We start from the raw sequence: 57671 nt of genomic DNA on the forward strand, positions 1-57671 counted from the left end.
CAGCGCCAGCGCCCACTCGGCGGCCAGGGACCGAGGGCGGTTCACACGCAACTTCGTGGTGCAGGGCACGGCCGCCGAGTGGGCGCTGGCGCTGCTGGCGGTGCTGCGCGGGCTGCTGCCCGAGCCGGCCCGGCTGGTGTTCTTCCAGCACGACGAGGTGATGGTGCACTGCCCGCTGGAGCAGGCCGACGAGGTGATGGCGGCGGTGTCCTCGGCGGCGGCCGAGGCGAGCAGGCTGCTGTTCGGGCAGACGCCGGTGCGCTTCCCGATGGAGGCCGTGGCGGTCACCTCCTACGCCGACGCCAAATAGGCGAGACCGCGCCGCTCGGCACGCCGCCCACCGGCACGGCCCTCCTCTCGCGGCGCGCCGCCTTCCTGATCCGGTTTCTCTTCCCCCATCAGAGCCTCCTGAGGGGACCGCCGCCTTCAGGCGATGGAATCGGGAGCGGGAGGCCGCCAAGGCCCGTGTCTGCAGTGGCAGAACCTCCGACAATGTCGCCACCTCCGGGGAGGATTGAACTTGTGCTTGCGGCACCGGGGTCGGCTTCCTGGGGGACGGAGACGGATCACTCGTGCCGCCGGAGGATGGCCGGTGATCGCGCGATCACCGGCCTCGGCCGGCTATCCGGCAGAGGGGGCGGCGGAGGTGCGGCGCCAGACGGTGACGAGCCAGAAGCCGGCCAGGGCGACCATGACGCCGACGACCAGGCCGAGCATGCCGTAGCCGAGCAGGCCCACGATCGCCCCGGCGATGATCGTGCCCGTGGCGCCGCAGACGTTCATCAGCAGGTCCGACAGGCCCTGCACGGCCGGGCGGCGGGAGATCGGGACTGACTCCGTGACCAGGGCGGAGCCCGACACCAGGCCGCACGACCAGCCCAGCCCGAGCAGCACCAGCGCCGCCGTCACCTGCCACACCCGGTGCCCCGCCGTGCCCGCCAGCGTGGCCGCGCACAGCAGCAGGGCCATGCCGAGCACCAGCACCGGCAGCTTGCCCGCCTTGTCGGACAGCCAGCCGACGACCGGCGACAACACGTACATGCCCGCGATGTGCAGGCTGATCACGACGCCGATGACGTCCAGGTTGGCGCCGTCGTGGTGGAGCTTGACCGGGGTCATCGACATGACCGACACCATCGCGGTGTGGCTGATCGCGATCATGATCAGCGCCGTGCGGGCCATGGGGGTCGTACGCAGCGTCTCCCAGGCCGTCCTGATGGTCCGGTTACGGCCGGGGCCGGGCTTGTCCTGCGTGTCGTCCTGCAGGCCGCGCGCCAGCTTGAGCGGGTCGGGCCGGAGCAGCCCGAGGATGATGACCAGGGCCAGGGCGAACGCCAGCGCGGCGAACGCGAACGGCCCCGCCTTCTCCACCATCCCCAGCCGCATGCCGATCTCGTCGGCGGGCTCGGCCAGGTTCGGACCAGCGACGGAGCCGATGGTGGAGGCCCAGACGACCAGCGACAGGTGCCTGGCGGAGCGGCCCTTCGGCGAGAGGTCGGTGGCGGAGTAGCGCGCCGCCAGGCTGGCCGCGCTGCCGCCGCCCACCAGCACCAGCCCCGCCAGCAGCAGCGGCCACGAGCCCAGGCTGATGGCGGCCACGGAGATCGCGCAACCGGCCAGCGCCGCCAGATAGGCGAGCGACAGGCCGGCCCGCCGCCCACCGCTGCCCGATGCCCTGGCCGTCGGCAGGGCCAGCAGCGCCGCGCCGAGCACGGTGGCCGTGCCGGCGAAGCCGCTGATCACCGTGGATCCCGACAGCTCATCCACGACCACCGAGCTGAGCGCCAGCCCGACCGCCACACCCACGCCGCCCACGATCTGCGCCGCGGAGAGAACCGCCAGGGTACGACGCTGAATGCTCGGGATCCTGTCAGAGGGCAGCGTCGCGGGCTGGATGGGGGCACTGGTCACCAGTGAAGTTTGACATAACCCCCAACACCACCCCAAAGGCGACAGCATCCCTACTCTTCGCGAGGAAAGCTGTCTTCTCGCGATGGTTCAGAGGATCGTGACGGCGTCGCCCACAACGATGCGCCCGGGTCCGTCGGGGATCAGGTTGATCCCGAACCAGACCTTGCCGTCCCACTTGCGATGCCTGGCCAGCGTCCTGAGGGGCTCCTTGCCCTTGGTGTACGTGGCGGTGTCGATCGTGGTCAGCACGCAGCGGTCGCAGCCCTTGGTGACCCGGAAGCCGACGTTCCCGATGCGCAGCCGTTTCCACGCGTCCTCGGCGAAGGGCGTTCCGACCCCGTCGATCACCACGTTCGGCCGGAACCGGTGCATGGGCAGCGGCGCGGGCGGCTCGTCGCCGCGTTCGAGTGCCGTCTCCGCGATCCAGTCGTTGAGCTGTGCGAGCGAGGCGCTGGTGGCGAGCAGCAGGGGATAGCCGTCCGCCAGGCTCACGCGGTCCTCCGGCCGCCCGTACGCCGGATCGACCGGGCGGCGGGTCGGGTCGTCGAGCCACTTGAGCCGGACCGGCTGCCCGGCGAGCTCCGACAACCACCGGGCCGCGTCGTCGCCGCAGTCGGTGAGCTCCACCGGGGCGCCCCACACGTCGACCGTGGACATCGCGGCCGACCTCGGGGTGGACGTCGCGGCGACCGGGGTGACCGGCAGCGGGGCGGCGTGCGGGCCGGTCAACGTGAGAGTATCGCCGTCGAGCTCGGCCACGCAGGCCAGCAGTGCCGGCTCCTCGCGCGCGGTGAGGATGTCACCGTTCTGGTCGGTGATGAGGTAGCGCCGGTCGCCCGCCAGGCCCCACGGCTGCACCTCGGCTTCATCGACGTCATGGCTCGCGGTCGACTTGACGGGATAAAAGCGAATGCTCCCCAGCTTCATCGGAAGCCTCCGAGAACACTCCCACCTCCGGGCGAGGGAGGAAGCGGGTCTCCTGCGGAGCAGGGCAGGGACGGTCCGATCGACGTCGAGGCGATCGGACGCCCGATGTGTGGCGCCTGTGCTGCCCTTACTCTCGTCTTCCACTCGGTTGCCGAGCGTGGAAGGTCTGCCGCCGGGCCGGTGGGATGTGAAGCCTGTGGAGGCCATGTAAGACCGGTCACTGTCGCTCCTTGGAGTGCTGGTGGGGGCGGTCGCCGGTGAAGCAGGAAGGTCCGGCTCCGAGAGCCGGAATTTCCCTCGTTTATGAGGGTGAGGATGTCAAACGGCCGACCGTATCTCACCGATCGGCGTGGCGTGAAGGGATGCGCTCCTGCGGTGCAGGGACGCGGCCAGCGCGACCGCGCCGAGCGCGGCCACTCCGATGGCGGCGCCGATCCAGGCGACGGACGGGTAGCCGGATCCCGCCCCGATGGCCAGCCCGCCCAGCCAGGGACCCACGGTGATGCCGACGTTGAAGGAGGAGACGTTCATCGCGGCGGTCAGCGTGGGGGCGGCCTTGGCGAGGGCGAAGGGGCGGGCGTTCAGCGCCGGGTTGGTTCCGAATCCGAACACGCCGAGCAGGAAGACCAGCACGATGGCGAGGACGGGCACGGCCGCGGACGCGGCCAGCGCGGCGGAGGTCGCGATGAGGCCCGTGACCCCGGTGAACAGGACGAGGAACGGCCGCGCGTCGGCGGTCCTGCCGCCGATCGTGATCCCGATCAGCGCGCCGACCCCGTACAGGGCCAGGACGGCGGGGACCCAGGCAGGCTCCAGGCCCGTGGTGCCCGTCAGCAGGACGCTCAGGTAGCTGAAGGAGGCCAGCAGGGCCGCCGTGGTCAGCGCGATGGTGCCGTAGGCGAGCCAGAGCGGCGGGTTCAGCATGGCGCGCAGCTCGACCGGTACGCGCGGCCGCGCCCCGGCCTCGGGGCGGCCGCCGGGGATGGTGGCGAACACGCCGACCGCGGCGAGCGCCGACAGCCCGGCCACCGCCCAGAACGCGGCCCGCCAGCCGAGGTGCTGGCCGATGACGGTGCCCGAGGACAATCCGATGATGGTGGCGACCGTCAGCCCGCCCGCCAGGATGCTCATCGCCTTGCCGCGGGCGTTCGCGGGCACCAGGCCGATCGCGGTGCTCGCCGCCACGGCCCAGAAACCGGCGTACACGAAGGCGCCGGCCACGCGGGTGGCGAACAGGACGGCGTAGTCGGACGTCAGCGCGCCCGCGACGTGCGTGAGGGCGAAGACCAGCATGAACGTCAGCAGCGCCGTACGGCGTGGCCAGCGCAGCGTGGCGACGGCCAGCACCGGAGCGCCGACCAGCATCCCGATGGCGAACGCCGAGATCAGCAGCCCCGCCTCGGGCACGGACACACGCAGGTCGGTGGCCATCTCCGGAAGCAGCCCGGCCAGCATGAGTTCCGACGTGCCCTGCGCGAATATCGACAGGCCCAGTATGTAGACCGCCAGTGGCATGGCGATTCCTCCGCAATATTAGAATGATCAGTACAAAACTAGAGAACGAAAAAACTCAGAACGCGTCCAGCGCGGTTCGCGCGATGGACGCGAGGGTCTCGCGGCCGGCGCCGCCGCAGGCGGCCACGCGCATGCCGCTGACCGTGGCGACGACGAAGTGCGCCAGGGCGAGCGTGTCCTTGCCCGCGTCGATCTCGCCCCGGGAGACGCCGACCTCGAGCGCCGAGCGGATCATCCGCACCCGCCTGTCGTTGTCGAGCCGCAGCAACTCGGCGACCTCCGGGTCGTGCGGTGCCATCTCGACCTGCGAGTTGACCACCAGGCAACCGGCCGGCTCCTCGGGGTCGGGCTCGACCGCCCACCCCAGCACGGTGCCGACCTTCTCCTTGACGGGCAGGTCGGAGTCCATCAGCTCGGCGAGCCTGGCGTTGCGCCCGTCCATGTAGTGGCGCAGCGCCTTCTGGAACAGATCGTGTTTGCTCGCGAAGGTGTTGTAGATGCTGCTGCGCCCGAGACCGGTGGCCGCGCACAGGGTCTGCGTCGAGGTGTTCTCGTAGCCCGCGCCCCAGAACGCGTGCATGGCGGCCTCGACCGCACGGTCCTCCTCGAACGTCCTGGGTCGCGCCATGCCCGGCACGCTACCAGTTTTGGAACGACCAGTGCAATATCTGGGGGTCCGCCGCGAGGGATCTCACCATCGCGCCGATGTCAGGTGCTTCGCCGGAACGTGTCGAGGAACACCTTGCGCGTGCCGGCCTGGTCGTCCCACTTCAGCTCGGGCAGGTCGAACGTGATCCTGAACCCGGTCTTGTCGTCGATGGTGACGTATCTGGTCAGCGCGTGCATGGGGACGCCGTTGGCGGTGGTGTAGGTGTACTCCCAGTCGGTGGCCTTCCATCCCCGGTAGGACACGTCCCTCAACTGCACCTGGATGTAGCTCTCCCGGCCGCCCTCGGCCTCCTCCCTGCTCAGCTGGGACAGCCCGCCGTCGGCCTGCGGCGTCGCCCGCTCCACCACGATCCGCATGCCGGAGTCCTCCGGCCCGTCGAACGTGGTCGTGCCGTCGGCCTCCGCCGGCTTCCAGCCCTCCGGCACGCCGGCCGCGAACCCGGCGGCGGTGTGCTCCTCGTAGCCCTCCGGCACGGGAGACGGCTCGCCGCCCGCGGTCGCCGGGCTCGTCGTGGTGGTCGCGGGCGCCGTCGCGGCGGTGACCGCGGCCGGCCCCTGTGATGATGCGCCGGACAGGACGATCATGATGGCGCCGGCGACGACGGCCACCGCCACGATCGCGCTGACGAACGTGAGCGGCGTCGGCCGGCCGTCGCGCATCCACGTGCCGCCGCCGTCCTCGCTCCTGCGCCTGCTCGTGCCGGTGCGCGGGGAGGCCTCGGGCAGCGTGGTCAGGCGGCTGCGGCCGATGTCGTGCGACAGGCCGCGTGACTGCTCGTGCAGGTCGGCGGGAGAGGCCAGCGGCCACGGGGTCGCGCCGGACGTACGGCTGTCGGAGGTCAGCGGCAGGATCGGCCGGGGCCGTGGTCCTGAGGGCGCGTCCAGGCCGTCGGCGGAGTCGTCCACGGACCGGTACGGCCCGAACGGGGCCGGTCCGCCTGCCGAGGGCGCGCCGCCGGGCGAGGTCGGGTCGCCAGGTGAAGGCGGGCCACCGAATGAGGTCGGGCCGCCGGGCGGAGGCGAGCCGTCGAAGGAGGGCGGGCCGCCGGGCGGAGGGAAGCCGTCGAGCGAGGGCGGGCCGCCTATCACGGGGAAGCCACCCGAGGACGAGGGGCCGCCGAGCGACGAGGGGCCGCCCAGCGAAGGGGCGCCGTCACGTGAAGGCGGGCCGCTGTCCGGCCGCTGCGGCCCCGATGGGCTGCCGAACGCCTCGAACCCCGGCGCCGGCGGTAACTGGTCGGTGTTGTGGCTGCCCGACGGGCTCGTCATCCCGTCATAGGGCATCGAGTAGCCGCCCGACGGGCTGGTCATCGGGTCGTACGGCACGCGCACCGGCCCCGAGGGCGTCTCCACGATCCGCGACGGCATCGGCCCTGAGGGGTGCTCCAGCGGCGGCAGCAGCCCGGCGGGCGTCGGGTCGGCCTGGCTGGGCAACGTCTCCGGCGGGCGCGGCCTGGCGGAGCCGTGCGCGCGCAACACGTTCTCCAGCATCTCGATGACCTGGCCCGAGGTCAGCCGCTCCGCCGGATCCTTGCGCAGCAGGCCCTCGATCACCGGCATCAGCGCCCCGGCCCGCTGCGGCCTGATCGGGGCCTGCGTGAGGACCGCGCCGAGCACCGCGATCGGGTCGGGCCCTTCGTACGGCGGCCGTCCCTCGACGGCGGCGTACAGCGTGGCCCCGAACGACCACAGGTCGGCCGCCTGCGTGATCGCCCGGCCGGACAGGCGCTCCGGCGGGATGTACGCGGGCGACCCCATGAGCAGCCCGGTCTGCGTGATCGTCACGTCGCCCTCGATGGCCGCGATGCCGAAGTCGGTCAGCACCACCCGGTCAGAGGTCAGCAGCACGTTGCCGGGCTTGATGTCGCGGTGCATGATGCCGGCGGCGTGGGCGTGCCGGACCGCGTCGAGCACCCTGATGCCGATCTCGGCCGCCTGGATCACCGGCAGCGGCCCGCTCTGGCGTACGGCCTGCTCGAGAGACCACGCGCGGACCAGCTCCATCACGATCCAGGGGCGGCCGTCCTCCTCGACGACGTCGTGCACGGTCACGATGCCGGGATGCGTCAGCCGCGCGGCCGACCTGGCCTCGCGCAACATGCGCCGGTGCGCCACCTGTTTGCCGGCGTGGTCGAGGCCGTACGGCAGGATCAGCTCCTTGACCGCGACGTCCCGGTCGAGCAGGACGTCGTGGGCCTGCCACACCATCCCCATGCCGCCCCTGCCGACCGGCGACATCAACCGGTAGCGCCGGCCGATCAGGCGGCCCTGGCTCTGCGGGGTGCCGCTCGGGGGGCCTCCCTCCGCGCCGGGGCCGCTGAGCAAGCGGTCGGCTGCCATGTTTTCGCCCCCATCTCGCCTCATCCGTCACGTGCGTTCTCACGCTACTTGCAGATTGCCACTGAGAAATCCGCCGGACGACTGCCGCTATGGGCTTTGACCAGGCGCGGCACCAGGGCCGCAGCGGCTTTCTTGCTGGCCTGAGGTTCGTTACGATATCGGCGCTATTACCGCAAGGGAAGGCGACATTGCTTGACAATAGTGCTGACGTGCGGCTATTTCACTATTCAATTGGGTCGTTCACCGAGCGTGCCAACGCCAGCAACGCGCTGGTGAACGCCTCGGCGGGCGGCTTGACCAGGCCCGCGCCGACCTGTCCCGTGCCGGCCACACGTCCCGCGATGCCGGTGTTGACGACGGGCAGCAGGCCCGTCCTGGCCACCAGAGCGACGTCGATGCCGGCGGGAGTGCCGCGGAAACCGAGGCCCGGGATCTGGTATGCGGGATGCTCGGCCAGCGTGATCTCGTACATCGAACGGGTGGCCCTGACGGCGTCGGAGACCTCGCCGCCGACGAAGCGCACGATCGCAGGGGAGGCCGCCATCGCGAAGCCGCCCAGGCCGGAGGTCTCGGTGATGGTGGAGTCGCCGATGTCCGGGTTGGCGTCGCCGGGGCCGTACGCGCCGAGATAGAGCCCGTCGGGCACGCCGGCCGGGCCGGTGAACCAGCGTCCGCCCAGCCCCGAGACCTGCACGCCGAAGTCTGTGCCGTTGCGTGCCATCGCGACCACCAGCGAGGAACCGGGCACGTCGCGGGCGGCGTCGGTGCCGACCTTGGCCGCGGCCATGCCGGCGTTGAGGAAGAAGTGATCGTTGCCGTTGATGAAGCGCAGCACCTGCGCGGCGGCGCCGGGGGCGGCCTCGACCACGGCGGGTGCCAGCTCGCGCAGCAGCAGCGAGGTGGCGGCGCGGTTGCGGTTGTGCAGCTCGTCGCCCATCTGCAGCGCCTGAGCGATCAGCGCACGCAGGTCGATCGGCCCGATGCGCTCCAGCGCCGCGGCCAGGGCAGGGCCGAGCACCTGGTCCATCCAGCGCAGCCGCTCCAGCACCTCCGGCCCGTACGCGCCGTAGCGGAGCACCTTGCCCAGGCCCTCGTTGAGTGAGCAGTAGGCGGTGCCGCCGCGCTCCATGTCGCGCACTTCGAACACCCACATGGACGGGCTCACCACGCCCGCCATCGGCCCCACGGTGGCGTGCTCGTGACACGGGCGCAGCGTGACGCCGCCCGCGGCGAGCGTGCGCCGGGCCTCGTGCTCGTCGCCCGCCAGGCCCTCCAGCAACATCGCGCCGACGAGGGCGCCGCGCATCGGGCCGGACGCGCGCTCCCACGTGATCGGCGGGCCCGCGTGCAGGAACGTCCCCTCCGCCAGCACCTCTGAGGCGCGCCGCACGCCCACCAGGTGCGGGCGGGCGGAGGTCAGCCGGCTGACGGCCAGCTCGTTGGCGGCCTGCCTGCGCGGGTCGGCGAGGACCCTGGCCAGCGCCTCGGCCGTGCCGGGCAGCGGTGGCCGCCACGCCACGGGGACCGTCGGCACGGCCTGGGCCCTGAGCGCGTCGTCGAGCAGGCCGGCGCCGACGGTGATGACGCGGGGCGGTGCGGAGAGCAGGGTCACAGCAGGCTCCTGGCGTGCCGGGCGGCCTGGGCGTTGGAGGTGAACACGGCCGCGCCCGCTTCGCGGAAGGCGGCGGCCTGACGGTGCAGGTCCTGGGGGTCGCCCTCCGTGCCGATGAGGGCGATGACGACGGTGGCGGGGGCGCGGGCGACGGCGTGCGCGAGCGAGGCGGCGGGGTCGGGGTCGGCGCCGTGGCCGAGCACGACGTCCATGAGCACCACGTCGGTGTCCTGGGTGTGGGCGAGCGCCTCGACGCGGAGCACCGGGTCGATCATGGGGTGGGCGCGTCCCCTGGTGTAGGCGTCGTCGCCGTAGTCGACGATGTCGCCGGAACCGGCGACCATCGCGGCCTCCGCGCTGAGCGTGCCGCCGGCGTAGACGCCCTTGATCGCCTTGGCGGGCGGGCGTCCGCCCGGCCACGACGGCCAGGACGGCCACTCGGGGACGGGCCTGCCGAGCGCGCGCAGCACCTGCTCCGTCGCCTCCGTGAGGTCGGGCGCGCCCTCCTGGAGCATCGCGCGTACGACCGGCGTGCGCATCCGGCCCACCGACTCCTCCACGGCCCGCGCCACCTCCGGGGACGGCGGCTTGGAGATGAGCACGATCAGCTCGGTGGCCGGGTCGTCGTCCAGCATGCGCAGGGCCCGCAGTGCCGACAGGCCGCCCACCTCGGCCGACAGGTCCCTGCCGCCCACGCCGAGCACGTGGCTGACGCCCGTGCCCGCCCAGTCGAGCAGGGACGTCACCTGCTGCGCGCCGGTGCCCGAGGCCGCCACCACGCCCACGGGGCCGGGGCGGAGGACGTTCGCGAAGCCCAGGCCGACGCCGCCGATCACCGCCGTGCCGCAGTCGGGGCCCATCACGAGGACGTCCCCAGCCTGCTGAAGCGCCCGCTCCTTCAGCAGGCGTTCCTGCCACACGGGCACACCGTCGCTGAAGATCATGACGGGCAGGCCCGCCTCGACGGCGTCCAGCGCCTCGGCGAAGGCGTGCTCTCCGGGCGTGGAGACGAGAACCAGGTCAGCCGGGGTCCTCGCGGCCGAGCGGGTGGTGAGCGGCGGCTGGTGCTCCGGGGCCGGATCCGCCCGCTGGAAGGTGGTCAGCTGCCGGTCGGCCTCCTCGACGGCGGCCTCGGTGTCGCTCGCGCGTACGGCGATCAGCAAATCGCCCGGGTCGGTCTCCGGGATCGTGAACCCCAGCTCGCGCAGGATGGAGACGTTGAGATCGGTGGCCATGGCGACCATGGCCACCGTCACGCCCGGCATGTCGGACAGTGACCGGCTGACCCGCATGAGGGTCACCGAGTCGTGATAGGTCCCCCGCCGTACCAGTACCACCTCACACGAAGCGGCGCCGTGCGCAGCATCATTCACGGCGTCGTTCACGGCGTCGTTCGCAGCCTGGTTCACTGGCCCGACTCCTGGTCGCCCAGGGAGAGGACCGCGTTCACCCCGATGGCGATGCCCTGTGCCAGATCGGCCCCCGAGGTGTGGCCGAGCCGGTGCAGCCGGCGCAGCGCAGGTTCGAGCGCCTGCGTGCCGGCGATGCCGCGCAGCGCCCCGATCACCTCGGGGCTGGCCGCACCTCTGGCCGCGCAGTGCAGCAGCGTGGCCGAGATGGGCGTCGTCCGCGTGCGGGCGTCGAAGGTGACCGTCGCGCCCAGCCAGCCCGCCAGCCAGACCGCGCGCTCCACGCCGGCCGCCGCGCCCACATGCCGCAGCGTCAGCAGCAGCCCGGCCAGAACGTCGTCGCCGCTCGGCGTGAGCCCCGGCCCCAGGCCCACCAACTGTTCGGCCGCCGTCACCGCCCCCAGCAGCCAGCCCTTGGCGCACCCGCCCGCCAGCATGTCGACCGCGGCGTTGCCGGCCAGGCCGGGCTCGGGCGGGTCGGTCAGGCGGGCGGCGGCGCGTACGAGGCTCGCCCGGTCGACCGTGCCCAGCGGCGGCGCGGGATCCCACCAGCGCCGGACGGTCAGGTTCAGCGGGCCCAGCTCGATCGAACGGTCGCCCACCGAAGCGTCGTCACCCACCGTGACCCTCGGGAGCGGGCCGGACAGCAGCACGGAGTTGGGCAGCCGGATCGCCTCGCCGGTGATGACCGCGATCACCGAAGGCTCAAGATCGGTCCTGACCTCCAGGTAGATCCCGCCGGGAAACGCGGCGAGCACGCGCGCCGGGCGGCGGGACGACTCCAGGACGGGACGTACCGCCGTGCTGGCCGCTCCCGTGACGTGGATGCGGGTACGTCTCGCGTGAGTACTGACCGTCACCAGACCTCCCAACCGACCCTGGTCCTGACCGTAGAACGGGCCGGGAACCCTCCGTACGGGTAAATTTGCCAACAGTGAGCGGGAAGGTTGGCTCTTCCTGACAGACGGTCTCCGGGGTCACAATCACATCCATGGAGCCCCCCGTCCGTCTGGCGAGCACCGGAACGATCACCCATGGCGTGTCCGTCGGCGAGGTGCTCGGCGTGTCCACCCTCGCCGGGGCCAGGCTGATCGCGGGAGAGAGCGGGCTGGGCCGCATCGTGCAGCGGCTCAACGTCATGGAGGTGCCCGACATCCTGGCCTGGGTCAAGCCGCACGAGCTGCTGCTCACCACCGGCTACCCGCTGCGCAACACGCCGCAGTCGCTCGGCAGGCTGGTGGCCGACCTGGACGAGCGCGGACTGTCCGCCCTGGCGATCAAGCTGGGCCGCTACGTCGACGAGCTGCCCGCCGAGATGGCCGAGCAGGCCGACCGGCTCGGCTTCCCGCTCATCCTGCTCCCGAACGACGTCGGCTTCGACGACATCCTCAACCAGGTGCTCACCGACATCCTCAACCGCCAGGCCGCCGTGCTCGCCCGCGCCGAGGAGGCGCACCGGGCGCTGGTGCAGGTGGTGCTGGCAGGAGGCGGGCTCAACGAGGTCACCGCCGAGGTGGCGCACCTGCTCGACGTGTCGGTGGCCGCGGTCGACGGTTCGGGCCGCGTGCTGGCCGCCGCCGGACCCGCCGGACACGTGACCGTCCTGTGCGAGTCGATCACCCACGAGGGCCCCCCGGTGGCCGGGGCCGCCGGGGGACCGGACGCGGGGCGGACGCGGTCGTTCGCCTCGGTGCCGGTGCTGGCAGGAGGGCACCACCACGGCAGGATCGTCGCCTACAGCCCGTCCGCGGCCATGAGGGACAGTGACATCGGCATCCTCGAACGCGCCGCCACCGTCGCCGCGCTCGTCGTCACCCGCCAGGAGGCGGTCAACGCCGTCGAGAGCAAATACCGGGCCGACTTCCTGCGCGACGTGCTCACCGGACGGGCCGGCACGGTCGAGCGGGTCACGGCCAGGGCCGGGGCGTTCGGGTGGGACCTGTCGCGGCCCGTGACCGTCCTGGTGGCCGAGCTCGACCCCGACGGCGACGAGCGCAGCGCCCAGGACCGGCTGGTGGCCTGCTGGACGGCCGCCATCAGGCGGCACGACCCGCACGGCGCGGTGGCGGGTTTCTCGCACGAGGTGGTGGCCGTGGTCGACGCCTCCGCCGACGTCGCCAGGATGGCCAAGGACGCCGCCTGCGCCTTCGCCGACCCGCCGCCCGCGACGTTCTCGACCGGCACGTCCCGGCCCAGCCCGGGGGCGGAGACGCTGCCCGAGGCCTATGCGCAGGCGCTGAAGGCCGCCAGGGTCGGGCGGCAGCTGCACGGGCCCGGCGCGGTGGCCCACTTCGACCAGCTCGGCGTCTACCGGCTGCTGTCGCTGGTGAACGACACCGACGAGCTGCACGCGTTCGTCCGCGAGACGCTCGGGCCGCTGGCCACCGACGACGACGCCGAGAACGCCGACCTGCGGCGAACCCTCCAGGCCCTTCTGGAGACCAACCTGAACGTGGCGGAGACGGCCAGGCGGCTGCACTTCCACTACAACACGCTGCGCTACCGGATCGGGAAGCTGGAGCGGCTGCTCGGCGGCTTCACCGATGACCCTCACCTGCGGCTCAACCTCACCCTGGCCCTGCACGTGCTGCGCATGCGGGGAATCTAGGCGGCGGGTGGTGCGTCTAGGCTTGGGGCCCGTGGACTTCGAACTGCGCTCCGACTTCATCCCGCTGTGCGACCTGCTGAAATACTGCGGCATCACGGAGACGGGCGGCATGGCCAAGCAGCTCGTTGCCGAGGGCATGGTGCTCGTGGACGGCGAGGTGGAGCTGCGGAAGCGGGCCAAGATCCGGTCAGGCCAGGTGGTCAGCGGCGAGGGGTTCTCGATCCGGGTCGAATAGTGCGGGCGGCGCCGGCACCTGACAGCCGCCCAGGGCGCCGAAGGCCCGTGCGCGAGAGCTTTTCTCTGGTTCCCGGCGTAGATTTGGCAGATCATGCCCGTGTAGGAGTGATCCGGCGGGCCTAATGTGCCCGCAACGGAAAGCGTGTCGCCGGCCCAGCGCAACGCCCGGTAGCAAGAGGGGCTCTCATGGTTTTGGGATGGACCAAGCACGGTGACGGCAAGCATCTGGCCCCGGGAGAGGTGGTCAGGCCCGACGAGCGGCTGAGCTGGCCCCGGATGGTGGGGTTCGGGGCGCAGCACGTGATCGCGATGTTCGGCGCGACGTTCGTCTTCCCCCTGGTGATGGGGCTCGATCCGAACATCGCCGTGATGATGTCCGGCGTCTCGACGATCCTGTTCCTGCTGATCGTGAAGGGCAAGGTGCCGAGCTACCTCGGCACCAGCGCGTCCTTCGTCGGCGGGGTGTTCGCCATCAGGGCGGCGGCGGGAGGCGACACCGGGGGAGCGGACGCGATCGTGACCGGCGCCATCCTGGTCGCCGGGCTCGTGCTGGCGCTGGCCGGGCTGGCCATCCACTTCCTCGGCGTGCAGATCATCCACCGGGTCTTCCCGCCCGTGGTCACGGGCGCGGTGGTGATGCTGATCGGGTTCGGGCTGGCGTTCGTGGTGGCGGACACCTACTGGCCGCAGGACCACTGGGTCGCCCTCGTCACGATGCTGATCACGTTCGTGGTGATCGTGTTGTTCAAGGGGTTCATCGGGCGGATCGGCGTGCTGGTCGGGCTCGTCGCGGGGTTCGTGTTGTCCTGGGTGCTGGACAGGGTGGCCGGGCCGCTCACGTCGGTGCTGCCCGGCGCGAACCTGCGGGACGCCTCCGGGGCCGCCTGCCCGGCCGAGGGCCCCTACTGCGTGGCGACGGCGTTCCCGCACGACCGGGTGAACTTCGAGCCGGTGGCGCAGGCGGAATGGGTCGGGCTGCCGGAGTTCCACGGGCCCGACTTCAAGACCTCCGCCGTGCTGCTCGTGCTGCCCGCCGTCATCGCGCTCATAGCCGAGAACATCGGCCACGTCAAAGCGGTCGGCGAGATGACGGGCACCGACGTCGACCCGTACGTGGGCCGCGCCGTGGCGGCCGACGGCGTCACCACCGCGCTCGCCAGCTCGGTCGGTGGCTCGCCCACCACGACGTACGCCGAGAACATCGGCGTCATGGCGGCCACCAAGGTCTACTCCACGGCCGCCTACTACATCGCGGGGGTCATCGCGATCCTGTTCGGCCTGTGCCCCAAGTTCGGCGCGCTGGTCGCGGCCACCCCCGGAGGCGTGCTCGGCGGCGTCACCGTGATCCTCTACGGCATGATCGGGCTGCTCGGCGCGAAGATCTGGATCGAGAACCGGGTGGATTTCGCCGACCCCGTGAACATGGTTCCGACCGGGGCGGGCATCATCCTGGCCATCGGACCTGTGCAGCACTTCATCGGGGGCGACTTCACCTTGGAGGGCATCGCGCTCGGCACCATCGTGGTGCTGGGCGGCTACCACCTGCTCAGGGCCATCGCCGGGCGCGCCCCCGAGCCGGCCGGGAGCGAGCCCGCGTGAAGCCGCCGCCGTTCGCGTACCACGCGCCCCGTGACGTCGGCGCGGCGCTGCGCACGCTCGCGCAGGTGCGCGGCAAGGTGCTGGCCGGCGGGCAGAGCCTGATCCCGCTGATGAACATGCGGCTGGCCGCGCCCGGGCATCTCGTCGACATCAACCGGATCGGCTCGCTGTCCGCGCTCGACGCGACCCCGGCGGGTGTCAGGGTGGGCGCGCTGGTCAGGCACTCCGATGCCGAGCACGCGGGCGCGCACCCGCTGCTCACGCGGGCGCTGAAGCTGGTCGCCCATCCAGCGATCCGCAACCGGGGCACGGTGGTGGGCAGCCTCGTGCACGCCGACCCGGCCGCCGAGTTGCCGGCCGTGCTGGCGGTGCTGGACGGCACGGTCCGGCTGGCCCACTGGGACGGCCGGGCGGCCGTGGAGCGGGAGGTGCCGGCGCGGGAGTTCTTCGTCGGGCCTCTGGAGTCGGCGGTCCAGCCGGGCGAACTGGCCGTGTCGGCGTTCTTCCCCGCGCTGGGCCCGCGCACCGGCACCGCCTTCGAGGAGGTGGCCCGCCGACATGGCGACTACGCGCTGGCCGGGGTCTGCGCCGTGGTCACGGTGGACGGCGACGCGCGCGTCACCGCCGCCAGGGTCGCCTGCGTCGGCGTCGGACCCGTGCCCGTCGTCGTGGACGTGACCGGGTCGTGCGGGGGAGCGGCCGGCGGCTGGGCGGAGGCGGTGCGGGCCGTACAGGAGGAGACCGAGCCCGAGAGCGACGTGCACGCCTCGGCCGCCTACCGGCGGCACCTGGTGGGCGTGCTCGCCGAGCGGGCGCTGCGGAACGCGGCCAGGGAAGGGGCGGCAGCCCGTGGAGCTTGAGATCACACTCGTCGTGAACGGCGCGACCAGGCGGGTGAAGGTGCCCGCCCGCCGGCTGTTGTCCGACTGCCTGCGCCACGACCTCGGCCTGACCGGCACCCACGTGGGCTGCGAGCACGGCGTCTGCGGCTGCTGCACGGTACTGCTCGACGGCCGGCCGGTGCGGTCGTGCCTGACGTTCGCGGTCACCGTGGACGGGCAGGAGATCACCACCGTCGAGGGCCTCGCGCGCGAGGGAACGACGAGGGAAGGCGGCGGCTTTGAGCGGCCGGGCCGCCTCCCCGGAGCGGAGGCCAACACAGCGCTGTCGCCGGTGCAGCGGGCGTTCGCCGAGTGCCACGGGTTGCAGTGCGGGTTCTGCACGCCGGGGTTCCTGTGCACGGTCACCGCGTTTCTCAGGGACAATCCGGAGCCGTCGGACGACGAGATCGTCGAGGGCATCTCGGGCAACCTGTGCCGGTGCACCGGCTACCAGAACATCGTCAAGGCCGTCCACCGGGCCGCCGAGCTGCTGGCGGAGGAGACATGACGACGAGGCTGTTCGGGGAGCCCGTGCAGCGGCGCGAGGACCCCAGGCTGCTCACCGGGCAGGGGCGCTACCTCGACGACCTCGGCCGCGACGCGCTCGCCGCCGCCTTCGTGCGCTCGCCGCACGCCCACGCCCGCATCCGCGACATCGACGTGACGCCCGCACTCGACGTGCCGGGGCTCATCGCGATCCACACCTGGGAGGACCTGCCCGAGCGGGTGGGCAGGGCACTCCCGCTGCTGATCCCGCACCCGGCCCTCACCCACGGCCGCACCGCCTACCCGCTGGCCCGCGACGTGGTCAGGCACGTCGGCGAGCCGGTCGTGATGGTCGTGGCGAGCGACAGATACGCCGCCGAGGACGCCTGCGCGCTCATCGAGGTCGGCTACGAGCCGCTCAAGCCGGTCGTCGGGCTGGAGGAGGCCGTGCAGGGGGCCGCGCTGGTGCACGAGGACGTGCCCGGCAACGTCGGCGCCCACCTCGTGCAGGAGGTCGCGGCGGCGGACGGTCGCGGCGCCGGCGAGACGATCGAGGCCGCGCCGCACACGCTCTCCTTCCGGCTCGACATCGAGCGCAGCGCCAGCATGCCCCTGGAAGGACGCGGGGTCTACGCCCGCTGGGACGGCAGGGACCTGCGCGTCTACTCCAGCACCCAGACCTCCACCAGCGTCCGCATGGCCGTCGCCGCCACGCTCGGCCTGCCGCTGCCGCACGTCGAGGTGATCGCGCCCGACGTGGGCGGCGGCTTCGGCGTGAAGATCGTGCACCCGTGGCCCGAGGAGATCCTCGTGCCGTGGGCCGCCATGACGCTCGGGCGCGAGGTCAAGTGGGCGGAGGATCGCAGGGAGCACTTCATCTCCTCCGCCCACGAGCGCGCGCAGATCCAGCACGTGCGGGTCGGCTTCGACGACGACGGCCGCGTCCTGGGGCTGGACGTGACGATCCGGCACGACCACGGCGCCTACACGCCCTACGGGATCATCGTGCCGATCGTGACGTCCACCCAGCTGCTGGGGCCGTACAAGATCGGCGCCTATCGCGTCGAGTTCACCTCCGTCTACACCAACACCGTGCAGGTCACCCCCTACCGGGGGGCGGGCAGGCCGCAGGCCGTGTTCTGCATGGAGCGGACCATGGACAAGATCGCGCGCCATCTGGGCAAGGACCGCACGGAGGTGCGGGAGGTCAACTTCATCAGGCCGGAGGAGTTCCCGTACGACCAGCGCATGACCTTCCAGGACGGGCGCCCGCTGATCTACGACAGCGGGAACTACCCGGAGATGCTCCGCATGATCAAGGAGTTGATCGGCTGGGACGGGCACGAGAGGCGTCCGGGGCGCGGCATCGGCATCGGCTGCTACGTCGAGGGCACCGGCGTCGGCCCCTACGAGGGCGGGCACGTGCAGGTCACCTCCGACGGCCGGGTGCACGTCTCCACCGGGCTCACCTCGCAGGGGCAGGGGCACGAGACGGTGTTCGCCCAGATCGCCGCCACCGAGCTGGGCGTGCCGATCGAGCGGGTCAGCGTGGTCACCGGCGACACCCGCAGGTTCGGCTACGCGGTGGGCACGTTCGCCTCGCGCGCGGCCGTCATGAGCGGCAACGCCATCGCGCTGGCCTGCAGGAAAGTACGCGAGAAGGCACTGCGCATCGCCGCCGACGCGCTGGAGGCGGACCCGGCGGACCTGGCGATCGACGATGGGATGGTGCACGTGGCGGGGGCGCCGTCGGCGTCGATCCCGCTGTCCACGGTGGCCGTGCTGGCCAACCCGCTGAGGTACGCCTTCGACGACGAGGCGGCCAAGGCGACCCAGTTCTCCGCCGCGGCCTCCCCCGACCGGCCGCCGGTCGCCGAGGGGGAGGAGCCGGGCCTGGAGGGGCGCGACTACTACTCGCCGATCAGATCCACGTTCGCGTCGGGCATGCACGCCGCCGTCGTCGAGACCGACCCCGACACCGCCGAGATCAAGGTGGTGCGCTACGCCGTCGTGCACGACTGCGGGCGGCTGATCAACCCCATGATCGTCGAAGGGCAGATCCACGGCGGAGTGGCGCAGGGCATCGGCGGGGCGCTCTACGAGCGCATGGTGTACGACGCGCACGGCCAGCTGGTGAACGCCTCCTTCATGGACTTCCTCATGCCGTACGCCACCGAGATCCCGCACGTCGAGACCGCCCACCTGGAGACGCCCTCGCCGCTGAACCCCCTCGGCATCAAGGGCGCGGGCGAGGCCGGCGTGATCCCCGTCTCCGCGGTCATCGCCTCGGCCGTCGAGGACGCCGAGGGCATCGACGTCGACCGCATGCCCATCTCCCCGTCCGAGCTCTTCGAGCTCCGCTCCGCTGTGGAATGATCCGGTTCGTGCCGGATCTGCGTGCCCCCGGAGCGGGCCTGACCTCCTTCCCCGGCGTTCCCGACGGCGTCCGCCTGATCGACCTGGCCTGGAACGCGATCACCGAGGTGCCCGGATGGGTGGCCGGGCTCGGCTCGCTGGAGGAGCTCAGGCTCGACGGCAACCGCCTGCGCGCTCTGCCCGACCTGTCGGGGCTGGCCGCGCTGCGCGCGCTGCACCTGGACGGCAACGCGCTGACGGCCGTCCCGGCCTGCCCGCCACGCCTGGAGTCGCTCTCCCTGTACGGCAACCGCGTCCGCGCGCTGCCCGAGCGGCTCGGCGGGCGGCTGCGGCACCTGGCGGCGGGCCGGAACGCGCTGATCGAGGTGCCCGGCTCGTTGTGGAAGCTGACCCGGCTGGAGTCGCTCAACCTGGCCGAGAACGCGCTGACCGAGGTGCCCGCGGCCGTCGGCGGGCTGGCCCGGCTGCGCATGCTCGACCTCGGGCACAACCGGCTCACCTCCATCCCGCCCGAGTTCGGCGACCTGGCGCTCACCGACTACCTCTACCTGAGCGACAACCTGTTCACCGAGGTGCCCGTGGCGATCGGGCGGCTCGACCGCCTCGCCTACCTCAACCTGACCGCCAACCGGCTCACCCGCCTGCCGGAGGCGCTGGGACGGATGGCCGCGCTGGTGGAGCTGCGGCTCTACGACAACCGCCTGGAGTCGCTGCCCGAGACGATCGGCGGGCTGACCCGGCTGCGCGAGCTGCACCTCCAGGGCAACCGGCTGACCCGGTTGCCCGCGGCCATCGCCGAGCTGGAGGGGCTGCGGGTGCTCGACCTGCGCGACAACCTGCTCGGCGGATTGCCCGACGCCTTGCCGCCTGGGCTCAGGCATCTCGACCTGCGCAACAACCGGCTGCGCGAGCTGCCGGACCGGCTGCCCCCGCTGGGCAAGCTCGACCTGCGATGGAACAAGCTCGACGGCGAGCCGGAGGTGCTGAGCTGGCTCGCCGCGCGTGGGTGCGTGATCCTGCGCTGAACCTGGATGCCGGGTCCTGCGTACCTCCGCACATGACGACTTTTCCACGCTTGGCCGCTTTCGCGCTGCTGGCCGGGCTGGTCGCCGGATGCTCCTCAGGGGGCTGGAGCGACTACGTCGCAGCAGGCGAGAGCCAGAGGCCCGCGGCCCCGCTGACCGTCGAGCAGCTCTCCGCGAAGGTCGGCTGCAAGCCCAAGATGCAGGTCGAGGCCGACGACCTGCGCACCGGGTTCTGCAAGACCACGGATGGCAGGTTCTTCGTCAACACGTTCAAGACCGAGGCGCTCAAGGACGAATGGATGGACCGGGCACCCGAGTACAACCCCCACCTCGTCGGCCCGCGCTGGACCGTCCTGGGCCCGCTCGACGTGCTGGAGGCGATCCAGGAGCGGCTCGACGGCGACCTGCACCTGACCGACCATCGGGTCTCGCAGACGCCCACGCCGGCCTCCTGACCATGCTGACCCCCGGGGGACGCGTACCTCCGCACATCACGGCACCTCGACGCCTCGCCGCGCTCGCGCTGCTGGCCGGGCTGGCCGCCGCCTGCTCCGCCGGCGACGGGAGCGGCGGCTACCTCGCGGCGGGAGGGCCGGCCGGCGCCGCTGCCCTGACCGTCGAGCAGCTGTCCGCCAGGGTCGGGTGCGACCCCCGCCTGCAGGCCGACGGCGCCGGCGTCCGCTCAGGACACTGCACGACCCCTGACGGCGACTTCGTCGTGACGACGTTCGCCACGCGGGCGGGCAAGGACGCCTGGATGGGCGCCGCCCCCGCCGGCATCCCGCACCTCGCGGGCGACCTGTGGACCGTCCTGTCCAGCCGTAAGGTGCTCGACCTGCTCAGCGAGCGGCTCGGCGGGGAGCTGCACATGACGGACCCGGGGAGCGGCGAGATGCGGGTCGTGGGCTAGCTCCGCTCACGTGTGCGGCGGGGCCGTGGAGGCCCTCACCACCAGCTCATGCGTGGTGCGGCGGCGGCGCGGCCGGCTCGCCGGCGGCCTGAGGACGAGGTCGAGCGCCTGTTTGCCCATGTCGGCCATGGGCAGCCTGATCGTGGTGAGCGCCGGATAGACGTCGCGCGCCACCGGCGCGTCGTCGAACCCGGCCACCGAGATCTCCCCGGGCACCCGCCGCCCGCTGTTGAGCAACCAGGACAGCGCGCCCACCGCCATCGGGTCGTTGAGCGCGACCACCGCCGTCAGGTCAGGGTGCGCGCGCATCAGCCGGGCGGTCGCCGCCGCGCCTCCCTCCCGGGTGAAGTCGCCGTGCACGACGGGGACCGAGCGCCAGTCGAGCCCGGCCGCGCCGAACGCCGTGCGCAGGCCGTCCAGGCGGTCCTCGACCGTGGTGAGGTTCGGCGGCCCGCCCAGCACGCCCAGGCGGCGGTGGCCCAGGCCGAGCAGGTGCCGCATGAGCGTGGCGCCGCCGGCGGCGTTGTCGGGCAGCACCGCGTCCACGGGCAGGTGGTGGCGGCCGATCACGGCGAGGCGGCCGCCCGCGGCGGTGAACGAGCGCACCTCCGCGGCCATGTCGGCGCCGGCGTCAGTGTCCGCCCCCGTGCCCGTCCCTGTGCCCGTCCCCGCGCCCGCCGTGATGCCCGCGCCTGCGCCCACCTCTGTGCCTGCTTCTCTGCCCGCCCGGACGTAACCGGAGCCGGCCATCACGAGCATGGTCACCCGGTGCGCCCGCAGCGCGCGGATCCTGGCCAGCTCCGCCCGCGGGTCGCGCTGGGTCTGGCTGATCAGCGCCAGGTAGCCGCGGCTCTCCGTCTCGTGCAGCACGCCCCTGGCGATCTCCCCGAAATAGGGATCGCCGACGTCGTGCACGATCAGCCCCACCATGGACACCTGCCCGCCAGCCAGCGCCCGCGCGTGGCTGTTGGGCACGTAGCCGATGCGCGACGCCACCGCCTGGACGTGGGCCGCGACCTCGGCGCTCACCCCCGAGCTGCCCGTCATGGCGCGGGAGGCCGTCGCCAGCGACACCCCCGCGGCCCTGGCCACGTCGACGAGGCGGGGCGGGGACGGCACGGAAGGTCGCTCTGCCATGCGGACGATCCCCCTTGTCCCGGGGCTGGATCCCGTGCAATCGTAACCGAAAGCGCTTACGAAAGCGCTTTCGCGGCGGCGCCTCTCCTGACGGGAGTCTCCTCGATGGCACGACTTTCCAGCGGCCTAGTGATCATTTCGATGTGCGGTCTGGCGCTGACCGCCTGTGCGAAGACCGACGAACCCGGCGCCGCCCCCACACCCGGTCAGCGGCAGGGACCGGTCAAGATCGGCATCTCGCTCCCGCTCACCGGCGACTTCTCCGAGCCGGGCAAGGGCATCCAGGAGGGCTACCAGGTCTGGGCGGACCGGGTGAACGCCAAGGGCGGCCTGCTGGGCAGGAAGGTCGAGCTGGTCTTCCGCGACGACGCCTCCGACCCCAACCGGGTCAGCTCCGACTACGAGTCACTCATCACGCAGGACAAGGTCGACCTGGTGTTCGGGCCGTTCTCCTCGCGGCTGGTGATCCCCGCGGCGAAGGTCGCCGAGTCGTACGGCATGGTGTTCGTGGAGCCGGCCGGGGCCGCGAAGGAGGTCTTCGAGCAGGGCTTCAAGCGGCTCTTCTACGCGGCCCCCGCGATCGCCGACGACCACTACGACTATCTGGCCGACTACCTCGTCAAGCTGCCGGAGGACCAGCGGCCCAAGACGGCGGCCTACGCCAGCCTGGACGACCCGTTCGCCCAGGGCACCGCGTACGGGCTGCGCGACAGGCTGGCCGCGGCCGGGATCAAGACGGTCGTGGACGAGGTCTACCCGCCGGAGACCACCGACTTCTCGCCCATCGCCGCCAAGATCGCCGCGGCCAAGCCGGATCTCGTCGTCGGCGGCACGCAGTTCGAGGACTCCGTGGGCCTGGTGCGCGCGCTGCAGGAGCTGAAGGTGCAGCCCAAGCTGGCGGCGTTCTCGACGGGGCCGACGCTGGCCGAGTTCCCCGACGCGGTGAAGGGGGCGGCCGAGCACATCGTCTCGCCCGTCGGGTGGTCGGCGGCCTCGACGTTCACCGGCAACGAGGAGATGGTCAGGCGGTACAAAGAGATGTTCGGCGGCGCGGCCAACGAGGACGCGGCCAACGGCTACACGGTCGGCCAGATCATCGAGGCCGCCGTGACCGCGGCCAAGTGCGCCGACCCGAGTAAGGAGTGCCAGGACAAGCTGACCGAGCACATCAGGCAGGGCACGTTCGACACGGTCGTGGGCCCGCTGTCCTTCGACGACAAGGGCCGGCCCGAGCAGGCGCACATGATCCAGCAGTACGTGGACGGCGAGATCGAGATCGTGCTGCCCGAGCGGGCCAAGACCGCCGGCCTCGTCTACCCGAAGCAGGAATGGTGAGCCTGCTCCTGCAGGGGCTGGCCCTGGGCGTGCTGACGGGCGGGCTCTACGCGCTGCTCGCCTCTGGCCTGTCGCTGTACTTCGGCGTGATGCGGGTGGTCATGGTGGCCCATCCCGCGTTCCTGTTCCTGGCCGCCTACCTGACGTACACGGTGCACACGGCGTTCGGGGTGGACCCGTTCCTGGCGTTGCCGGTGACCGTGCCGGTCTTCTTCCTGCTGGGCGTGGCGGTGCAGCGGCTGCTCATCGCCCGGCTGGCGCCGGAGAACGTGGCCATGATGTCGGTGTTGCTGACCTTCGGGCTCGCGCTGACGATCGAAGGGCTGCTCGGGACGTTCTACACGGGCTCCTACAAGTCGGTCAGCATGGAGTACGCGACCAGGTCACTGACCGTCGGCGGCGTGCACCTCCCGTACGACAAGATCATCGCCTTCGCGGTCGCCGCGCTCACCCTCGGCGTGCTCTTCGCCGTGCTGGTCAGGAGCAGGTTCGGGCAGGCGCTGCGCGCCACCATCCAGCACCGCGAGGCGGCCAGGCTGGTCGGTGTCCCGACCGAGCGGGTCGCCGGCTACGGCTTCGGCGTCGGCCTGGCCACGGCCGCCGTCGGCGGCACCGTGCTGGCCCTGATCACGCCGTTCTTCCCCGCCTCCCACTGGGTGTGGATCGGCAAGCTGATGGCGATCATCGTGGTCGGCGGGCTCGGCAGCGTGGCCGGCTCGGCGCTGGCTGCCGTCCTGCTCGGCGTCGTCGAAGGCGTCGTGCTCGTCACCGTGGACGCCACCTGGGCGACGATGATGTTCTACGTCTTCCTCTTCCTGACCCTGCTCGCCCGCCCGCAGGGGTTCTTCGGAGGCCGCCTTGCGCACCGCTTCTAGAGGGCTCCCGCTGCTGGTCGCCGCCCTGGCGATCGCCTACCCCTGGCTGGTGCCCAACTACTACCTCGTGTACGCGGGCGCGCTGACCGTCATGTACGCCGCCATGGCCACCTCCTGGAACCTCCTGGGCGGTTTCACCGGCTACGTCTCGCTCGGCCACTCGGCGTTCTTCGGGCTCGGCGCGTACGGCACCGGGCTGCTCGTGACCCGGCTGGAGGTGCCGTGGGCGGTGGCCCTGCCGGTCGCGGCGCTGCTGGTCACCGTGTTCGCCGTGGGCGTCGGCGTCGCGGCCGTACGGGTGCGGGGCGCGTCGTTCGTGATCGTGTCGATCGCGCTCGTGTCGATGATGAACCTCGTCGTGCAGGGCTGGCGTTCGCTGACCGGCGGCTCAACCGGCCTCCAGGTGCCCTCGCCGTTCCCCGGCCTGCACCGGGGGCAGACGCACATGGTCTTCTTCTACCTGTTCCTCGTGCTGCTCGGGCTCGCGCTGCTGTCCTGGTGGTACGTCTCCCGCTCCCGCTTCGGCGCGGGCCTGCGGGCGATCAGGGAGGACGAGGACAAGGCCGAGTCGCTCGGCGTGCCGACCGCGGCGTACAAGGTGGTCGCCTTCGCCCTGTCGGCCCTGTTCGTGGCGCTGGCCGGCGGCCTGTACGCGCTGTGGTTCGGCAGCCTCGACCCGATCTTCATGTTCTCCATCCTGATCGGCTCGTACATGGTGCTGATGAGCCTGCTCGGCGGGGTCCGGCACGTGTACGGCCCGCTGCTCGGCGCGCTCATCGTGGCGCCCGCCGGCGAGTATTTCCTGATCGCGCTGGGCGAGACGCAGGTCCACCTGGCCGCGACGGGCGTGCTGCTCATCCTGGTCGTGTTGTTCATGCCGGAGGGCATCCTGTCCAGGCTCACCAGGAAACGCGCGGGGCCGTCCATCCCGGAGGAGAGCGCCGGGCAGCGGCTGGAAGGGGTGGCCCGATGACCTCGCTGCGCACGGAAGACCTCACGAAGTCGTTCGGCGGCGTGCCCGCGGTGCACGGCGCCACCGTCGAGCTGCGCGACGGGCAGGTCAACGGCCTCATCGGGCCCAACGGCTCGGGCAAGACCACGTTCTTCAACCTGATCACTGGCATGATCAGGCCCGACTCGGGGCGGGTGCTCTATCGCGAGCGCGACATCACCCGCCACACGCCGCACCGGATCGCGCACGCGGGCATCGGCCGCACCTTCCAGCTCTGCCGGGTCTTCCCGCGCCTGACCGTGCTGGAGAACATGCTGGTCGCCGTCCGCCGCACCCGCCTGCGCGAGCTGCTGGCCGGGCTGCACGACAAGGGCGAGGCCGAGCGTGCCCGCCGCTGGCTGCACCGCATGGGCATCGAGCACCTGGAGCACGCCGAGGCCCGCGACCTGTCCTACGGCCAGCAGAAGCTGCTCGAACTGGCCGCCGTGCTCATGGCCGAGCCGGACCTGGTGCTGCTCGACGAGCCCGCCGGCGGCGTCAACCCGGCGCTGATCGACCGCATCGTCACCCTCGTACGCGAGCTGAACGCCGAGGGCCGCACCTTCCTCGTCGTCGAGCACAACATGGACATGGTGATGGGCATGTGCGACCACGTGATCGTCTTCGACCGCGGCGCGCCGATCGCCGCGGGCCCGCCCTCGGAGATCAGGGACGACCCCCGCGTGCTGGAGGCGTATCTCGGTGTCTGACAGGAGCGTGAGTGCCCCATGAACACGCTGCTCGCCCTGGAGAACGTCGTGGCCGGGTACGGCCGGGCGGCGCCGGTGTTGCGCGGCCTGTCCGTCACCGTGCGCGCCGGCGAGGTCGTCTGCCTCGTCGGCCCCAACGGCGCGGGCAAGTCCACCGTGCTCAAGGTCGCCAGCGGCCTGCTCGCGCCCAGGTCGGGGCGGGTGCTGCTGGCGGGGGAGGACGTGGCGGGCCTGTCGCCGCAGCGGCTGCTCGGCCGCGGGCTGGCGCACGTGCTGCAGGGGCACAGCGTGTTCCGGGAGATGACGGTGGCGGAGAACGTGCGGCTCGGCGGCTACACCGTCCGCGACCAGGCCGTGCTGAACGCCAGGATCGAGGCGGTCAAGGAGTTGTTCCCCGTCGTGGCCGAGCGGTGGGGGAGCGTGGCCGGGCTGCTGTCGGGCGGCCAGCAGAAGCAGGTCGAGTTCGCCCGCGCCCTCATGCTGGAGCCGGCGGTGGTGCTGCTCGACGAGCCGTCGATGGGGCTCGACCCCCGCAACACGCAGGTCGTGTTCGACCAGATCGACCTGATGCGCGGGGCCGGCGTGGCGGTGCTGCTGGTGGAGCAGAACGCGCGCAGGGCGCTGGAGATGGCCGACGTCGGGTGTGTGCTCGACCTCGGCCAGGTGCACATCTCCGGCCCGGCGCGCGAGCTGGCGGCCGACCCGCGGCTCGGCCGCCTCTACCTCGGCGGCGCCCCGTCCAAGAACACCGCCCCATCCGAGAACACCGCCGGGGATACGGCTAGACCGCGCCCACCCGGACCCGTTTCCTGAACACCCAGTACGTCCACCCCTGGTAGACCAGGACGAACGGCAGTGTGATCAGCCCGATCCAGCTCAGCATCGTCAGCGTGTAGGGGCCGGAGGCGGCCTCGGCCAGCGTCAGCCCGGGCAGCGGCCGCGCGTGCAACTCCACGAAGACGGCCAGCGTGGTCAGCACGATGGCGCCCGCCGTGGCTGCGAACGCCCAGCCCTCCCTGCGGCGCCAGATCAGCGCCGTGGCCGCGGCCAGCGCCGCCATGGCGACCAGCGCGGGCAGCGTGCCCAGGCCCGACAGGGCGAACACGGCCACGGGGACGGCCACGGCGCTCGCGGCCATCGCCGCGACGCGGGCGCGGCGGCGTACCGGGCCGGTGGTCTTCAGGGTCAGGAAGACGGCGCCGTGCAGGACGCACACCGCCAGTGTGAACGCGCCTCCGAGCAGGGCGGCGAGCGGACGGCCGAACAGCAGGCCGGCGAAGATCGCGCCCCAGAGGAACGCCGGGAGCGCGCTGCCCGCCACGACACCCAGGTCGCACCAGCGCGGGGAGGCGACCTTGCCGCGCCACTCCAGGCCGACCCCGCGCACGATCAGCCCGACCAGGACGAGCACGACCGGCAGGTAGTAGCTGCTGAACACGCCCGCGTACCAGGCGGGGAACGCGGCAAACATGGCGCCGACCGCGGTGATCAGCCACACCTCGTTGCCGTCCCACACCGGGCCGATGGTCTGCAGGCTCTGGCGCCGTTCCTCGGCGTTCCCGCTCACGAGCGGCGCCAGCATCCCGACGCCGAAGTCGAAGCCCTCCAGCACGAAGTAGCCGGTCCACAGGAAGGCGATGATGACGAACCACAGATCGATCACTGTCCGCTCCCTCAGTACATCAGCGACGGTTCGAGCTGCTCGGTCGCGTCCGAGGGCGGCTGCTCCTCCTCGGCGCCACCGCGGACGTGCCGGGCGAGGAGCACGACCTCGGCGACGGCGAGCGCGCCGTACAGCAGCGTGAAGACGGTCAGCGAGGTGGCCACCTCGGCCAGGCTCACGCCGGGCGACACGCTCGCGGCCGTCAGCAGCTCGCCCGCCACCGTCCACGGCTGGCGGCCGATCTCGCTGAGCAGCCACCCGGCGATCACCGCGGCCAGCGGCAGCGGCAGGGCCAGCAGGAACGCCCGAGCCAGCCACCTCGGCATGTCACGCTTCCTGCGGGTCAGCCAGAGGCCGAGCACCGACAGGCCCACCGTGGCCATCCCGAACCCGATCATCACCCGGAACGACCAGAACACGACCGGCTGGTTCGGCCGGTAGTCTCCGGGGCCGAACTCCTGCTCGAAGCGCCGCTGCAGGTCCTCGGTGCCCTGGACGGTGGCGCCGGCGTCGTTGGTGGCCAGGAAGCTCAGGACGGCGGGGATCTCGATGCCCGGGGCGACGCTGAACGCCGCGCCCGCGGTGTCGCGCTCCAGCCCTTCGGCGGAGGCCAGCTTCATGGGCTGCTGCTCGTACATCAGCTTGGCGGACGTGTCGCCCGTGCCCGCGACGACGGCCCCCGCGATCGCCGTCATGATGAGCGCGCCTCTGGCGGCGCCGCGCCACATCCCGGCGCGCGTCCTCAGCAGCCAGTATCCGCTCACTGCCAGGACGAAGCCGCCCGCCACGACGAACGCCGCCCCGATCACGTGGGGTACCTGGGCCAGCGCCGTGGAGTTGGTCAGCACCGCCCACAGGTCGGTCATCCTGGCCTTGCCGTCGACGACCTCGTAGCCGACGGGGTGCTTCATCCAGGCGTTGGCGGCCAGGATGAAGTAGGCCGACACGTTGGACCCGATGGCGGCCGCCCAGATGCACGCCAGGTGTACCTTCTTCGGCAGCCGGTCCCAGCCGAAGATCCACAACCCCAGGAACGTCGACTCCATGAAGAAGGCCAGCAGCGCCTCCATCGCCAGGGGCGCCCCGAAGACGTCGCCGACGAACGTGGAGTATTCACTCCAGTTCATCCCGAACTGGAACTCCTGCACGATGCCGGTGACCACGCCCATGGCGAAGTTGATGAGGAAGAGCTTGCCGAAGAACTTCGTGAGCCGCAGGTAGTGCTCTTTGCCCGTGCGGTGCCAGGCCGTCTGCAGGCCCGCCACGAAGACGCCCAGACCGATGGTCAGCGGCACGAACAGGAAGTGGTACACGGTGGTCACCCCGAACTGCCACCGTGCGAGGTCAAGTGCGTCCATCGTCGTCGTCGACTCCCATGAGCTCTACAAGCTGTAGTACATCTACTTGAAGTAGTACTACAAGCTGTAGAGCAATGGGGTGCGACCTTGGTCACAGTCCCTGCCCAGGCCGGCCGGGCGTCTGTCAGGTGTTGCCCTTATCCGCCTGGGACGCGGCCGCCTAAAGTTGCTCCATGAAGGTGGGTGGCAGCGCCGTGATCGGCGTTCAGAGAGATCAGGTGTGGACGGCGCTCCAGGATCCGGCGGTGCTGGTGCGCACCATTCCGGGGTGCGAACGCCTGGAGGAATCGGGACACGACACGTACCGGATGACGGTCAACGCGGGCGTCGCGTCCATCAAGGGGGTCTATCAGGGGGAGGTGGCGCTGACGGACCCGCTCGTGCCCGAGAGCTTCACGCTCAGGGCCCGCGGGCAGGGCGCGCCAGGGACGGTGGACGCCACCGTCGTGGTACGGCTGACCGAGATCGACGGCGGGACCCGCGTGGACTACGACGCCGACGCCGTGATCGGCGGGATGATCGGCGGGGTCGGGCAGCGCATGCTCGGCTCGGTGGCCAGGCGGACGGCGGGCGAGTTCTTCTCGGCCGTCGAGGAGCACCTGCTCGCCCCCGCCGAAACCGCCGCCGCCACCTCCGGCACTTCCGGCACCGCGACTCCAGTCCCCGGCGACCTGGCCCTCTCCGGCCCGGCCCCCGGCGGGCCGGGTGGGGGCGTCGCCACGCCAGGAGCCGCTGCGGCGGGCACCGCGACGGTGGGTGGTGTCCGGCCGGCCGGAGCCGTCTACCAGCGGCCCGCCAAGGCGCGCGCGGAGACGCGGCCATGGGTGATGCTGGCGGCGTTCGGCATGGGCGCGGGCGTGGCGGTCGGCGGCGTCGTGGTGGGCTGGCTGCTCGGCCGCGGCTATCGCCGCGATTCCTGACTCCGGCCCCGGACGGCACGGGGTCTGGGCCGCCTCTCGGGGCGGTAACAGGTGGTGAGGGGCGTGGCGGCGTGGCCGAGCTCTCGCGGAAAAGGATCTCCAGGCGTAGCGTGGCGGTATGCGGCAGGCACACGCTGAAGACGCAAGGACCGAGGCCAGACGAGTCGTACGCAACCTGCTCGGCGAGGAGCGCCCGACGGCCCCGGCCCTCATCGACGGCGTACGCCCCGTGCTCGGGGACGAGCGGACCGATCGCACGCTGGAGCTGGCGCTCGGGGCCTCACTCACGAGACGCTCGGCCGAGCTGGCCGCCATCGCCGCGCTGCTGGTCGGCACCCGCGAACTGGGTGTGGAGTGGTGGACGCGGACCAGGGGCGGCAAGCTGCCTCCTCCCGACGAGGTGGTGCGCACGGCCGTCGCGATCGAGCCGTGGACCGATCTGACCGCGCTGGAGATGCTGGCGGCCTGGATCGCCGACGACGCCGCCGACCAGCTGTGGGGCCGGCCGGTCGCCCAGGTCGATCTCAACTCCTGGCAGGCCGAAGACCGCTTCCGCCTGCCGCCGGAGGTCAAGCCAGGGCAGCGGCTCGTGGTCCACTTCGACGCCGGCGGGCGGCTCGACGCCGTCGTAACGCGCCGGGCCGACGACGACCTCGGATCCAATCTGGACTTCCACTCGCTGCGTTACTCGCGGCCCGCCGAGGCGCAGTGGAGCTGGGGCGTGGCGGCCGGGCTCGGGCCGCACCGGCTGCCTGGGGAACACCCCGACCCGTACGCGCGCGAGGTCCCCGCGGCGGCCTCGGGTGTCCTCCGGGGCTGGGCCATGCGCCACGGCGCCACCCGCGAGCAGCTGGGCGAGCGGTGGGAGACCGTGGGGGACGTCGTGGCCGCCATCGAGCGGGTCGACTGGATGTGGCGCAGCGGCGAGTGGTTCGGGTGGTGGCGTGGCGCGTCGGCGCTGGTGGACGACTCGGCCTACCTGCCGTACCGGCTGGAAGAGCTCGCCGCCGGCTGACGCGCCCCGGGCGGGGCGGCGTGACAGGAATCAGCGCGCAGGGCGGAAGGTTGCATCGCTACATGAAGGTCGAACTTTTCTCCGATGTCGTCTGCCCTTGGTGTTATATCGGGCATGTCAGGTTCGCTCGGGCGGCTGAGCGGTTCCGGGCCAAGGGCGGCACCCTCGAGGTGACGCCGCGCCCGTTCCAGCTCGACCCCGGCGCCCCCGCGCAGGGCGAGCCGGCCCTTCCCGCGCTTGAGCGGAAGTTCGGGGCGAACGCCCGCCAGATGACCGAGCGCGTCGTCACCACCGCCGCCGGCGACGGCCTGCGGCTCGACTACGACAAGGCCGTCGCCGCCAACACGTTCGAGGCGCACCGGCTGATCGAGGTGGCCACGCGGCAGGGGCTCGGCACGGAGATGGCCGACCGGCTGTTCCGCGCGTACTTCACCGAGGGCAGGAACGTCGGCGACGCCGGCGCCCTGGGCGAGCTGGCGGCCGAGGCCGGGGTGCACGACGACGGGAAGGGCGCCGAGGAGGTGCGCGAGCAGCTCGCCAGGGCACGCGAGCTCGGGATCACCGGGGTGCCGCTGTTCCTGTTCGAAGGCAAGTTCGCCGTGTCGGGCGCGCAGCCGGAGGAGACCTTCGCGGCCGCGATCGACGAGGTGGCCGAGCGTACGGGGCAGGCGCCGATCACTCAGCTCGCGGCACCCGCCGACGGCTGCGACGACGACGGCTTCTGCGCCGTGTGAGCGGGCTCCATCGAGCCCTCGCCGAGCCGGCCCGAGCGATGGTGCCTGCGGCAGAGCACCTGGTAACGCACACGTGAGGCGTCGGTGTCGCCGATCACGACCTGCTCGCCCGTACGCGCCATCGCCCCGCCCACGACCCTGGCGTTCAGCTGCCCGGGCCGGCCGCACCAGCACAGCACCTCGACCTGCAACCGGCACACCTCGTCGGCCAGCTCGAACAGTCGCTGGGCGGCCGGGAACATCACCGAACGGAAGTCGGAGGCCAGCCCGAACGCGTACACATCGACACCGTGCTCGTCCACCAGGTCGGCGAGCTGCTCGATCTGCTCGACCGTGTAGAAGCAGGCCTCGTCGCAGATCAGGTAGTCGATCCTGTCGTGCGCGGTCACCAGCCGGACGAGATCGAGACCGTCCTCCACCTCGATCGCCTCGAGACCGAGCCCTATCCGGCTGGTGACCTTGGGGCCGCCGGAGCGGTCATGCTTGGTCAGCACCAGGCCACGCCGCCCTTGCCGGCCGTGGTTGTAGTTCATCTGGAGGGCCAGCGTGGACTTCCCGCAGTCCATGGGGCCGAAGTAGAACTTCAGCACGGCGTCCCTGACACCAGACGGCACCGCAGACAAGGCAGACACTTCAGTCACGGGCCGCCAGCTTAGTGGCTTGGCTTGTTCCATGACCTCGTGGGACATTTCTCCCCTGGAGTTACAGGAGGAAGTGTGGTCACCGACAATCCGCCGTCCAACCCGCCCTCTACCCCGCCGTCCAGCGGGCCGTCCAGCGGGCCGTCCAGCGGGCCGTCCAACCCTCCGGCGCTCGACGCGATGATGTCCCAGGACGACGTCACGGCCGCCCAGGCCGAGGCGACCCGATGGCGCTACGGCTTCCTCGTCGTCGTCACCGGGATCATCGCCGTCCTGGTCGCCTTCGGCGCCGCCGTGTTCGCCACCCAGGAGTTCGCCGTGCTGTTCGCGGGCGTGGCCGGTGTGATCGGCACCATCATCGGAGCGTATTTTGGGGTGCAGGCCGGTCAGTCAGGCAAGGCCAGGGTGGAGGCAGAGCTCTCCCGCTCCCAGGAGATGGTGGTGAGGCTGGCCGCGTACGTCGGCACAGACAACGCGCCCCGGGTCATCGACGAAGTTCTCGGCCGTCGCCGAAGCTAGAGGAGCCATGCGTAGCGTCCGTATCGGAGTGGACACCGGAGGCACCTTCACCGACGTCGTGGCGGTGGACGAGCAGACCGGTGAGATCCTCACCACCAAGACCCCCTCGACCCCAGCGAACCCGGCGGACGGGTTCGTCGCGGGCATCGAGAAGCTGGGTGAGCTCGACATCGGCTCGATCGTGCACGGCACCACGGTGGCGACGAACCAGCTGCTCGAAGATCGCATCGCCGACCTCGGGTTCATCACGACCGAGGGCTTCGAGTTCATCCTGGAGATCGCCAGGCAGAGCGTGCCCGACGGCTACGGCAACTCCTACTTCTGGGTCAAGCCGCCGAGGATCGTGCCCGTGCACCTGGTCAAGACCGTCGGCGGGCGGCTCGACCACCTGGGCGAGGAGGTGTGGCCGTTCTCCGAGGAGCAGGCCGTCGAGGTGGCCCGCTGGTTCAAGGCCAGGGGCATCACCGCGATCGGGGTGTGCTTCCTGCACTCGTACGCCAACCCCGATCACGAGCGGCGCATGCGCGAGGTGTTGTGGCGCGAGCACCCGGAGGCGGTGATCTCCCTGTCGAGCGACGTGCTGCGCGAATACCGCGAGTACGAGCGCTCGGTGACCACCCTCGTGGACGCCGCCGTCAAACCGGCGATGCGCGGCTACATCGCCGGCCTGTCCAACCGGCTCGGCAAGCCGTTCTCCGTGATGAAGTCGAACGGCGGCATCCTGTCGGCCCGCGAGGTCGTCAACCAGCCGATCACCACGGTGTTGTCGGGGCCCGCGGCGGGCGCGCTCGGCGCGGCGCTCATCGCGTCCACGGCGGGTCACCGGTCGGTGATCACGCTGGACGGCGGCGGCACCTCCACCGACGTGGCCATGGTGATCGACGGTGAGCCGTCCATCACCACGGAGGGGTCCGTCGGCCGCTACCCGTGCAAGATCCCGATGATCGACATCGTCACCGTCGGCGCGGGCGGCGGCTCGATCGCGTGGATCTCGCCCGAGGGCACGCTCAAGGTCGGGCCGAGGTCCGCCGGTGCCGACCCGGGCCCGCTCTGCTACGGCAAGGGCGGCACGGAGGTGACGGTCACCGACGCGCACGTGTTCCTCGGGCGCATCCCGCCGCACCTGCTGGGCGGGGAGATCCCGCTGGACGCCGACGCCGCCCGCGCGGGCATCCAGGCGCTGGCCGGCAAGCTCGGTCTGACCCCCGAGCGCACGGCGACGGGCATCCTGGAGATCAGCGCGTTCAACCAGAGCAACGCGATCCGGCAGCTCACCGTCAAGCGCGGGCTGGACGTGCGGGACTTCCCGCTGGTGACGTTCGGCGGGTCGGGGCCGCTGCTGGCCTGCCGGCTGATCGACATCCTCGGCCTGCCGTCCGTCGTCATCCCGCGCGATCCCGGCAACGTGTCGGCGTTCGGGCTGCTCACAGTCGACGTCAAGAACGATTACGTCCGTACGTACGTCACCCGCGACCTCGAACTGGGCAAGGCGGTCGAAATCTTCCACGACCTGGAACATCAGGCGGGCGAGGCGCTGGACCGCGAGGGCTTCGACGACCCGGTCTACGTGCGCAGCGCCGACCTGCGCTATTACGGGCAGGCGTACGAGGTGCGGGTGGCCGCTCCCGCGGGCGAGATCGACGAGGTCTGGCAGGCCGAGGTCATCGACCGTTTCCACGTCGCGCACGAGAAACTGTACGGCTACGCCTACCGCGACGACCCCCGCCACGGCGTCGAATGGGTCAACCTTCGCGTGTCCGGCGTCGGCCCCATCAGCCGTCCGGTCATCCCCCGCCTGGGCAAGCCGGGTGAGGGCGCCACCTCGGTGCGTCCCGTGCACTTCGACGAGACCCGCGACACCCCCATCCACCAGCGCTCCGCGCTCGGCCCAGGCGCCACGGTCACGGGCCCGGCGGTGATCGAGGAGTACGGCTCCACGGTCCCCATCCACCCGGGTTTCACGGCGACGGTGGACGACTTCGGCAACGTGGAGATATCCGCGACGCCCCAAGCAGCGGACGAGGAGCGGTGAGCGACCGATGAACACGACCGATCCCATTCTGGTGGAGATCGTCGAGGGTACCCTCGCGTCCGTCGAGAAGGAGGTCGAGACGGCCATCGCGCGCACGGCCCGCTCGCCGATGATCCGCGACGCGCACGACTTCCGCGCCGGCATCCACGACGTGCGCATGCGCAAGCTGACCGGCCGCTCCTACAGCGCGCTGGTCCAGCCGGTCGTGCGTGACTTCCCCGTCGAGACGATGAAGCCCGGCGACGTCTACTTCCACAACGACGTCTACCTCTCGGAAGGCGGCATCGGCCACTTGCCCGACCTGTGCGTCACCGTGCCGGTGTTCCACGAGGGGGAGGTGGTGGCGTTCGTGCAGGCGTTCGGCCACCACGACGACATCGGCGGATCCGTGCCCGGGTCCATGCCCTCGCACGCCCGGTCGGCCTACGAAGAAGGCCTGATGGTGCCGCCGATCAAGCTGTGGGACGAGGGCGTGCCCAACGAGGCCGCGCTGCGCATCATGACCCGCAACTCCCGCATGCCCGACTCGCTCGCAGGCGACCTCGACGCCGAGTGCTCGGCCTGCCTGATGGGGGCGCGGCGGCTGGCGGAGCTGTTCGACCGGTATGGCAGGCAGGCCGTCGAGGGGAGCTTCGACGCGATCATCGGCAAGACCACCGAGACGTTCCGCAGGGAACTGCTCGCGAAGATCCCCGAGGGCACGTACGTGTGGGAGGACTACGCCGAGCACGACGGCGTGGACGAGCCGCGCCTGCACGCCCAGCGCATCACCCTCACCGTCGACCATTCCGCCATTGAACGGGGCGAACGCGACGCGGGCGACAGCGACCCGGCGCCGCCGCTGACGATCGACTTCACCGGCACGTCGCCGCAGGCCAAGGGGCCGATCAACCACGCGGGCGACTACGCCGACGGCGTGTTCCTGAAGAAGTGGCTGGCCCCGGTGTTGCGCAACCTGGCCGACACGCCGGAGCGCATGGCCGAGCTCGACGTCAACGAGGGCGTCGTCCCCCTCATCAAAATGATCTTCCCGGAGAAGGGGAGCCTGCTCACCCCGGTCTTCCCCGCGCCCACCAATGCCCGTACGTTCGTCATCCTGCGCCTGCTCGGCGTGCTGGCGGGCGTGCTCGCCAAGGCGACGGGCGGGCGCATGCCAGCCGACCAGGAGACCATCCGCTACACCGGCGTCCACGGCGCCGGCGCCGACGGCGAGCCGTACCTGATGCGGGAGGTGCTGGGCGGCGGCTCCGGCGGGCGCTGGTACGCCGACGGCGAGGACACCATCCACGTGGTGCCCGACTCGCGCAACATCCCGGTGGAGTTCGCCGAGGCCCGCTGGCCGTTCCGGGTGGAACGCCTGGCGCTGGCCTGCGACTCGGGCGGGCCGGGCATGTTCAGGGGCGGGCTCGGCTACGACAAGCACATCAGGATGCTCAAAGACGCCTCGTACATGTCCATCGCCGACCGCTCGATCCTGTCCTGCTGGGGCGTCAACGGCGGTCTCGCCGGCCGGCCGTTCCGCGTGGAGATCGCGGGCAAGGAGATGGAGGGACTGGTCGACGACCACCCGGTGCAGGCAGGGGAGCTCATCAGGATCCGCACCACCGGTGGCGGCGGATGGGGCTCACCCTACGATCGCGACCCCCGGGCGGTGGCCGCGGACGTGCGGGACGGGAAGGTGTCGATCGCCGGCGCGCTGGGCGACTACGGGGTGGTGCTCGACGGCGATCGTATCGACGAGCAGGGCACCGCCGAGCTGAGGGCGCGGCTACGGCCTCCGGCGGGCCGGTTCTTCGACCGGGGGCCGGGGTACGCGAAACTCGCCGGCCGGCCCTTCGCGGACGTCGACGAGCTCCAAAGCCCGCTCGACCGCCGCCCGCCTGACAGCGGCCCGTCCCATGGCAGCCCGCCCGACGGCGGGGCCTCCGGCGATCACCTGGCCGACGGTGGCCCGCCCGGCGAAGGCCCGATCGGAGAGCCCTGACAGGTGCTCGCCGGAGACGGGTGCCGAGCCCACGGGTTCGGTCAGGGGGTGTCGAAGCTGGCGAAATAGGTGGCCGACATGTCCTCGTCGCCGTGCCCCTGGGCCTCGGCGCGGCGCAGCCGTTCGCCTGCGGCCGCCACCACGTCGAGCCGCACGCCGGCCGCCTCTCCCGCCTGCGTGATCAGCCGGGCGTCCTTCGCCGCGTTGCTGACGGCGAAGCTGGTCGTGAAGTCGCCCTCCAGCATCGAAGCCGATTTGGCCTGGAAGTAAGGGCTGTCCATCGGGCCACCGGTGATCACCTGGCGGACCAGGCCGGGGTCGACGCCGAGCCCTTTGGCCAGCGTGAGGGCCTCGGCGGCGACGGCGGTCAGCGAGATGCCGTAGCTCACCGTGGCCATCTTGAGCCTGGTGCCCGCGCCGCCGGCCCCGTCGTCGCCCACCCAGAGCGTATGCTGCCCGACCGCGTCGAAGACGGGGGTGAGCGCCTGCCTGGCGGCCTGCGAGCCCGCGGCGAGCACGACCAGCTTGCCCTGCTCGGCGGGCTGGCGGGTGCCCTGCACCGGGGCGTCGGCGAACGTCAGCCCATGCTCGGCCGCCAGCGCGGCCAGCCGCTCGATCGCCGCCACGCCCACCGTGCTCATCTGCGCCCACACCTGCCCGGGGCGGAGCCCGGGGGCGGCGGCCGTCATCGCGGCGAGCACGGCGTCGCCGTCGCTCAGCATCGTGACGATCACGTCGGCCCCTTCGACGGCCTCGGCCGGCGAGCCGGCCACGACCGCGCCATGGGCCGCCAGGGGCTGGGCCTTCTCGCGCGTACGATTCCACACGTGAACCTGCATGCCGGACGTGGCGATGTTGCGCGCCATCGGGGCGCCCATCAGCCCGGTTCCCAGGACTGCGACCTTGTTCATGGGATCATCGTACGTTCGGCCGCGGACAGGCCCCGCGCAGGGTGCGGTGTCGACGTGCTCGCCTGACGCCCGCGGTCTCCGGCGCGAGAGAAACTGATGTGAACCATCGTGAGAAAGGGAGGGACCCCGCGTGCGGATCGTGCTCGCCGGGCTCGCCACGAGTCACCCGTACACCGACGCCCGAACCCTCGCCAGGCATGCCGAGCTGGTGGTGTGGGAGCCCGATCCCGAGCGGTTGCGGCGCTTCACCGATGAGCATCCGTCCGCGAAGGTGGCGCAGAGCCTGGCCGGCGCGCTGGGCCACGAGCCCGACGGCGTGGTGCTGACGGTGCCCAACCCCCAGGTGCCAGCGGCGCTGGCCCGGGTGCTGGAGACGGGCGCGGCGTGTTTCGTGAACAAGCCGGCCGCCGCGACCAGGGCCCAGCTCGACGCGCTCGACCGGTTGCCGATCCACGAGCGGGTGATGTCGACGTCGGTGCTGCGGTTCGCGCCCGCCTTCTCCGGGGTGCGGGCCGACCCGGACGACCTGCTCGCCGTACGCGCCACCGTGCGCCACGACGTGGGCCTCTGGGCGAGCGGCTACAACGCCTGGCAGGACACGCCCGGCGAGGGCGGCGGCACGATGGTGACCATGGGGGTCCACGGAGTGGAGCTGCTGGTCGCCCTGCTGGGCCCGGACGTGCGGCTGGCCGGGGCCGCCCGGTCCACGCGGCATTACGGTCAGCTCCGTTCGGAGGACGCCGGGGTGATGGCCCTGCGGTGGGGCGGAGGAGTGCTCGGCACGGTCGAGGTGCTCGGCGTCTCCGAGACGGAGTCCTACGCGGTCACGCTGCACAGACGCGACTCCGCCGAGACCGTTCGCATCGAGGGCGGCGACGACCCGATCAGGGGCCTCGGTTACGAAGGCACCATAGACGCGTTCCTCGCCATGGTGGGCGGCGCGCCCAGCCCGGTGCCGTGGGAGCAGACCAGGGCCGTCCTCGGCGTGCTCGTCTCGGCGAGGGAGAGCGCGTAGGAGCCGCCCCGGCGTTGACAGCACGAGTCTCGCGCAGTTACGGTCTGGACCGTAAATAGCGAATGGAGGACGTGCGTGCGGACGACGGCGGAACTCGAGGAGCGGCTGGCGCGGCCCGGCGCCGGGCTCGTCGACGATCTGGGCAGGCTGCCCGGCGACATCATGATCCTGGGCGCGGGCGGCAAGCTGGGCCCGAGCCTGGTGCGGCTGGCGCTCAACGCCACCCGCGGCGACCGGCGGATCATCGCGGTGTCCCGGTTCGGCGAGCCGGGCCTGGCGGACGCCCTCAGGGCGGACGGCGCGACGGTGGTGACCGCCGACGTGTCCGACGAGCGCGCGCTGCGCGACCTTCCGGACGCGCCCAACGTGGTCTTCCTGGTCGGCGCCAAGTTCGGCACGCAGGGGCGCGCCCACGCCGCCTGGTTCACCAACACCTACCTGCCCGGCCGGGTCGCCGACCGGTTCAGGGGAAGCAGGATCGCCGCCCTGTCCACCGGCAACGTCTATCCGCTCGTCCCCGTGGCCGGCGGCGGCAGCACTGAGGACTCGCCGACCGGGCCCGTCGGCGACTACGCGATGAGCTGCCTGGGCAGGGAGCGGGTGCTGACGCACTTCTCCGAGACGTACGGCACCCGCGTGGCGCTGCTCCGGCTCAACTACGCCGTCGAGCTGCGCTACGGCGTCCTGGTCGACCTGGCGCAGAAGGTCCTGGCGGGCGAGCCCGTCGACCTCACGACCGGCCAGGTGAACGTGGTCTGGCAGGGCTACGCCAACGAGGTGACGCTGCGGTCGCTGCTGCTGGCCGGCACGCCGCCGTACGTGCTCAACGTGACCGGACCCGAGCTGATCTCGGTGCGGCAGGCCGCGCTGGCGCTCGGCGAGGCGCTCGGTAAGGAGCCGGTCTTCGCCGGCGAGGAGGCCCCCACGGCGCTGCTGTCGAACGCGGGCCGCTGCCACCGGCTGTTCGGCTACCCGGAGCTGACCCCCGCCGAGCTCGTCGAGCACACGGCGCGCTGGGTCGCCGACGGCGGGCCGCTGCTCGGCAAGCCCACCAAGTTCGAGCGCCGTGACGGGCGTTTCTGATCCGCAGCTCACATCACCGCACCTATCACTTGGGGGGACCTCACGTGCTCGGCACGGCTCCAGAGGCGCACGCGTCCGTGCGCGACCTGTTCAGGCGCGGCCTGGTGATCCCGGCTCACCCGCTGGCGCTGACCTCGGACAGGAAGCTGGACGAGCGCCGCCAGCGGGCGCTCACCCGCTACTACGTCGAGGCGGGCGCGGGCGGGCTGGCGGTGGGCGTGCACACCACGCAGTTCGCCATCCACGGCACCGGCCTGCTGGCTCCGGTGCTCGAACTGGCCGCCACGGTGGCGGGGGAGTACGAGCACGAGGTGGTGCTCGTGGCCGGCGCCACCGGGCCGACCGCGCAGGCGGTGGCGGAGGCCGAGCTGGCCAGGTCGCTCGGCTACCACATGGTGCTGCTCAGCCCGTACCGGGACCTGGACGAGGACGGCCTGATCGAGCGGGCGCGGGCGGTGGGCGAGGTGCTGCCGGTGATCGGCTTCTACCTGCAGCCCGCGGTCGGCGGCCGCCACCTGTCCAGGGAGTTCTGGACGAGGCTGGCGCAGATCGAGGCCGTGGCCGGCATCAAGGCGGCGCCGTTCGACCGCTACCGGACCCTCGACGTGCTGCACGGCGTGGTGCGCGCGGGGCGGGCCGGCGAGGTCGCCCTCTACACCGGCAACGACGACCACATCCTGACCGACCTGATCACCTCGCACCGCGTGGTCGTGGACGGGCGCGAGGTGGACGTCGAGTTCGTCGGCGGGCTGCTCGGCCAGTGGGCGGTGTGGGTGCGGCGGGCCGTGGAGCTGCTGGAGCAGGCCAGGGCGGCGCGTTCCGGCGACGACGCGGCCGTGCGCCGGCTGCTCACCCTCGACGGGCACCTGACCGACGCGAACGCCGCCATCTTCGACTCCGCGAACGCCTTCCGCGGTTGCATCCCCGGCATCCACGAGGTGCTGCGCCGGCAGGGCCTGCTGGGGGGCCGCTGGTGCCTGGACCCGGCAGAGGACCTGTCGCCTGGCCAGCTCGCCGAGATCGACCGGGTGCTGGCCGCCTATCCGGCGCTGCGCGACGACGAGTTCGTCGCGGACAACCTCTCACGCTGGCTCGCCTGACCGATGCCCGGAACCGGTGCGCTAGAGCGTCAGGCGATAGAGGGTCAGCGGGCGGCCGCTGGATCCGCTGGTGAGGTTGCCGGTGCGCTCGGCGAGCCCGGCCAGCTCCAGGCGGTGCAGCATACGCCTGGCCGTGCGCTGCTGGACGGCCAGCCGGTCGGCGATCTCGCGCGTCGTCAGGGGTTCGTCGCCTGCGGCGGCCCGCGCCTGCAGGAGCTTTTCCAGCGTGGGCACCGACAGCCCGACCCGGCGGGCGATGACCGACAGGCTCTGCCCGCCCGCGGGCGTGGTGGCCACCGACTCCAGCACGATGTCGGCATCCGCCCGCAGCGACAGCACAGCGGCGACCGGGCCGATCCTGCGGGCCTTGGCCAGCGCGCGCCGCGCCAGGCTCTCCGCCTCCGCGGCGCTGCGTCCGAGGCCGAAGCCGACGCGGACCGCGTCGTCGTTCTGGCCGGCCAGCCGGGCCAGCATGGGCAGCCCGGTGAAGCCGCCCGTGGCGTCGTGCAGCGGGCCCCGGGTCGTGACCAGCAGGTGCGTGCCGCCGCGGAAGGCCGCCAGCGTGCCGCCCAGCGCCGTGGCCTCGCGCAGCAGCCCCTCCTCGCCGGCCACCTCGATGAGCCCGAGCGCGATCTGGGCGTCCTCCTGCACCTGCCCCTCGGCGGTCAGCACGAGCTGGCGCAGCGCCACCCGCACGGAGTGCACGGACGGCACCAGGCGCAGCACGTGCCGCTCGTCGCGCAGCGCCTCGTGCACGGAACTCAGGCAGGTGATCACCGTGTGCGCGGGACTCCTGCGGTGGAAGGCGATCGCCTTCTGGGAGGTCATCCCCGGCCGGTACGGGTGCGTGCGCAGCTCGCCGGTCGGCAGCCCGGCCTCGGTGAACGTGGCGTCGACGTCGGCGGCCGACAACGTGTCGATGGACAGCCTGGTGACGTCCTCGCCCTGGTGCTGGAGGCGTACCAGGGCGTTGAGCAGCGTCGCGCCCGAGTAGTCGACGAACGCGGCGGGACGGGTGAGGGCCTCGGCGTCGCGGGAGAGCATGTAGGGGACGATGCCGGTGAACAGCCAGCCCTCGACGGAGGTGGCGTGAGCCTCGACGATCGCGGGGGCCTGCGACTCATGGTCGTAGTCGAGGCGCAGGGTGCTCACGCCCGGCTGCTCCTCGCAGACGGCCGCGACGTCGTCGACCAGATCGTGCGGGCCGACGACTCCGATGACGATTCCCACGCACGCCTCCCTCTCGCTCATTTCGGTCAAGACCGCAATAATAACTGGTGAGGTGCCAGGTGAAGTTCCCGTCCATGGCAGAGGCAGACGGCCGTACCCTCGGCGACGAGGAGGTGGCCGCCGTCGAGCGGGTGATCCGCTCGGGCATGCTCAGCTCCGTCTGGGGGACCGAGGCGCGGGCGCTGGAACGCGAGATCGCGCAGGTGTACGGCTCCCGCCATGCGATCGCGTGCAGTTCCGGCACCGCGGCCCTCCATCTGTCGGTCGTGGCGGCCGCACCGGACCCAGGGGACGAGATCATCACGACACCGATCACGGACTTCGGAACCGTGGCCCCCATACTGGCGCAGAACGCCGTTCCTGTCTTCGCCGACGTGGATCCGTCCGACGGGAATCTCGATCCCGGCGCCGTGGCCCGGGTCATCGGCCCGCGGACGAAGGCGATCATGGCGGTGCACCTGTTCGGGGCGCCGGCCGGGATCCACGAGCTGCGCGCGCTCGCCGACGAGCACGGTCTGGTGCTGATCGAGGACTGCGCGCAGGCCTGGCTGGCCGAGCTACCCGGCGGCGAGCTCGCGGGGACGACGGGTCACGTGGCGTGCCTCAGCCTGCAGCAGTGGAAGCACATCACCTGCGGCGACGGCGGGGTGGCGATCACCGGCGACGATGAGCGGGCCAGGCGGATGCGGCTCTTCTCCGACAAGGGCTGGGACCGCGCGGCCGGGCGGTCGCACGCCGCCTTCGGGCTCAACTACCGCATGACCGAGCTCCAGGCCGCTGTGGCCCGCGCCCAGCTCGCCAAGCTTCCGGGCGTGGTCGCCGCGCGCCGCCGTACGGCCCTGCGGCTGATCGAGGCCCTCAAGGGCCTGCCAGGGGTACGCCTGCCGCGCCCGCAGGGCCACGCGTGGTGGCTCTTCCCGATCGTGTGCCCGGACGGCGACGCGCCCGAGCTGGCGGCGCATCTGGCGGCGGCCGGGATCCCGGCGCGCGCCGGGTATCTCGCCGAGCCGCTGAACAGGGCGCCGGTGTGGCAGGCGGCCATCTACGGGACCGCTCGCTTCCCGCTCGACGGCTACTCCCCGAACCCCTGCCCGCAGGCCGAGCGCATGGTGGACCGTACGCTGCTCGTCATCGACTGGAACGAGAACTACACGTCGGAGCACGTCGAGCTGATCGCCCGGGAAATAACGAATTTTCGGGCTCGGGCGTAGTCACGTTCATATCTCAGGCATTGACCAGGCCAAGCCACGCTCACTAGGTTTCGGTCAGGACCGGTATTAAGCGAAAGGAAGCCGCCGATGAAGAAGGCAGCGGCAGTCGGCCTCGCGGCCGTCCTGAGCCTGGCGGCCGCCGGGTGTGGATCCAGCGGCGGTTCGGACAAGAGCGCCGTGACACTGTGGATGTATCCCGTCATCGGGGACCAGGCGAAGAGCCAGGCGTTCTGGGGCAAGGTCGAGAAGGACTTCGAGGCCGCCAACCCCACGACCGACGTCACGATCGACCTGCAGCCCTGGGAGGGCCGTCAGGAGAAGGTCACCACGGCGCTCGTCTCGAAGAAGGGCTTCGACCTCGTCGTGCTCGGCCCCGACCAGATCCCGCAGTACGCCCAGCAGGGCACGATCGAGCCGGTCGACGACATCGTCGCCCCGGCCAAGGCCTCCTACCTCCCCAACTCGCTCACCGCCCTCACCGTCGACGGGAAGCTCTACGGCGTCCCCATCTACCAGACGATCACCGCGCCGATCTACAACAAGAAGGTGTTCGCCGAGGCGGGCGTGGACCAGGCGCCGGAGACGCTCGACGAGCTGAAGGAGGCCGCCCCCAAGCTGGCCGCCAAGAAGGTCGCCATCCTCGACTACCCGGGCAAGCCCGAGGTGACCCTCAACCAGAGCTTCTATCCGTTCCTGTGGGCCAACGGCGGCACCGTCTTCGCCGCCGACGGCAAGAGCGTCGCGTTCAACGGCCCTCAGGGCGTGGCGAGCCTGCAGCTCCTGCTCGACCTGAAGGCCGCGGGCGGCCTGCCGCCGAACACCGCCAGCAAGGGCAACGACATCGAGGGCGGCCTGCTGGCCGCCGGCAAGACCGCCATGTACCACGCGGCCACCGCGGGCCAGGTCGACCAGCTCGCCGCCGCCATCGGCGCCGAGAACGTCGGCATCGGCCCGCCGCTCGAAGGCACGAAGCGGGTCGCGTTCGGCATCCCCGGAGGCCTGATGCTGGCCAAGCACTCCGAGAACAAGGACACGGCCAAGAAGTTCGCCGCCTACCTGGCCTCCCCGGAGGTCTCCGCCGCGCTGGCCAAGGAATCGGGCTTCTTCCCCGCGCGCACGGACGTGACCGTGCCCGGCCAGTCGGAGGCGTCCAAGGAGTTCGCCAAGTCCCTGCAGTACGCCTTCCCCGGCGACACCCACCCGAAGGCCCGGCAGGTGATGGGCGTTCTCGCCCCGCACATCCAGGCGGCGCTGCTCGGCAAGGAGGACGCGAAGACCGCGCTCGACGCGGCCGCCAAAGAGGCGAACCAGCTGCTCGGCAGCGGCGGCTGAGAGGGAAGGAACCACCTGGTGCGTCAACGCTTGCGTGACCCGGTCACCGGCCTGCTGTTCGTGCTGCCCGTCCTCGTGCTCTTCCTGATCTTCCGGATCTTCCCGTCGCTGGGCGCGGCGGGCATGAGCCTGACGAACTGGAACATCGGCGGCGACTGGGACATCATCGGCGCGGACAACTACGTCCGGCTGCTCGACGACGTGAACTTCTGGCTGAGCCTGCGGGTCACCCTCGTGTACTCCGTCGTCTACGTGCCGCTCACCATGCTCGTGGCGCTCGGCACGGCGTTGCTCCTCAACCAGGTGGTCTTCATGCGCGGCCTGTTCCGCGGCATGCTCTTCCTGCCGTACGTGACCAGTTTCGTGCTCGCCGGCATCATCTGGCGCTGGATCTACGAGTTCAACGGCCTGATCAACGGTCTGCTCGCCAAGGCCGACCTGGGCCCGGTCGCGTTCCTGGAGGAGTCGGGGGTGGTCCTGCCCGCACTGGCGGTCGTGGCGGTGTGGAAGGGGTTCGGCTACTCGATGCTGATCCTGCTGGCGGGGCTCAAGGCGATCCCGTCCTCCTACCTGGAGGCGGCCAGCATCGACGGGGCGAGCCCGTGGCAGCGCTTCCGCAGGATCACGCTGCCGCTGCTCAAACCCGCGATCTTCTTCGTCATGGTGATCGAGACGATCAGCGCGTTCCAGACCTTCGACACGGTGTACGTGATGACCGGCGGAGGCCCGGCCAGGGCGACGTACACCCTCATCTACGGCATCTACGACCACGGCTTCCGATCGTTCGACTTCGGCTACGCCGCCACCTGGGGCATGGTGCTGTTCGCGATCGTGCTGATCGTGTCGCTGGTCCAGCGCCGCTTCCTGGACCGGGGGAACACATGACGATCACCACGACCTCCCGTCCCTCCGTACGGGCCGCGGCCCCCCGCGCGGCGCGCAGGCGGTGGTGGCGGGGCAGGTGGCCGCTGGCCGCCCTGCTCGCGCTGCTGTCGGTGCTGACCGTCAGCCCGTTCGTGGCGATGTTCATCGTGGCTCTGTCGCCGGCGGGCCGGCCGACCGTGCCCGTGCGGTGGCCGGAATCGCTCACGCTGGACAACATCACGATGGTGTTGTCGTCGTCCGGCTTCGTCACCTGGACGCTCAACTCGCTGATCTACGCCGTGGTCTCCGTGGTGATCATCCTGCTCACCTCGTCGATGGCGGGCTACGCGTTCGCCAAGAAACGTTTCCCCGGCCGCGAGGCCATGTTCTGGACGTTCCTCGCGACCATGATGGTGCCGTTCCAGGCCACGCTCATCCCGACGTTCGTGCTCGTCAACAGCCTGGACGGGGTGGACACGTTCTGGGGACTGATCGTGCCGACACTGGCGAACTCGCAGGCCGTCTTCCTCATGCGGCAGTTCATCCTGGGCCTGCCGGACGAGCTGTTCGACGCCGCGAAGGTGGACGGCGCCTCCGAGTGGCGGGTGTACTGGACGATCGTGCTCCCGCTGACCAAGCCGATCCTGGCCACGCTGGGCGTGTTCGTGTTCCTGTGGCACTGGAACGACTTCCTGTGGCCGCTGGTCGTCGGGCAGAGCGACGCCACCCGCACGCTCACCGTGGGCCTGACCACGCTGCGGACCGAGGAGATGCAGCTGTCGCTGCTCATGGCGTCGGCGGCGGTGTCCGTGGTGCCGTGCCTGCTGGTGTTCTTCCTGCTGCAGCGCTACCTGGTCAACAGCATCGCGATGACGGGGCTGAAATGATCGCCCTCTGCCTGGCTCCCGGACTCCGCGAGATGTTCCTCCCGCCGCCCATCTGGGCGCGGCTCCGGCGGCTGGCCCCGATCGGCCCGCTGGAGCGGGCACAGGTGCTGATCACCGGGTGGGACACCCCGCGCGTGGACGCGGAGACGCTGACCCGCGCGCCGGAGCTGCGGCTGGTGGCGCACACCGGTGCCGCGGTGGGGTTCCTGGTCTCCGACGCGCTCTGGGAACGCGGCATCCGGGTGACCCAGACCGGAGCGGCGATGGCGCCCGCGGTCGGCGAGGTGGCGCTCACGTTCACGTTGTGCCTGCTGCACCAGGTGCACCGCTTCGACCACGGCCTGCGGTCCGGGTCAGGCTGGGCGGAGACCAGGTCGGCCGCCCGGCCCCGGCGCGAACTGCGCGGCAGCGTGGTCGGCGTCGTGGGCGCCTCCCGCACCGGCAGGGCGTACGCGGGCCTGGTGGGGGCGCACGGCGCGCAGCTGCTCCTCGCCGACCCGACCGTTTCCGCCGGCGAGGCGGCCGGGCTGGGCGCCACGCTGGTCGAGCTCGACGACCTGCTGACACGCAGCGACGTCGTGGCCCTGCACGCCCCCGCCATCCCGGCGACCCGGCACCTGATCGGCCGCAGGGAGCTGGCGCTCATGCCCGACGGCGCGGCGCTGGTGAACACCGCCCGGTCGTGGCTGGTCGACTCCGCCGCGCTCCTCGACGAGCTGCGCGCCGGCAGGATCGACGCGGCACTCGACGTCTTCGACGAGGAGCCCCTCCCGGCGGACAGCCCGCTGCGCGGCCTGCCGAACGTGCTGCTCACGCCCCACCAGGCGGCGGGCACCGAGGAGGCCAGGCACCGGCAGGGAACGCTGACGGTCAGCGAGATCGCCAGGTTCCTGGCCGGTGAGCCGCTCCAGCACGAGATCACCCGCGACCAGCTGCGATGGACCGCCTAGCGCTCCCGAAGAGAGGGTCTAAGCTGTGCGGATGGCCCCTATCGACCCCCGTGCGGCCGCGCTGCGCGACCGGCTGCGCGGCACTCTGATCGCCGCCGCCGCGACCCCCATGACCGGGTCGGGCGAGGTCGACCTCGACGTGGTCTCGCGTTATTTCGCCGGCCTGGTGGCCGACGGCGCCACCGGCCTGGCCGTGCTCGCCCACACCGGCCGCGGGCCGTTCCTCACCTCCGGCATCCGCGCCGCCGTCATCGAGCGCGCCGCCGCCTGCGCCGGTGCAGGGGACGTCCCCGTGCTGGTCGGCGTGGGCGGCGGTCCCGACACCTCCGACCCGGCCGAGCAGGCGCGGGTGGCCGCGGGCCTGGGCGCGGACGGCGTGCTCGTGTTCCCGTCGGAAGGCGACAGGGCCGCGCTGCACGAGGAGGTGTGGCAGGCCGCCCGCCTGCCGATGATCGCCTTCGATCTCTACACGCGGCCGTGCCCGCCCGACGTCCTGCGGGAGATCCTGCGGCACCCCGGCGTGGCCGGGCTCAAGACCGCGCTGCTGTCCGACGCCATCGGCTGCCAGCGGGCGATCGCGCTCGCCCGCGAGTCCGGCCGGCTGGCGATCACCGGGGAGGACCGCATGTTCGGGCCCTCGCTGCTGTGGGGGGCCGAGTCGGCGCTGGTGGGCATCGCGGCCGCCGCCGTCGAGGTGACGGCCGAGGTGATGCGCACCTTCCGCGAGCCCGGCCTGCTCGCGTTCGAGCAGGCATCGGGACGCCTCGACCGGCTGGCGGCCGCCACCTTCACCGAGCCCATGGAGGGTTACGTACAACGCATGCTCTGGCTGGCCGCCGCCGAGGGCCGCATCCCCGCCATCCACGCCCACGACCCTTACGGCCCCGGCCTGCCGGAGCGGGAACGCCTCGGCCTGCAGGCCCAGGACTTCGGCCTCCCCTCGGCTGAGGAACGGGCAGAGGGCATCGCCTGACCCGGCACGGTCGTGGGACGTGATCGGGACCGCCGGCGGCCATGCTCGTGCCGGGCCGTCAGAGCTGGAAGAGGGCGGTGGCGTTGCGCCAGGCGATCCGCTCGGCCGTCTGCCCGGAGAGGCCGGCCGCGGCGACCGCCCCGAAGGCCGACGACGGGTCGATCAGGGTCGCGTCCGTGCCGAACAGGAGCTGGGCCGGGTCCACACCCGCCACCACCTCCGCGATGCGGCCTGCCGGGGCGTGTGACCAGCAGGGCTCCAGATAGAGGCGGTCGCAGGCGTTGGCGGCCTCGATGGCGTGCCGGAACCCGTCCGCTCCCATGTGCCCGGCGATCACCCGCAGGCCGGGGACGTCAAGGCAGACCTCGGCCAGGCCGAGCACCGAGGCGCCCCACGTGTGCACGAGTGCCGGGCGGCCCGTCTCGGCGACCAGCGTCAGCGCCTCGCGCAGCCGGGCGGAGCCGACCGGCGAGCCGGTGTAGTCGGTGTGGATCTTGACGCCGACGAACCTGCCGCCCGGCAGGTACGCGCGCAGATCCGCCTCCGCCTCGCGCAGCCGGCGCGGGTTGACCGTGACATAGCCGAGCAGGCGGTCCCGGCTCTCCAGGTACGCGGCCAGGGCGCGGTTGCCCGCAGGGGCGTCGTAGATCACGGCCTCGGTGGCGGAGACGATCGCCCGGTCGATGCCGTAGCGGTCCATGGTGGCCAGGGTGGAATCGGCCACGTCCATGGTGAAGAACCACGGGCCCCAGTGGGCGTGCACGTCGATGATCACGGCGCGGGCCTCCTCGGCGTTTCGGCGAGCAGCTTCGTCGCGGTGCCGCCGGCCACCGCGGCGATCTCCGCCGGCCGCAGGGCGCTGGTGGCCAGACGGAGGAGGGGGACGAGGGGCTCGTAGTGGGGAGCGCCCGAGCCGTACAGCAGGCGGTCGGCGCCGATCTCCGCGGCGACCGTCTCCAGCGCGTCGGGGGAGTTGAGCAGGCGGGTGGAGGTGTGGAAGCCGGGCTCGTCCGCGGCGGCAACCAGGAAGTCGCCCAGGTGGTAGAAGTGCGTGTCGAGGAAGACCACGCTGGCCCCGAGCCCGGCGAAGGGCTGCCAGAACCTGCGCACGTCGCCGCCGGTGAGCACGACCAGGCCGAGCCGCGCCGCCCGGCGGGCGATGTGCCGGACGGACGGGAAGCCCGCTTCGACCCCCTGCTCGTCGGGGAACAACCGGACGGCCCGGGCTCCCGCCGACGCCAGCCGCTCCAGTTCGCGGGCCGCGCCGATCGGGTCGCGCAGGTCCACGGCCCCGACGGGAACGATCCCCGGGCGTGCGGTCATGGCCAGCAGTTCGTCGTTACCCGTGCGCACGTCGAACAGCGCCGCCCGCAGGTTCGCCACGGCCGCCGCCCTGACGTGGTGCGCGGCCAGCGTCTCCAGCACGGCACCGGGCGTGCCGGGCGGCCCGTCGCGATCCGGGTACGCGCCGAACAACACGTCCACGTCGAGCGTCACCTCCAGCTCGCCCACCAGCCGCCACGCGTCGAAGGGCGTGGCCGACCCATCATTTTCGGGCCCGTCCTCAATCGCCATGCCGGTCATTATGTCATTGACGAGAAGCGCCGCTGAAGATACGGTCATGACCTTAATCGGCCAGCAAGGAGTGTGAGGTGGGGCCACGTTCCGGCCCTCTGATCGTCATCGATCGCGCCGGACGCGCACCGCCCGCCCTTGACCGCCACTCCATCGCCCGGCTAGTTTCGGTCTGTGCCGAAATATGTGATCGATGCGCACCGGCTCATCGGTCCGGTGCCGTTCGACGACCTGCCGGCTGACCCCCGGGGCGAGATGGACCGGCTGGGCATCGACCGGGCCCTCGTCACCCACACGCTCAGCCTCTACTCCGACCCAGGAGCGGGCAACGAGGCCCTGCTCGCGCTCGGCGATCCCCGGCTCGTCCCCGTGCCCGTCGTGGTGCCAGGGGAGACGGGGGAGGAGTTGCCCGGCGTACGGATGGTCAGGCTCTGCCCGGAACGCCACCGGTTCGATCTCACGGGCCCGGCCACGCTGCGCTGCCTGTCCGCCCTCGCACTGCCCGCCGCGATCGACCTCGACGAGACCTCGCCCGCCCAGCTCCGCCACCTCACCGAGCGACTGCCCGGCCAGCGCGTCCTCGTGCTCAACCCCGGCTACCGCAGGCTGCGCGCGCTGGGCGGGCTGATGGACGACGCGCCGAACGTGTGGGCCGAGATCGGCACCGTCAACACCCAGGGCGGCGTCGAATGGCTGGCCGCGCGGTTCGGGGCGGAGCGGCTGGTGTTCGGCACCGGAGCGCCCGTCGCCGACGACTGCGGGCCGCGTTTCCTGCTCGACCACCTCGACCTGCCCGCCGAGGACGTCGAACGGATCGCTTCGCGATCCCTGGAGGCGCTGCTGTGATCCTCGACGCCCACGGCCACGTGGGGACCTGGCCGGACTTTCTCATCCCGCATCCCGCCGCCGAGCACCTCGTGGCCGCGATGGACCGGATCGGCGTCACCGCGACGGGCATCAGCCACCTGCTCGCCGTCGGTCCCGACGCGGTGCGCGGCAACGCGATGGCCCTGGAGATCGCCGAGCGGTTCCCCGGCAGGTTCGGGGTCTGGCAGGTCTTCAACCCGCACCACCGCACGCCGCTCGCCCGCGAGGGCGTGCGCGGCGTGTGGGGCGTCAAACTCCACCCCGACGTGCACCAGTGCCGCCTCGACGACCCCTTGTACGAGCCGGTCTGGCGCTCCGGCCTGCCGGTTCTCGCGCACGGCCAGACGGACTCGCCATGGAGCGACCCGGCTCAGTTCGTCACCGTCGCCGCACGCCATCCGCACGTGCCGCTGCTCATGGGGCACACGGGGCTCTGGCCGTACGGGTTCGGCCGCGCGGCCCGGCTCGTGGCCGATCATCCGAACGTGTTCCTGGAGACGTGCGGCTCGAAGATGACCGGTCGCTGGATCGCCAGGCTGGCCGCGCTCGCGGGGGCGGAGCGGGTGCTGTTCGGCTCGGACGCGTGCTTCCTCGACCTGCGTACGGGCTACGGCCGCGTCGCGCTGGCCCCGCTCGACGACGCCGACCGCGCTCTCATCCAAGGCGGCAACCTGGCCCGCCTCCTCGGCCGCGCCCTGCCCGATATATCCGATGTGACTGATCTGCCCGGCTCACCAGAGAAGGGAAACCCAGCGTGACGCTCGCCATCCACGGAGGCGCCCCCGTCCGGACGGCCCCCTGGCCGGCCTGGCCGCCGCCCATCGACTCCGCCCAGCGCGAGCTGGTCACGAAGGTGCTGGAGAGCGGCCTCTGGGGCGCCACGCAGGGCGGCTCCGTCGTCGCGGACCTGACCGCCGCGTTCGCCCGCCGCTCCGGCGTCCGGCACGGCGTCGCCGTGGCCAACGCCACGCTGGGCCTGTTCGGGGCGCTGCGCGGCCTGGGCGTCGGCAGGGGGGACGAGGTGATCGTGCCGGCGTACACGTTCGTGGCCTCGGCCACCGCGGTGCTGCTGGCCGGTGCGACCCCGGTGATCGCCGACGTCGACCCCGTGGACCTGCACCTGTCACCGGGTGCGGTGCGGGACGCGCTGACCGGCAGGACGTCCGCGATCATGCCCGTCCACCTGGCGGGCAGCCCCGCCGACATGGACGCGCTGAACGACCTGGCCGCCCGCCATGGCCTCGCGGTCGTCGAGGACGCCGCCCAGGCGCACGGCGCCACGTACAAGGACCGTCCGGTCGGCGGCCTGGGTGACGTCGGCGTCTACAGCTTCCAGGCGAGCAAGGCGATGACCGCGGGGGAGGGCGGCCTGATCGTCTGCCGCGACGAGGCCGTGCACGAACGCGTCTGGTCGGTCTGCAATCTCGGGCGCGCGCTGGGCGGGCAGTGGTACGGTCACCCGTTCGTCGGCTGGAACCTGCGCCTGACCGAAGTCCAGGCGGCGCTGCTGCTGCCCTGGCTGGACCGGCTCGACGAGGAGATCGACCGCAGGAACACCTTCTGCGCCGCTCTCGAACGCGAGCTGGCCGCCGTCCCGGAGGTCACCGTGGTGCCCGCGACGGAAGGCACCACCCGCGACTCGCGCCACCTCCTCATGCTGCGCCTCGACTCCGGCGTGGACCGCGCGTTCCTGCTGGCGGCCATGGCCGCCGAGGGTGTGCCGCTGGATGCCGGCTACCCGCCGCTCGGCACCATGTCCGCCCTCTCCGGGGAGGGCGCACGCGCCGAGCCGTGCCCCGTCGCCGGCGAGGCGGCGAACACCGTGGTGTGGGTGCGCCAGTCGATGCTCATGGACGCGCCGGGCGCCGCGGCCGACATCGCCGGGGCCCTCGCGAAGGTGCTGCGCCACCGAGGCGACGCCGGGATCGCGAAGCCGTCAGTGAATTAGTTCCTTAACCTTAATCCAGGTATTGACGACATAACAGCGCATCTCTAGGTTTCGGTCATGACCTTAATCAAAAAAATGCTGGCCGCCGCGTTGGCGGCCGTCCTCGTGGCACTGACCGCGGCCGCCCCCGCGGGCGCGGCGGAGCGCCGTGTGGAGGACCTGGGCGTGCCCTTGGAGGACGTGCTGCTGATCGGCGGCGTCGTGGCGCCGGGCCCGGGCGGCGAGACCGTTCTCTGGGGTGCCTCCTCCGGCAGCCCCGCCCATCTCAACGCCGTCGACCCGGCCACCGGGGCCGAGGTGGCCAGGTACGACCTGCCGGGCGCCGAAGGCTCGTGGGCCGTGGACGCCGCCCAGGACGGCAGCGTCTACGTCGGCACGTACGGTGACGGGCGGCTCTACCGCTGGACGGACCAGGGCGGGGTCCAGGACCTCGGGCGCCCCCTGCCCTCGGAGAACTTCATCTGGTCCGTGGCGGCCGGCGAGGGCGCCACCGTCTACGGCGGCACCTACCCGGGAGGCCGCCTGTTCGCCTACGACCCCGAGACCGGCGTACGCGACTACGGCAGGCTCTCGCCCACCCACAGCTACGTCCGCAGCGTCTCCTACGCCGATGGGAAGATCTACGCCGGAACCGAGGCCCCCGCCGCGGTCTTCGAGATCGACGCCGCCTCCGGCGCCGTCAGGCAGCTCCCCCTTCCCGACGGCCTCGACCCGGAGGGCAAGTGGGCCTACGACGTGAACGTCGCCGCCGGCCACCTCTACGTCCGTTTCGGCAGCGCCAACCCCGGCCCGCTCCACGTGTGGGACATCGCCGCCGGCCGCTGGACCGACACCCTGGACCCCGCCCACGGCCTGGACGTCTCGCCGCCCGACGCCGACGGCGCGGTCTACCTCGTCAAGGACGCCGAGCTCGTCCGCTACGACCCGAGGACGAAGGAGACGACGGGCACGGGCCTGCCGATCACGGGCCGCGTCGCCAACACCCGCGGCATCGGCTGGGCCGAGCTGGGCCTGCCGGACTACCCGGGCAAGAGTGTCGTGGGTCTGCTCTGGCGCGGGCTGATGTTCCGCTACAACCCGCAGACGGGTGCCACGTCGTTCGCGGAGACGGAGGTCAAGGGCGAACCCATCGACGTGACCGCGCTCTCGCAGGGCCCCGACGACCGCATGTACGCCGGTGGCTTCCTCAACGGCGGTTTCGCCGCCCTGCACCCGGAGACGGGCAAGCGCACCGAGTTCCACACGTTCTCGCAGAGCGAGGACATGACCGCGCACGACGGCAGGCTCTACGTCGGCGCCTATCCCGACGCCAGGGTCTACGCCTACGATCCGAAGTTGCCGTGGAACAGCCCCGAGTACTCGCCGAGCCCCGAGCCCGGGCCGGCGGAGAACCCGGCACGTCTGTTCGACCTGTCCGCGGACAAGCAGATCAGGCCGCGGGCGCTGGCGTCGGCGGGCCGCTATCTCGCCGCGGGCACCATGCCCGACCTCGGCCACCTGGGCGGCGTGCTGGCCATCTGGGATCCGGAGACGGGCCGGCTCAAGCACTCCCAGCGCAACGTGATCAACGACCAGAGCATCGTCTCGCTCGCCTACCGCGACGGCGTGCTCTACGGCGGCACCTCCATCTACAGCGGCCAGTCGGCCACGCCGCCGACCCAGCCGGAGGCCAAGCTGTTCGCCTGGTCGGTGAAGGACGACCGGCTGCTGTGGGAGATCGTCCCCGCGCCGGGCAAGCCGGCCGTTCCCGCGCTGACGTTCGACGAGCGGGGCACGCTGTGGGGGATCGCCGGCGGCGAGGTGTTCGCCGTCAACCCGGCCGCCCGCAAGGTGGTCAAGCGGGTCACGCTGTCGGACAGCGGAAGCACGAGCGGGCAGCTGTCCTTCAACCGGCGTGACCGCACGCTGTACGGCGCCCACGCCGGCCAGTACGTCTTCTCGCTCGACCCGCGCACCGGCCGGCACGCCGTGGTGAAGCAGGGACCCGTGCACCAGCTCGCGGTGCACGAGTCGGGAGACGTCTACTTCGCCGAGGGCCCGCGCCTGTTCCGGCTGACGCGTCAGCAGGCGCGGTAGGCGTAGAAGTTCTCGGAACGCGACAGGTCGAGATCAATAACGGTCTCGACCGTAATTTGCCGGTGGCTCCGTGGCAAGATGGCGGGCGTGGGCCTTTCAGTGATCATCGCCGTCCGGCACGGAGAGAGCGAAGCCAACCTCGCCTACCGGCGGGCCGGCGACACGCCGCTGGTCTACGAGCGGGGCGACGACGATGTGACGCTGACGGAGCAGGGCAGGGCGCAGGCCGCCGCCCTCGGGCGGCTGCTGTCCGCACTGCCCGCGGGTGAGGCGCCCGAGCTGGTGTGGTGCTCGCCCTATCTGCGCGCTCTCGACACGTGGAGCATCGCCCAGGCGACCTGGGGGATCCGCCCGCTCCCCGTCACCGTGGACGAACGGCTCAGAGACCAGGAGGCGGGCGAGTTCGCCCGTTACAACCCCGCCGCGATCAAGGAGCGGTTCCCCGGTGAGCCGGAGCGCCGGGAGGCGGAAGGCGCCTGGGCCTACCGCCCGCCCGGGGGCGAGTCGCTGGGCGACGTCGTGGCCCGGCTGCGTGACCTCCTCGCCGACCTGCCGCGGCGGGCCGGCGGCCGGCGGGTGCTGATCGTCGCCCACGACTCCGTGGTGCTGGGGCTGCGCCACGTCATCGCCGGCGGCCCCGACGCGGAGCTCGCGGGCGCGCTGGAGTTCGCGCCGGTGCTCAACGCCTCCGTGTCGGTCTGGCGCACCGGCGGCGGCCGCTTCGAGCTCGTCCGCTTCAACGACGTCGGCCACCTCGGCCCCTGACGTCACCCTGTCCGGACGATCAGGTCGGCGCGCTGCCGCGTCCGGTCCTCGGCGAACCACTCCCGCTCGGCCGCGAACCACGTCCGCCACCGCGGCTCCAGCTCGGGTCCGTCCCGCTCCAGGACGCGCGCGAGACGCACCGCCTCGGGCGCCTCCACCCAGACGGTGTACGCCAGCAGCTCCGCCACCGAGGCCCTGGCCGTGCCGACCCCCTCGATGACGAGCGCCGGCGCGACCGGCACGGTCACCTCCTCGGCGTATTCGCCCCGCACCCAGTCGTACCTGCGAAAACGCCCCGGGCGGCCGTGTCGCAGCGGGTCGATCACCTGCGATTCCAGCGCGTGGAACCAGCCGCCGGGCCCGTCGTCCCACGGCACGGGGAAGTCGTCGCTGTGGATCACCTGGCACCCCAGGTCCGCGGAGAGCCGCCGCGCGAACGTCGTCTTGCCCGCCCCCGCGGGCCCGTCCACGGCTACCAGGCGGACCGGGCCGCACGACGGGGGCAGCCTCCCGATGACAGCGGCCGGCGGATTCATCGGACCAGGGTAGAGGAGAGTGGCCCCGCGCCTGAGAGAATGTTCTTTCGCCCTTGGATCGCATGTAGGAGGTTGATCTTGCTCGGACCCCTCGGCGGCATCGTCGTGCTCGATCTTTCCAGGGCCCTGGCCGGGCCGCACGCCGCGCAGATGCTGGGTGACCTGGGCGCCAGAGTGATCAAGGTCGAGCATCCGGACGGCGGTGACGAGTCCCGGGGCTGGGGACCGCCGTTTGCCGGGCCGGATCACGACATCTCGACCTATTTCCTGGCGGCCAACCGCAACAAGCAGTCCATCACCGTCGACATGAAATCCGTGGAGGGCAAGGAGCTCATCGAGCGCCTCGTCCGCCAGAGCGACGTCCTCGTGGAGAACTTCCGCACTGGCGTGCTCGACCGCCTCGGCTTCTCCGTCGAGCACCTCCACGAGCTCAACCCCCGCCTGGTCATCCTGTCCATCACCGGGTTCGGCCACGACGGCCCGGAAGGCGGCCGCCCCGGCTACGACCAGATCGCCCAGGGCGAGGCCGGCCTGATGTCGCTGACCGGCCCCTCACCCGACGAGCCCTACCGCGTCGGCGCGTCCATCGCCGACCTGCTGGCCGGCATCCACGGCGCCTACGGCGTGGCCGGCGCACTCTACGAGCGCGAACGCACCGGCAAGGGCCGGGTCGTGCGCACGTCGTTGCTGGCCGCCGTCACCGGCGTGCACGCTTACCACGGCACCGCCTGGACGGTCGGCGGCAAGGTGCCCGGCGCCGGCGGCAACCACCACGCCTCCATCGCCCCCTACGGCGCCTTCCGCTGCGCCGACGGCATGTTGCTGATCGCCGCGGCCAACGACGGCCAGTGGAAGAAGGTCGCCGCCCTGCTCGGCATCGATCCCATCGATGCGCGATACGCCACCAACAGGGAGCGGTTCGCCCACCGCGACGAGCTGATCGCCGACATGGAGCGGGCCCTGGCCGCCCACGACCGCGCCCACTGGCTGGCCAGGCTGGCCGAGGCCGGAGTGCCCGCGGGTGCGATCAGGTCGATCGACGAGGTCTACGCCTGGGAGCAGACCCGCTCTCAGGGCCTGGTCGTCGAGGTGGAGCACCCGGTGCTCGGGAAGATCGAGCTGCCGGGGCCGCCGCTGCGGTTCGACGGGCTGACCGGGGTGGGGCACAGCGCGCCGCCCGCGCTCGGCGAGGACAACGACGCCGTGCTCGCCTGGCTGGAGGCGCGCGAACGATGATCCGCCACCCGCGGCACCGGACGGCGCTCTCATGCGTCACCATTGCAAGGATGTCCGACTTCTAGGGAGTGATAGTGAGCCGTCCGGACGCGCGCACACTGATCGACACGGTCCTCGACAAGGACTCGTGGACATCGTGGGACGCGCCGCCAGCCGACCCGGCGCCGCGCGGCTCCTCCTACGCCGACGAGCTGGCCGCGGCCCGCGTCAAGTCCGGCTACGACGAGGCCGTGATCACCGGCGAAGGGCGGCTCGACGGGCGCAGGGTCGCCATCGCGGCCTGCGAGTTCTCGTTCATGGCGGGCTCGATCGGGGTGGCGGCGGCCGAGCGGTTCGTGAACGCGGTCGAGCGGGCCACGCGCGAGCGGCTGCCGCTGTTGTCCGCGCCGGCCTCGGGCGGCACGCGGATGCAGGAGGGCGCGGTCGCGTTCGTCCAGATGGTGAAGATCACCGCCGCGATCCAGGCACACCGCGCCGCCGGCCTGCCCTACCTGGTCTACCTGCGGCATCCGACGACCGGCGGGGTCTTCGCGTCGTGGGCGTCGCTGGGGCACGTCGCGGCGGCCGAGCCGGAGGCGCTGATCGGCTTCATGGGGCCGAGGGTGTTCGAGTCGCTGCACGGCTACCCGTTTCCCGAGGGCGTGCAGGTCTCGGAGAACCTGCACCGCAAGGGGCTGCTCGACGCGGTGGTGT

53 protein-coding genes and 1 pseudogene (1 of these 54 running past the window's edge) are annotated in these 57671 nt (G+C 71.9%); 37 read left to right on the top strand and 17 right to left on the bottom strand.

All coding sequences use genetic code 11. From position 1 onward, the window contains the following. Window positions 1–310, top strand: a pseudogene (locus E1294_RS12545) (bifunctional 3'-5' exonuclease/DNA polymerase); the annotation flags it as partial. 311 nt (window positions 311–621) lie between these two features. Here E1294_RS12545 and E1294_RS12550 read toward each other — a convergent pair. The 8 genes from E1294_RS12550 to E1294_RS12585 form a co-directional block, all read right to left on the bottom strand. After that, the gene (locus E1294_RS12550; RefSeq protein ID WP_246082968.1) at window positions 622–1911 is read right to left on the bottom strand and encodes an MFS transporter; all 1290 of its coding nucleotides are present in this window, start codon (window positions 1909–1911) and stop codon (window positions 622–624) included. Window positions 1912–1998: 87 nt separating this feature from the next. Next, the gene (locus tag E1294_RS12555) at window positions 1999–2838 is read right to left on the bottom strand and encodes an MOSC domain-containing protein (protein WP_132508038.1); all 840 of its coding nucleotides are present in this window, start codon (window positions 2836–2838) and stop codon (window positions 1999–2001) included. Window positions 2839–3156: 318 nt separating this feature from the next. Next, the gene (locus E1294_RS12560) at window positions 3157–4353 is read right to left on the bottom strand and encodes a Cmx/CmrA family chloramphenicol efflux MFS transporter (protein WP_132508040.1); all 1197 of its coding nucleotides are present in this window, start codon (window positions 4351–4353) and stop codon (window positions 3157–3159) included. Between the two features lie 55 nt (window positions 4354–4408). Continuing rightward, window positions 4409–4981: a TetR/AcrR family transcriptional regulator gene (locus E1294_RS12565; protein WP_132508042.1), complete on the bottom strand. Its 573-nt coding sequence runs from the start codon at window positions 4979–4981 to the stop codon at window positions 4409–4411. A gap of 80 nt (window positions 4982–5061) precedes the next feature. Then, window positions 5062–7362: a serine/threonine-protein kinase gene (locus E1294_RS54460; protein ID WP_220447696.1), complete on the bottom strand. Its 2301-nt coding sequence runs from the start codon at window positions 7360–7362 to the stop codon at window positions 5062–5064. A gap of 223 nt (window positions 7363–7585) precedes the next feature. Beyond that, window positions 7586–8974: a YlbE family protein gene (locus E1294_RS12575; protein ID WP_132508044.1), complete on the bottom strand. Its 1389-nt coding sequence runs from the start codon at window positions 8972–8974 to the stop codon at window positions 7586–7588. Continuing rightward, window positions 8971–10266, bottom strand: coding sequence for an AllF/FdrA family protein (locus tag E1294_RS12580; RefSeq protein WP_132508147.1), 1296 nt, complete (start codon window positions 10264–10266; stop codon window positions 8971–8973). Before E1294_RS12580 ends, E1294_RS12575 begins: the two co-directional genes overlap by 4 nt. Window positions 10267–10379: 113 nt before the next feature. Then, window positions 10380–11243, bottom strand: coding sequence for an oxamate carbamoyltransferase subunit AllH family protein (locus E1294_RS12585; RefSeq protein ID WP_246082969.1), 864 nt, complete (start codon window positions 11241–11243; stop codon window positions 10380–10382). A 131-nt stretch (window positions 11244–11374) separates the two neighbouring features. Between E1294_RS12585 and E1294_RS12590 the strand changes: the two genes are divergently transcribed. The 9 genes from E1294_RS12590 to E1294_RS12630 all read left to right on the top strand — a co-directional run bounded on the left by E1294_RS12590 (window position 11375) and on the right by E1294_RS12630 (window position 20505). Then, entirely contained in the window at window positions 11375–12991 is a 1617-nt protein-coding gene (locus E1294_RS12590) for a PucR family transcriptional regulator (protein ID WP_132508048.1), read from the top strand. Between the two features lie 31 nt (window positions 12992–13022). Then, window positions 13023–13226: an RNA-binding S4 domain-containing protein gene (locus tag E1294_RS12595; protein WP_220446781.1), complete on the top strand. Its 204-nt coding sequence runs from the start codon at window positions 13023–13025 to the stop codon at window positions 13224–13226. Window positions 13227–13414: 188 nt separating this feature from the next. Continuing rightward, window positions 13415–14827 (top strand): uracil-xanthine permease family protein, encoded by a 1413-nt coding sequence (locus E1294_RS12600; protein WP_132508052.1) that lies wholly within the window; start codon window positions 13415–13417, stop codon window positions 14825–14827. Then, a complete protein-coding gene (locus E1294_RS12605) occupies window positions 14824–15687 on the top strand; it encodes an FAD binding domain-containing protein (protein WP_132508054.1) in 864 nt (287 codons plus the stop codon). The genes E1294_RS12600 and E1294_RS12605 overlap by 4 nt, the downstream gene beginning before the upstream one ends. Next, window positions 15677–16216, top strand: a complete 540-nt coding sequence (locus E1294_RS12610) for a (2Fe-2S)-binding protein (protein ID WP_132508055.1) — start codon at window positions 15677–15679, stop codon at window positions 16214–16216. Before E1294_RS12605 ends, E1294_RS12610 begins: the two co-directional genes overlap by 11 nt. Then, a complete protein-coding gene (gene cutA / locus E1294_RS12615; protein ID WP_132508057.1) occupies window positions 16213–18570 on the top strand; it encodes an aerobic carbon-monoxide dehydrogenase large subunit in 2358 nt (785 codons plus the stop codon). The genes E1294_RS12610 and cutA overlap by 4 nt, the downstream gene beginning before the upstream one ends. Window positions 18571–18578: 8 nt before the next feature. Continuing rightward, on the top strand, window positions 18579–19595 hold the full coding sequence (locus E1294_RS12620; RefSeq protein WP_246082970.1) for a leucine-rich repeat domain-containing protein: 1017 nt from the start codon (window positions 18579–18581) through the stop codon (window positions 19593–19595). Window positions 19596–19645: 50 nt separating this feature from the next. Beyond that, complete coding sequence (locus tag E1294_RS12625) at window positions 19646–20050, top strand: hypothetical protein (protein WP_246082971.1); 405 nt, start codon at window positions 19646–19648, stop codon at window positions 20048–20050. A 2-nt stretch (window positions 20051–20052) separates the two neighbouring features. Next, window positions 20053–20505 (top strand): hypothetical protein, encoded by a 453-nt coding sequence (locus E1294_RS12630; RefSeq protein WP_246082972.1) that lies wholly within the window; start codon window positions 20053–20055, stop codon window positions 20503–20505. Between the two features lie 6 nt (window positions 20506–20511). On the opposite strand, the gene E1294_RS12635 is transcribed toward E1294_RS12630, so the two are convergent. Next, window positions 20512–21642 (bottom strand): LacI family DNA-binding transcriptional regulator, encoded by a 1131-nt coding sequence (locus E1294_RS12635; protein WP_132508061.1) that lies wholly within the window; start codon window positions 21640–21642, stop codon window positions 20512–20514. Between the two features lie 105 nt (window positions 21643–21747). On the opposite strand from E1294_RS12635, the gene E1294_RS12640 reads away from it, so the two are divergent. From E1294_RS12640 to E1294_RS12660, 5 genes are read left to right on the top strand one after another with little or no spacing between them, the layout of a single operon-like run. Then, complete coding sequence (locus tag E1294_RS12640; protein ID WP_132508063.1) at window positions 21748–22977, top strand: amino acid ABC transporter substrate-binding protein; 1230 nt, start codon at window positions 21748–21750, stop codon at window positions 22975–22977. After that, on the top strand, window positions 22974–23852 hold the full coding sequence (locus E1294_RS12645; RefSeq protein WP_220447697.1) for a branched-chain amino acid ABC transporter permease: 879 nt from the start codon (window positions 22974–22976) through the stop codon (window positions 23850–23852). Before E1294_RS12640 ends, E1294_RS12645 begins: the two co-directional genes overlap by 4 nt. Then, window positions 23836–24825, top strand: a complete 990-nt coding sequence (locus E1294_RS12650; RefSeq protein WP_220447698.1) for a branched-chain amino acid ABC transporter permease — start codon at window positions 23836–23838, stop codon at window positions 24823–24825. Before E1294_RS12645 ends, E1294_RS12650 begins: the two co-directional genes overlap by 17 nt. Continuing rightward, window positions 24822–25553, top strand: a complete 732-nt coding sequence (locus E1294_RS12655; RefSeq protein ID WP_132508067.1) for an ABC transporter ATP-binding protein — start codon at window positions 24822–24824, stop codon at window positions 25551–25553. Before E1294_RS12650 ends, E1294_RS12655 begins: the two co-directional genes overlap by 4 nt. An 18-nt stretch (window positions 25554–25571) precedes the next feature. Then, complete coding sequence (locus tag E1294_RS12660) at window positions 25572–26366, top strand: ABC transporter ATP-binding protein (RefSeq protein WP_132508069.1); 795 nt, start codon at window positions 25572–25574, stop codon at window positions 26364–26366. Here E1294_RS12660 and cydB read toward each other — a convergent pair. After that, window positions 26335–27216: a cytochrome d ubiquinol oxidase subunit II gene (gene cydB / locus E1294_RS12665; RefSeq protein WP_132508071.1), complete on the bottom strand. Its 882-nt coding sequence runs from the start codon at window positions 27214–27216 to the stop codon at window positions 26335–26337. The genes E1294_RS12660 and cydB overlap by 32 nt on opposite strands. Window positions 27217–27227: 11 nt before the next feature. Continuing rightward, complete coding sequence (locus E1294_RS12670) at window positions 27228–28574, bottom strand: cytochrome ubiquinol oxidase subunit I (RefSeq protein ID WP_132508073.1); 1347 nt, start codon at window positions 28572–28574, stop codon at window positions 27228–27230. Window positions 28575–28747: 173 nt separating this feature from the next. On the opposite strand from E1294_RS12670, the gene E1294_RS12675 reads away from it, so the two are divergent. The 3 genes from E1294_RS12675 (at window position 28748) to E1294_RS12685 (ending at window position 31243) form a co-directional block, all read left to right on the top strand. Further along, complete coding sequence (locus E1294_RS12675; protein ID WP_132508075.1) at window positions 28748–29494, top strand: SRPBCC family protein; 747 nt, start codon at window positions 28748–28750, stop codon at window positions 29492–29494. Between the two features lie 118 nt (window positions 29495–29612). Further along, window positions 29613–30509, top strand: a complete 897-nt coding sequence (locus E1294_RS12680) for a hypothetical protein (protein ID WP_132508077.1) — start codon at window positions 29613–29615, stop codon at window positions 30507–30509. A 62-nt stretch (window positions 30510–30571) separates the two neighbouring features. Beyond that, window positions 30572–31243, top strand: a complete 672-nt coding sequence (locus E1294_RS12685; protein WP_132508079.1) for a DsbA family oxidoreductase — start codon at window positions 30572–30574, stop codon at window positions 31241–31243. On the opposite strand, the gene E1294_RS12690 is transcribed toward E1294_RS12685, so the two are convergent. Continuing rightward, the gene (locus tag E1294_RS12690; protein WP_246082973.1) at window positions 31189–31857 is read right to left on the bottom strand and encodes a thymidine kinase; all 669 of its coding nucleotides are present in this window, start codon (window positions 31855–31857) and stop codon (window positions 31189–31191) included. The two genes, E1294_RS12685 and E1294_RS12690, sit on opposite strands and share 55 nt — an antisense overlap. Before the next feature lie 102 nt (window positions 31858–31959). Between E1294_RS12690 and E1294_RS12695 the strand changes: the two genes are divergently transcribed. Genes E1294_RS12695 through E1294_RS12705 form a run of 3 tightly spaced genes read left to right on the top strand, consistent with a single transcriptional unit; the run spans window position 31960 to window position 36419 of the window. Then, entirely contained in the window at window positions 31960–32403 is a 444-nt protein-coding gene (locus E1294_RS12695; protein WP_246082974.1) for a hypothetical protein, read from the top strand. Window positions 32404–32410: 7 nt separating this feature from the next. Then, window positions 32411–34435: a hydantoinase/oxoprolinase family protein gene (locus E1294_RS12700; protein ID WP_132508081.1), complete on the top strand. Its 2025-nt coding sequence runs from the start codon at window positions 32411–32413 to the stop codon at window positions 34433–34435. Window positions 34436–34442: 7 nt separating this feature from the next. Continuing rightward, window positions 34443–36419 (top strand): hydantoinase B/oxoprolinase family protein, encoded by a 1977-nt coding sequence (locus E1294_RS12705; protein ID WP_246082975.1) that lies wholly within the window; start codon window positions 34443–34445, stop codon window positions 36417–36419. Window positions 36420–36460: 41 nt separating this feature from the next. Here the strand turns inward: E1294_RS12705 and E1294_RS12710 are convergent, their stop codons facing one another. Further along, window positions 36461–37330 (bottom strand): NAD(P)-dependent oxidoreductase, encoded by an 870-nt coding sequence (locus E1294_RS12710; protein ID WP_132508083.1) that lies wholly within the window; start codon window positions 37328–37330, stop codon window positions 36461–36463. Window positions 37331–37460: 130 nt separating this feature from the next. Here E1294_RS12710 and E1294_RS12715 point away from each other — a divergent pair, with 130 nt between their 5' ends. From E1294_RS12715 to E1294_RS12725, 3 genes are all read left to right on the top strand, one after another. After that, window positions 37461–38345, top strand: coding sequence for a Gfo/Idh/MocA family protein (locus E1294_RS12715; protein WP_132508085.1), 885 nt, complete (start codon window positions 37461–37463; stop codon window positions 38343–38345). Between the two features lie 75 nt (window positions 38346–38420). Next, window positions 38421–39428, top strand: a complete 1008-nt coding sequence (locus E1294_RS12720) for an NAD-dependent epimerase/dehydratase family protein (protein WP_132508087.1) — start codon at window positions 38421–38423, stop codon at window positions 39426–39428. A 44-nt stretch (window positions 39429–39472) separates the two neighbouring features. Then, window positions 39473–40528 (top strand): dihydrodipicolinate synthase family protein, encoded by a 1056-nt coding sequence (locus tag E1294_RS12725; RefSeq protein WP_132508089.1) that lies wholly within the window; start codon window positions 39473–39475, stop codon window positions 40526–40528. 21 nt (window positions 40529–40549) lie between these two features. On the opposite strand, the gene E1294_RS12730 is transcribed toward E1294_RS12725, so the two are convergent. Then, the gene (locus E1294_RS12730; protein ID WP_246082976.1) at window positions 40550–41758 is read right to left on the bottom strand and encodes a response regulator; all 1209 of its coding nucleotides are present in this window, start codon (window positions 41756–41758) and stop codon (window positions 40550–40552) included. 74 nt (window positions 41759–41832) lie between these two features. On the opposite strand from E1294_RS12730, the gene E1294_RS12735 reads away from it, so the two are divergent. The 6 genes from E1294_RS12735 (at window position 41833) to E1294_RS12760 (ending at window position 47975) form a co-directional block, all read left to right on the top strand. Further along, on the top strand, window positions 41833–42969 hold the full coding sequence (locus E1294_RS12735; protein ID WP_181958491.1) for a DegT/DnrJ/EryC1/StrS family aminotransferase: 1137 nt from the start codon (window positions 41833–41835) through the stop codon (window positions 42967–42969). 87 nt (window positions 42970–43056) lie between these two features. Next, entirely contained in the window at window positions 43057–44301 is a 1245-nt protein-coding gene (locus tag E1294_RS12740; RefSeq protein WP_132508093.1) for an ABC transporter substrate-binding protein, read from the top strand. Window positions 44302–44319: 18 nt separating this feature from the next. After that, entirely contained in the window at window positions 44320–45186 is an 867-nt protein-coding gene (locus E1294_RS12745) for a carbohydrate ABC transporter permease (RefSeq protein ID WP_132508095.1), read from the top strand. After that, window positions 45183–46052 carry a carbohydrate ABC transporter permease gene (locus tag E1294_RS12750; RefSeq protein ID WP_132508097.1) on the top strand — a complete coding sequence of 290 codons (870 nt, stop codon included), beginning with the start codon at window positions 45183–45185 and terminating at the stop codon, window positions 46050–46052. Before E1294_RS12745 ends, E1294_RS12750 begins: the two co-directional genes overlap by 4 nt. Beyond that, the gene (locus E1294_RS12755; RefSeq protein WP_132508099.1) at window positions 46049–47002 is read left to right on the top strand and encodes a hydroxyacid dehydrogenase; all 954 of its coding nucleotides are present in this window, start codon (window positions 46049–46051) and stop codon (window positions 47000–47002) included. The genes E1294_RS12750 and E1294_RS12755 overlap by 4 nt, the downstream gene beginning before the upstream one ends. 31 nt (window positions 47003–47033) lie before the next feature. Next, the gene (locus E1294_RS12760) at window positions 47034–47975 is read left to right on the top strand and encodes a dihydrodipicolinate synthase family protein (RefSeq protein ID WP_132508101.1); all 942 of its coding nucleotides are present in this window, start codon (window positions 47034–47036) and stop codon (window positions 47973–47975) included. Window positions 47976–48033: 58 nt separating this feature from the next. Here the strand turns inward: E1294_RS12760 and E1294_RS12765 are convergent, their stop codons facing one another. Together E1294_RS12765 and E1294_RS12770 are read right to left on the bottom strand one after the other, a co-directional pair. Next, entirely contained in the window at window positions 48034–48750 is a 717-nt protein-coding gene (locus tag E1294_RS12765) for an amidohydrolase family protein (protein ID WP_132508103.1), read from the bottom strand. Further along, the gene (locus E1294_RS12770; RefSeq protein ID WP_246082977.1) at window positions 48747–49550 is read right to left on the bottom strand and encodes an amidohydrolase family protein; all 804 of its coding nucleotides are present in this window, start codon (window positions 49548–49550) and stop codon (window positions 48747–48749) included. The genes E1294_RS12765 and E1294_RS12770 overlap by 4 nt, the downstream gene beginning before the upstream one ends. Before the next feature lie 174 nt (window positions 49551–49724). Here E1294_RS12770 and E1294_RS12775 point away from each other — a divergent pair, with 174 nt between their 5' ends. The 5 genes from E1294_RS12775 (at window position 49725) to E1294_RS12795 (ending at window position 55206) form a co-directional block, all read left to right on the top strand. Continuing rightward, the gene (locus tag E1294_RS12775; protein ID WP_132508107.1) at window positions 49725–50396 is read left to right on the top strand and encodes an amidohydrolase family protein; all 672 of its coding nucleotides are present in this window, start codon (window positions 49725–49727) and stop codon (window positions 50394–50396) included. Further along, a complete protein-coding gene (locus E1294_RS12780; RefSeq protein WP_132508109.1) occupies window positions 50393–51175 on the top strand; it encodes an amidohydrolase family protein in 783 nt (260 codons plus the stop codon). Before E1294_RS12775 ends, E1294_RS12780 begins: the two co-directional genes overlap by 4 nt. Further along, a complete protein-coding gene (locus E1294_RS12785) occupies window positions 51172–52365 on the top strand; it encodes a DegT/DnrJ/EryC1/StrS family aminotransferase (RefSeq protein ID WP_132508111.1) in 1194 nt (397 codons plus the stop codon). Before E1294_RS12780 ends, E1294_RS12785 begins: the two co-directional genes overlap by 4 nt. A gap of 57 nt (window positions 52366–52422) precedes the next feature. Then, window positions 52423–54441, top strand: coding sequence for an outer membrane protein assembly factor BamB family protein (locus tag E1294_RS12790; protein ID WP_132508113.1), 2019 nt, complete (start codon window positions 52423–52425; stop codon window positions 54439–54441). Window positions 54442–54528: 87 nt separating this feature from the next. Then, window positions 54529–55206, top strand: a complete 678-nt coding sequence (locus E1294_RS12795; RefSeq protein ID WP_220447699.1) for a histidine phosphatase family protein — start codon at window positions 54529–54531, stop codon at window positions 55204–55206. Between the two features lie 2 nt (window positions 55207–55208). On the opposite strand, the gene E1294_RS12800 is transcribed toward E1294_RS12795, so the two are convergent. Then, window positions 55209–55742 carry a uridine kinase family protein gene (locus E1294_RS12800; protein ID WP_132508117.1) on the bottom strand — a complete coding sequence of 178 codons (534 nt, stop codon included), beginning with the start codon at window positions 55740–55742 and terminating at the stop codon, window positions 55209–55211. Between the two features lie 39 nt (window positions 55743–55781). On the opposite strand from E1294_RS12800, the gene E1294_RS12805 reads away from it, so the two are divergent. Further along, on the top strand, window positions 55782–56978 hold the full coding sequence (locus tag E1294_RS12805) for a CaiB/BaiF CoA transferase family protein (RefSeq protein WP_165977253.1): 1197 nt from the start codon (window positions 55782–55784) through the stop codon (window positions 56976–56978). Between the two features lie 74 nt (window positions 56979–57052). Further along, window positions 57053–57671: the 5' portion of a carboxyl transferase domain-containing protein gene (locus E1294_RS12810; protein ID WP_132508121.1), read on the top strand. The gene runs 878 nt beyond the window's last position; 619 of the gene's 1497 nt are visible here — the first part of the coding sequence; its start codon is at window positions 57053–57055; its stop codon lies beyond the right edge, outside the window.

Source organism: Nonomuraea diastatica, assembly GCF_004349015.1.
Lineage (GTDB): Bacteria > Actinomycetota > Actinomycetes > Streptosporangiales > Streptosporangiaceae > Nonomuraea > Nonomuraea diastatica.

What these genes read in the sequence shown, in the direction of transcription:
- E1294_RS12555 (WP_132508038.1), bottom strand. Translation starts at nt 2,838, where the DNA reads ATGAAGCTGGGGAGCATTCGCTTTTATCCCGTCAAGTCGACCGCGAGC.
- E1294_RS12560 (WP_132508040.1), bottom strand. Translation starts at nt 4,353, where the DNA reads ATGCCACTGGCGGTCTACATACTGGGCCTGTCGATATTCGCGCAGGGC.
- E1294_RS12565 (WP_132508042.1), bottom strand. Translation starts at nt 4,981, where the DNA reads ATGGCGCGACCCAGGACGTTCGAGGAGGACCGTGCGGTCGAGGCCGCC.
- E1294_RS54460 (WP_220447696.1), bottom strand. Translation starts at nt 7,362, where the DNA reads ATGGCAGCCGACCGCTTGCTCAGCGGCCCCGGCGCGGAGGGAGGCCCC.
- E1294_RS12580 (WP_132508147.1), bottom strand. Translation starts at nt 10,266, where the DNA reads ATGCGGGTCAGCCGGTCACTGTCCGACATGCCGGGCGTGACGGTGGCC.
- E1294_RS12590 (WP_132508048.1), top strand. Translation starts at nt 11,375, where the DNA reads ATGGAGCCCCCCGTCCGTCTGGCGAGCACCGGAACGATCACCCATGGC.
- E1294_RS12600 (WP_132508052.1), top strand. Translation starts at nt 13,415, where the DNA reads ATGGTTTTGGGATGGACCAAGCACGGTGACGGCAAGCATCTGGCCCCG.
- cutA (WP_132508057.1), top strand. Translation starts at nt 16,213, where the DNA reads ATGACGACGAGGCTGTTCGGGGAGCCCGTGCAGCGGCGCGAGGACCCC.
- E1294_RS12630 (WP_246082972.1), top strand. Translation starts at nt 20,053, where the DNA reads ATGCTGACCCCCGGGGGACGCGTACCTCCGCACATCACGGCACCTCGA.
- E1294_RS12635 (WP_132508061.1), bottom strand. Translation starts at nt 21,642, where the DNA reads ATGGCAGAGCGACCTTCCGTGCCGTCCCCGCCCCGCCTCGTCGACGTG.
- E1294_RS12640 (WP_132508063.1), top strand. Translation starts at nt 21,748, where the DNA reads ATGGCACGACTTTCCAGCGGCCTAGTGATCATTTCGATGTGCGGTCTG.
- E1294_RS12655 (WP_132508067.1), top strand. Translation starts at nt 24,822, where the DNA reads ATGACCTCGCTGCGCACGGAAGACCTCACGAAGTCGTTCGGCGGCGTG.
- E1294_RS12660 (WP_132508069.1), top strand. Translation starts at nt 25,572, where the DNA reads ATGAACACGCTGCTCGCCCTGGAGAACGTCGTGGCCGGGTACGGCCGG.
- E1294_RS12670 (WP_132508073.1), bottom strand. Translation starts at nt 28,574, where the DNA reads ATGGACGCACTTGACCTCGCACGGTGGCAGTTCGGGGTGACCACCGTG.
- E1294_RS12675 (WP_132508075.1), top strand. Translation starts at nt 28,748, where the DNA reads ATGAAGGTGGGTGGCAGCGCCGTGATCGGCGTTCAGAGAGATCAGGTG.
- E1294_RS12680 (WP_132508077.1), top strand. Translation starts at nt 29,613, where the DNA reads ATGCGGCAGGCACACGCTGAAGACGCAAGGACCGAGGCCAGACGAGTC.
- E1294_RS12685 (WP_132508079.1), top strand. Translation starts at nt 30,572, where the DNA reads ATGAAGGTCGAACTTTTCTCCGATGTCGTCTGCCCTTGGTGTTATATC.
- E1294_RS12700 (WP_132508081.1), top strand. Translation starts at nt 32,411, where the DNA reads ATGCGTAGCGTCCGTATCGGAGTGGACACCGGAGGCACCTTCACCGAC.
- E1294_RS12705 (WP_246082975.1), top strand. Translation starts at nt 34,443, where the DNA reads ATGAACACGACCGATCCCATTCTGGTGGAGATCGTCGAGGGTACCCTC.
- E1294_RS12710 (WP_132508083.1), bottom strand. Translation starts at nt 37,330, where the DNA reads ATGAACAAGGTCGCAGTCCTGGGAACCGGGCTGATGGGCGCCCCGATG.
- E1294_RS12735 (WP_181958491.1), top strand. Translation starts at nt 41,833, where the DNA reads ATGGCAGAGGCAGACGGCCGTACCCTCGGCGACGAGGAGGTGGCCGCC.
- E1294_RS12740 (WP_132508093.1), top strand. Translation starts at nt 43,057, where the DNA reads ATGAAGAAGGCAGCGGCAGTCGGCCTCGCGGCCGTCCTGAGCCTGGCG.
- E1294_RS12750 (WP_132508097.1), top strand. Translation starts at nt 45,183, where the DNA reads ATGACGATCACCACGACCTCCCGTCCCTCCGTACGGGCCGCGGCCCCC.
- E1294_RS12755 (WP_132508099.1), top strand. Translation starts at nt 46,049, where the DNA reads ATGATCGCCCTCTGCCTGGCTCCCGGACTCCGCGAGATGTTCCTCCCG.
- E1294_RS12760 (WP_132508101.1), top strand. Translation starts at nt 47,034, where the DNA reads ATGGCCCCTATCGACCCCCGTGCGGCCGCGCTGCGCGACCGGCTGCGC.
- E1294_RS12770 (WP_246082977.1), bottom strand. Translation starts at nt 49,550, where the DNA reads ATGGCGATTGAGGACGGGCCCGAAAATGATGGGTCGGCCACGCCCTTC.
- E1294_RS12790 (WP_132508113.1), top strand. Translation starts at nt 52,423, where the DNA reads ATGACCTTAATCAAAAAAATGCTGGCCGCCGCGTTGGCGGCCGTCCTC.
- E1294_RS12800 (WP_132508117.1), bottom strand. Translation starts at nt 55,742, where the DNA reads ATGAATCCGCCGGCCGCTGTCATCGGGAGGCTGCCCCCGTCGTGCGGC.
- E1294_RS12805 (WP_165977253.1), top strand. Translation starts at nt 55,782, where the DNA reads ATGTTCTTTCGCCCTTGGATCGCATGTAGGAGGTTGATCTTGCTCGGA.